General features: G+C 71.8%; 53 protein-coding genes, 2 tRNA genes and 1 pseudogene (1 of these 56 only partly in view). 29 read left to right on the plus strand and 27 right to left on the minus strand.

Going from position 1 to position 54,747, the window contains the following annotated elements; genetic code table 11:
* Positions 1–255 carry the 5' end (the start) of a protein kinase gene (locus ABZX75_RS06800; RefSeq protein WP_355408610.1) on the minus strand. Its footprint begins 1,332 nt before the window's first position, so 255 of the gene's 1,587 nt are visible here — the first part of the coding sequence; its start codon is at positions 253–255; its stop codon lies beyond the left edge, outside the window.
* A gap of 229 nt (positions 256–484) precedes the next feature.
* On the opposite strand from ABZX75_RS06800, the gene ABZX75_RS06805 reads away from it, so the two are divergent.
* The 10 genes from ABZX75_RS06805 (at position 485) to ABZX75_RS06850 (ending at position 12,591) form a co-directional block, all read left to right on the plus strand.
* Positions 485–2,155, plus strand: coding sequence for a protein kinase (locus ABZX75_RS06805; RefSeq protein ID WP_355408612.1), 1,671 nt, complete (start codon positions 485–487; stop codon positions 2,153–2,155).
* 215 nt (positions 2,156–2,370) lie between these two features.
* Positions 2,371–2,883 carry a hypothetical protein gene (locus ABZX75_RS06810; RefSeq protein ID WP_355408614.1) on the plus strand — a complete coding sequence of 171 codons (513 nt, stop codon included), beginning with the start codon at positions 2,371–2,373 and terminating at the stop codon, positions 2,881–2,883.
* 87 nt (positions 2,884–2,970) lie between these two features.
* Positions 2,971–3,693 (plus strand): PadR family transcriptional regulator, encoded by a 723-nt coding sequence (locus tag ABZX75_RS06815; RefSeq protein WP_355408616.1) that lies wholly within the window; start codon positions 2,971–2,973, stop codon positions 3,691–3,693.
* Positions 3,694–3,718: 25 nt separating this feature from the next.
* Complete coding sequence (locus ABZX75_RS06820; RefSeq protein WP_355408618.1) at positions 3,719–4,465, plus strand: ABC transporter ATP-binding protein; 747 nt, start codon at positions 3,719–3,721, stop codon at positions 4,463–4,465.
* Between the two features lie 101 nt (positions 4,466–4,566).
* Positions 4,567–7,320 (plus strand): FtsX-like permease family protein, encoded by a 2,754-nt coding sequence (locus ABZX75_RS06825; protein WP_355409076.1) that lies wholly within the window; start codon positions 4,567–4,569, stop codon positions 7,318–7,320.
* 96 nt (positions 7,321–7,416) lie between these two features.
* Positions 7,417–7,959 carry a bacterial proteasome activator family protein gene (locus ABZX75_RS06830; RefSeq protein WP_355408620.1) on the plus strand — a complete coding sequence of 181 codons (543 nt, stop codon included), beginning with the start codon at positions 7,417–7,419 and terminating at the stop codon, positions 7,957–7,959.
* Positions 7,960–8,239: 280 nt separating this feature from the next.
* Positions 8,240–9,184, plus strand: a complete 945-nt coding sequence (locus ABZX75_RS06835) for an NTP transferase domain-containing protein (protein WP_355408622.1) — start codon at positions 8,240–8,242, stop codon at positions 9,182–9,184.
* On the plus strand, positions 9,181–10,485 hold the full coding sequence (locus ABZX75_RS06840; protein WP_355408624.1) for a molybdopterin molybdotransferase MoeA: 1,305 nt from the start codon (positions 9,181–9,183) through the stop codon (positions 10,483–10,485). The genes ABZX75_RS06835 and ABZX75_RS06840 overlap by 4 nt, the downstream gene beginning before the upstream one ends.
* A complete protein-coding gene (locus ABZX75_RS06845) occupies positions 10,473–11,573 on the plus strand; it encodes a potassium channel family protein (RefSeq protein ID WP_355408626.1) in 1,101 nt (366 codons plus the stop codon). The genes ABZX75_RS06840 and ABZX75_RS06845 overlap by 13 nt, the downstream gene beginning before the upstream one ends.
* Positions 11,574–11,613: 40 nt before the next feature.
* Complete coding sequence (locus ABZX75_RS06850) at positions 11,614–12,591, plus strand: NAD(P)H-quinone oxidoreductase (RefSeq protein WP_355408628.1); 978 nt, start codon at positions 11,614–11,616, stop codon at positions 12,589–12,591.
* A 151-nt stretch (positions 12,592–12,742) separates the two neighbouring features.
* Here the strand turns inward: ABZX75_RS06850 and ABZX75_RS06855 are convergent, their stop codons facing one another.
* Genes ABZX75_RS06855 through pdhA form a run of 3 tightly spaced genes read right to left on the minus strand, consistent with a single transcriptional unit; the run spans position 12,743 to position 16,235 of the window.
* Positions 12,743–14,092: a dihydrolipoamide acetyltransferase family protein gene (locus tag ABZX75_RS06855; RefSeq protein WP_355408630.1), complete on the minus strand. Its 1,350-nt coding sequence runs from the start codon at positions 14,090–14,092 to the stop codon at positions 12,743–12,745.
* On the minus strand, positions 14,092–15,060 hold the full coding sequence (locus ABZX75_RS06860) for an alpha-ketoacid dehydrogenase subunit beta (protein ID WP_355409078.1): 969 nt from the start codon (positions 15,058–15,060) through the stop codon (positions 14,092–14,094). Before ABZX75_RS06860 ends, ABZX75_RS06855 begins: the two co-directional genes overlap by 1 nt.
* A gap of 38 nt (positions 15,061–15,098) precedes the next feature.
* On the minus strand, positions 15,099–16,235 hold the full coding sequence (pdhA, locus tag ABZX75_RS06865) for a pyruvate dehydrogenase (acetyl-transferring) E1 component subunit alpha (protein WP_355408632.1): 1,137 nt from the start codon (positions 16,233–16,235) through the stop codon (positions 15,099–15,101).
* 193 nt (positions 16,236–16,428) lie between these two features.
* Between pdhA and ABZX75_RS06870 the strand changes: the two genes are divergently transcribed.
* Complete coding sequence (locus ABZX75_RS06870; protein ID WP_355409080.1) at positions 16,429–16,998, plus strand: Lrp/AsnC family transcriptional regulator; 570 nt, start codon at positions 16,429–16,431, stop codon at positions 16,996–16,998.
* Between the two features lie 91 nt (positions 16,999–17,089).
* Here the strand turns inward: ABZX75_RS06870 and ABZX75_RS06875 are convergent, their stop codons facing one another.
* The gene (locus ABZX75_RS06875) at positions 17,090–17,680 is read right to left on the minus strand and encodes a TetR/AcrR family transcriptional regulator (protein ID WP_355408634.1); all 591 of its coding nucleotides are present in this window, start codon (positions 17,678–17,680) and stop codon (positions 17,090–17,092) included.
* A complete protein-coding gene (locus tag ABZX75_RS06880; protein ID WP_355408636.1) occupies positions 17,677–19,221 on the minus strand; it encodes a 3-hydroxyacyl-CoA dehydrogenase in 1,545 nt (514 codons plus the stop codon). Before ABZX75_RS06880 ends, ABZX75_RS06875 begins: the two co-directional genes overlap by 4 nt.
* 248 nt (positions 19,222–19,469) lie before the next feature.
* On the opposite strand from ABZX75_RS06880, the gene paaN reads away from it, so the two are divergent.
* Positions 19,470–21,152 (plus strand): phenylacetic acid degradation protein PaaN, encoded by a 1,683-nt coding sequence (gene paaN, locus ABZX75_RS06885; protein WP_355408638.1) that lies wholly within the window; start codon positions 19,470–19,472, stop codon positions 21,150–21,152.
* 9 nt (positions 21,153–21,161) lie between these two features.
* Here paaN and ABZX75_RS06890 read toward each other — a convergent pair whose 3' ends face one another.
* The 3 genes from ABZX75_RS06890 to ABZX75_RS06900 all read right to left on the minus strand — a co-directional run bounded on the left by ABZX75_RS06890 (position 21,162) and on the right by ABZX75_RS06900 (position 24,213).
* A complete protein-coding gene (locus ABZX75_RS06890) occupies positions 21,162–21,920 on the minus strand; it encodes a TrmH family RNA methyltransferase (protein WP_355408639.1) in 759 nt (252 codons plus the stop codon).
* A gap of 386 nt (positions 21,921–22,306) precedes the next feature.
* Positions 22,307–23,554 (minus strand): HTTM domain-containing protein, encoded by a 1,248-nt coding sequence (locus ABZX75_RS06895; protein WP_355408641.1) that lies wholly within the window; start codon positions 23,552–23,554, stop codon positions 22,307–22,309.
* Complete coding sequence (locus ABZX75_RS06900; protein ID WP_355408643.1) at positions 23,551–24,213, minus strand: DUF5819 family protein; 663 nt, start codon at positions 24,211–24,213, stop codon at positions 23,551–23,553. Before ABZX75_RS06900 ends, ABZX75_RS06895 begins: the two co-directional genes overlap by 4 nt.
* 135 nt (positions 24,214–24,348) lie before the next feature.
* On the opposite strand from ABZX75_RS06900, the gene paaA reads away from it, so the two are divergent.
* The 6 genes from paaA to ABZX75_RS06930 all read left to right on the plus strand — a co-directional run bounded on the left by paaA (position 24,349) and on the right by ABZX75_RS06930 (position 29,507).
* Positions 24,349–25,395: a 1,2-phenylacetyl-CoA epoxidase subunit PaaA gene (gene paaA, locus ABZX75_RS06905; protein WP_355408645.1), complete on the plus strand. Its 1,047-nt coding sequence runs from the start codon at positions 24,349–24,351 to the stop codon at positions 25,393–25,395.
* A complete protein-coding gene (gene paaB / locus ABZX75_RS06910; RefSeq protein ID WP_355408647.1) occupies positions 25,392–25,676 on the plus strand; it encodes a 1,2-phenylacetyl-CoA epoxidase subunit PaaB in 285 nt (94 codons plus the stop codon). Before paaA ends, paaB begins: the two co-directional genes overlap by 4 nt.
* On the plus strand, positions 25,673–26,431 hold the full coding sequence (gene paaC / locus ABZX75_RS06915; protein WP_355408649.1) for a 1,2-phenylacetyl-CoA epoxidase subunit PaaC: 759 nt from the start codon (positions 25,673–25,675) through the stop codon (positions 26,429–26,431). Before paaB ends, paaC begins: the two co-directional genes overlap by 4 nt.
* Entirely contained in the window at positions 26,425–27,009 is a 585-nt protein-coding gene (gene paaD / locus ABZX75_RS06920; protein WP_355408650.1) for a 1,2-phenylacetyl-CoA epoxidase subunit PaaD, read from the plus strand. Before paaC ends, paaD begins: the two co-directional genes overlap by 7 nt.
* Positions 27,010–28,167 (plus strand): 2Fe-2S iron-sulfur cluster-binding protein, encoded by a 1,158-nt coding sequence (locus tag ABZX75_RS06925; protein ID WP_355408652.1) that lies wholly within the window; start codon positions 27,010–27,012, stop codon positions 28,165–28,167.
* Between the two features lie 197 nt (positions 28,168–28,364).
* The gene (locus ABZX75_RS06930) at positions 28,365–29,507 is read left to right on the plus strand and encodes an acyl-CoA dehydrogenase family protein (protein ID WP_355408654.1); all 1,143 of its coding nucleotides are present in this window, start codon (positions 28,365–28,367) and stop codon (positions 29,505–29,507) included.
* A gap of 20 nt (positions 29,508–29,527) precedes the next feature.
* On the opposite strand, the gene ABZX75_RS06935 is transcribed toward ABZX75_RS06930, so the two are convergent.
* From ABZX75_RS06935 to ABZX75_RS06955, 5 genes are all read right to left on the minus strand, one after another.
* Entirely contained in the window at positions 29,528–29,878 is a 351-nt protein-coding gene (locus tag ABZX75_RS06935) for a rhodanese-like domain-containing protein (RefSeq protein WP_355408656.1), read from the minus strand.
* Positions 29,879–30,097: 219 nt separating this feature from the next.
* Entirely contained in the window at positions 30,098–30,937 is an 840-nt protein-coding gene (locus ABZX75_RS06940; RefSeq protein ID WP_355408658.1) for a J domain-containing protein, read from the minus strand.
* A gap of 263 nt (positions 30,938–31,200) precedes the next feature.
* The gene (locus tag ABZX75_RS06945; RefSeq protein WP_355408660.1) at positions 31,201–32,601 is read right to left on the minus strand and encodes a DUF2252 domain-containing protein; all 1,401 of its coding nucleotides are present in this window, start codon (positions 32,599–32,601) and stop codon (positions 31,201–31,203) included.
* 72 nt (positions 32,602–32,673) lie between these two features.
* Positions 32,674–33,333: a response regulator transcription factor gene (locus tag ABZX75_RS06950; protein WP_355408662.1), complete on the minus strand. Its 660-nt coding sequence runs from the start codon at positions 33,331–33,333 to the stop codon at positions 32,674–32,676.
* Positions 33,334–33,342: 9 nt separating this feature from the next.
* Positions 33,343–34,515: an ATP-binding protein gene (locus ABZX75_RS06955; RefSeq protein WP_355408664.1), complete on the minus strand. Its 1,173-nt coding sequence runs from the start codon at positions 34,513–34,515 to the stop codon at positions 33,343–33,345.
* 210 nt (positions 34,516–34,725) lie between these two features.
* Here ABZX75_RS06955 and ABZX75_RS06960 point away from each other — a divergent pair, with 210 nt between their 5' ends.
* Positions 34,726–35,028, plus strand: coding sequence for a hypothetical protein (locus ABZX75_RS06960; protein ID WP_355408666.1), 303 nt, complete (start codon positions 34,726–34,728; stop codon positions 35,026–35,028).
* A 112-nt stretch (positions 35,029–35,140) separates the two neighbouring features.
* Here the strand turns inward: ABZX75_RS06960 and ABZX75_RS06965 are convergent.
* Positions 35,141–35,223: transfer RNA gene (locus ABZX75_RS06965), tRNA-Leu, on the minus strand.
* Between the two features lie 291 nt (positions 35,224–35,514).
* Between ABZX75_RS06965 and ABZX75_RS06970 the strand changes: the two genes are divergently transcribed.
* From ABZX75_RS06970 to ABZX75_RS07000, 7 genes are all read left to right on the plus strand, one after another.
* On the plus strand, positions 35,515–36,360 hold the full coding sequence (locus tag ABZX75_RS06970) for a DUF3662 and FHA domain-containing protein (protein ID WP_355408668.1): 846 nt from the start codon (positions 35,515–35,517) through the stop codon (positions 36,358–36,360).
* 10 nt (positions 36,361–36,370) lie between these two features.
* The gene (locus tag ABZX75_RS06975; RefSeq protein ID WP_215014477.1) at positions 36,371–36,868 is read left to right on the plus strand and encodes an FHA domain-containing protein; all 498 of its coding nucleotides are present in this window, start codon (positions 36,371–36,373) and stop codon (positions 36,866–36,868) included.
* A 144-nt stretch (positions 36,869–37,012) separates the two neighbouring features.
* Positions 37,013–38,476, plus strand: coding sequence for a PP2C family serine/threonine-protein phosphatase (locus ABZX75_RS06980; RefSeq protein ID WP_355408671.1), 1,464 nt, complete (start codon positions 37,013–37,015; stop codon positions 38,474–38,476).
* A gap of 31 nt (positions 38,477–38,507) precedes the next feature.
* Positions 38,508–39,932 (plus strand): FtsW/RodA/SpoVE family cell cycle protein, encoded by a 1,425-nt coding sequence (locus tag ABZX75_RS06985; RefSeq protein WP_355408673.1) that lies wholly within the window; start codon positions 38,508–38,510, stop codon positions 39,930–39,932.
* Entirely contained in the window at positions 39,929–41,392 is a 1,464-nt protein-coding gene (locus ABZX75_RS06990; RefSeq protein WP_355408675.1) for a penicillin-binding transpeptidase domain-containing protein, read from the plus strand. Before ABZX75_RS06985 ends, ABZX75_RS06990 begins: the two co-directional genes overlap by 4 nt.
* Positions 41,393–41,575: 183 nt before the next feature.
* Positions 41,576–43,603 carry a Stk1 family PASTA domain-containing Ser/Thr kinase gene (gene pknB / locus ABZX75_RS06995; RefSeq protein WP_355408677.1) on the plus strand — a complete coding sequence of 676 codons (2,028 nt, stop codon included), beginning with the start codon at positions 41,576–41,578 and terminating at the stop codon, positions 43,601–43,603.
* Between the two features lie 142 nt (positions 43,604–43,745).
* Positions 43,746–44,783, plus strand: a complete 1,038-nt coding sequence (locus tag ABZX75_RS07000; RefSeq protein ID WP_355408679.1) for a restriction endonuclease — start codon at positions 43,746–43,748, stop codon at positions 44,781–44,783.
* Between the two features lie 77 nt (positions 44,784–44,860).
* Here ABZX75_RS07000 and ABZX75_RS07005 read toward each other — a convergent pair whose 3' ends face one another.
* From ABZX75_RS07005 to ABZX75_RS07030, 6 genes and pseudogenes are all read right to left on the minus strand, one after another.
* Entirely contained in the window at positions 44,861–45,532 is a 672-nt protein-coding gene (locus ABZX75_RS07005; protein WP_355409082.1) for a class E sortase, read from the minus strand.
* 148 nt (positions 45,533–45,680) lie between these two features.
* Positions 45,681–46,361: pseudogene (locus ABZX75_RS07010) on the minus strand (class E sortase); the annotation flags it as partial.
* Positions 46,362–46,489: 128 nt separating this feature from the next.
* Positions 46,490–47,128, minus strand: a complete 639-nt coding sequence (locus ABZX75_RS07015) for an aminodeoxychorismate/anthranilate synthase component II (RefSeq protein ID WP_355408681.1) — start codon at positions 47,126–47,128, stop codon at positions 46,490–46,492.
* Positions 47,125–47,301 carry a hypothetical protein gene (locus ABZX75_RS07020; protein WP_355408683.1) on the minus strand — a complete coding sequence of 59 codons (177 nt, stop codon included), beginning with the start codon at positions 47,299–47,301 and terminating at the stop codon, positions 47,125–47,127. The genes ABZX75_RS07015 and ABZX75_RS07020 overlap by 4 nt, the downstream gene beginning before the upstream one ends.
* 79 nt (positions 47,302–47,380) lie before the next feature.
* Positions 47,381–48,175 carry a class E sortase gene (locus tag ABZX75_RS07025; RefSeq protein WP_355408685.1) on the minus strand — a complete coding sequence of 265 codons (795 nt, stop codon included), beginning with the start codon at positions 48,173–48,175 and terminating at the stop codon, positions 47,381–47,383.
* Positions 48,147–48,920, minus strand: a complete 774-nt coding sequence (locus tag ABZX75_RS07030) for a DUF881 domain-containing protein (protein WP_355408687.1) — start codon at positions 48,918–48,920, stop codon at positions 48,147–48,149. Before ABZX75_RS07030 ends, ABZX75_RS07025 begins: the two co-directional genes overlap by 29 nt.
* A 91-nt stretch (positions 48,921–49,011) precedes the next feature.
* Here ABZX75_RS07030 and crgA point away from each other — a divergent pair, with 91 nt between their 5' ends.
* Positions 49,012–49,269: a cell division protein CrgA gene (gene crgA, locus ABZX75_RS07035; RefSeq protein WP_355408689.1), complete on the plus strand. Its 258-nt coding sequence runs from the start codon at positions 49,012–49,014 to the stop codon at positions 49,267–49,269.
* A 127-nt stretch (positions 49,270–49,396) separates the two neighbouring features.
* Here the strand turns inward: crgA and ABZX75_RS07040 are convergent, their stop codons facing one another.
* Together ABZX75_RS07040 and ABZX75_RS07045 are read right to left on the minus strand one after the other, a co-directional pair.
* A complete protein-coding gene (locus ABZX75_RS07040) occupies positions 49,397–50,281 on the minus strand; it encodes a rhomboid family intramembrane serine protease (RefSeq protein ID WP_355408691.1) in 885 nt (294 codons plus the stop codon).
* 138 nt (positions 50,282–50,419) lie between these two features.
* Complete coding sequence (locus ABZX75_RS07045) at positions 50,420–50,947, minus strand: peptidylprolyl isomerase (RefSeq protein ID WP_355408693.1); 528 nt, start codon at positions 50,945–50,947, stop codon at positions 50,420–50,422.
* Positions 50,948–51,096: 149 nt separating this feature from the next.
* Here ABZX75_RS07045 and ABZX75_RS07050 point away from each other — a divergent pair, with 149 nt between their 5' ends.
* Complete coding sequence (locus tag ABZX75_RS07050; RefSeq protein ID WP_355408695.1) at positions 51,097–51,831, plus strand: DUF5324 family protein; 735 nt, start codon at positions 51,097–51,099, stop codon at positions 51,829–51,831.
* 109 nt (positions 51,832–51,940) lie between these two features.
* Here ABZX75_RS07050 and ABZX75_RS07055 read toward each other — a convergent pair whose 3' ends face one another.
* Both ABZX75_RS07055 and ABZX75_RS07060 read right to left on the minus strand, forming a co-directional pair.
* Complete coding sequence (locus ABZX75_RS07055) at positions 51,941–52,519, minus strand: LysM domain-containing protein (RefSeq protein ID WP_355408697.1); 579 nt, start codon at positions 52,517–52,519, stop codon at positions 51,941–51,943.
* Positions 52,520–52,778: 259 nt separating this feature from the next.
* On the minus strand, positions 52,779–53,024 hold the full coding sequence (locus tag ABZX75_RS07060) for a hypothetical protein (RefSeq protein ID WP_355408699.1): 246 nt from the start codon (positions 53,022–53,024) through the stop codon (positions 52,779–52,781).
* Positions 53,025–53,389: 365 nt separating this feature from the next.
* Between ABZX75_RS07060 and ABZX75_RS07065 the strand changes: the two genes are divergently transcribed.
* Positions 53,390–53,665, plus strand: a complete 276-nt coding sequence (locus ABZX75_RS07065; protein WP_355408701.1) for an isoamylase early set domain-containing protein — start codon at positions 53,390–53,392, stop codon at positions 53,663–53,665.
* 83 nt (positions 53,666–53,748) lie between these two features.
* Here the strand turns inward: ABZX75_RS07065 and ABZX75_RS07070 are convergent, their stop codons facing one another.
* The gene (locus ABZX75_RS07070) at positions 53,749–54,261 is read right to left on the minus strand and encodes a hypothetical protein (RefSeq protein WP_355408703.1); all 513 of its coding nucleotides are present in this window, start codon (positions 54,259–54,261) and stop codon (positions 53,749–53,751) included.
* A gap of 331 nt (positions 54,262–54,592) precedes the next feature.
* A tRNA-Ala gene (locus tag ABZX75_RS07075) sits at positions 54,593–54,665 on the minus strand.
* Between the last annotated feature and the right edge of the window lie 82 nt (positions 54,666–54,747).

Here is a 54,747-nt window from a genome sequence, read left to right on the forward strand (position 1 = left end):
GAGCCCGGCGACCGACTGCGCCTCGCGCGTGAAGCGGGCCTTGGAGACCGGGTCTTCGGCGAGGTCGGCGCGCAGCAGCTTCACGGCGACGGTACGGCCCAGCCGTACGTCCTCGGCGGCGAACACCTCGGCCATGCCGCCACGGCCCAGGCGATGGGTCAGCCGGTAACGGCCGTCTCCCACCAGGCCGCCGGCGCCCCAATGCTCAGGACCATCGGTCATCCCGGCGCCGTTTCCCTCGGGTTCGGGTGCCATCAGTCCTCGCCGTCGTCTCTCTCGGCCGCCGCTCAGCGGTAGTCCTCTTCTTGGTGCTCCAATGAACGCTACAGCCTCGGCACCGGTCACCGTTCGGGCCGGAGCAGCCGGTGGCCCCGTGGTTACGGAAAGGGCACCTGGCTTGACGTGAGCTTGCCCTCCGGCAGACTGGGCGCCACATGCGCTCAGCCAGAGGCGTAGGGACACATCCCGAGGGGAAGCAACAGTCATGAGCCAGGACGGCACTCAGGGCCAGTACGCGGGCGGCTCTCTGGCCGGTGGCCGTTACCAGCTAAGGGACTTGCTCGGCGAGGGCGGCATGGCGTCCGTCTACCTGGCGTACGACTCCGCGCTCGACCGGCAGGTCGCCATCAAGACGCTGCACAGCGACCTCGGCCGCGAGCAGTCCTTCCGGGAGCGGTTCCGCCGCGAGGCCCAGGCTGTAGCCAAACTGTCGCACACGAACATCGTCTCGGTATTCGATACGGGCGAGGGCGAGCTCGGCGGCGCGGTCATGCCGTACATCGTCATGGAGTACGTGGAGGGGCAGCCGCTCGGCTCCGTGCTCCAGGCCGACATCACGCAGCACGGGGCGATGCCGGCGGACAAGGCGCTGAAGGTGACGGCCGACGTGCTGGCCGCCCTGGAGACCAGCCACGAGATGGGCCTGGTCCACCGCGACATCAAGCCGGGCAACGTCATGATGACCAAGCGCGGCGTGGTCAAGGTGATGGACTTCGGCATCGCCCGGGCCATGCAGTCGGGGGTCACCTCGATGACGCAGACCGGCATGGTCGTCGGCACCCCTCAGTACCTGTCGCCCGAGCAGGCGCTGGGGCGCGGGGTCGACGCCCGCTCCGACCTGTACTCGGTCGGCATCATGCTGTTCCAGCTGCTGACGGGCCGGATCCCCTTCGACGCCGACTCCCCGCTGGCGATCGCGTACGCGCACGTACAGGAGGAGCCGGTCGCTCCGTCCACCATCAACCGGTCGGTGACCCCGGCGATGGACGCACTGGTGCTGCGCGCCCTGCGAAAGAACCCGAACGAGCGCTTCCCCACGGCCGCGGCCATGCGCGACGAGGTGCTGCGCGTGCTGTCGGCCGGCCAGGCCGGGGCGCCGGTCATCGTCCAGGGCCACGGGCCGGTGAGCAGCGGCGCGGGCGTCGGGTCGGCGGTGTTCCCGCCGGTGGACTCCGGCTTCCAGGCACCGCCGCCGCACTCGCTGCAGCAGCCCTACCAGGCGCCGCACACCCCGGGGCCGTCCCCGTACGCGCCGACGCCCGCGCCGCAGTCGCACGCGCAGGGCGGGTACGCCTATCCGCCGCAGCAGCACGCCCCGCACACGCCCCCGCCGCAGCAGTACGCGCCGCAGACCCCGCCGCCGTACACCATGTCGCCGACCACGCACGGCGGGTCCGGCGCGGGCGGGAGCGGCGCCGGCTCCAGGCGGAACACGCCGGTGGTCGCGGGCGCGATCGCGGTGGCGCTGCTCGCCATCGGCGGTCTGATCACGGCGCTCTCGATGAACGGCGACGACAAGGGCAAGGACGAGGGGAAGGGGGGTACCCCGGCGGCGGGAACCTCCACGTCCGCCTCCGCCCAGGCCGGTCACAAGGGCCCGGACACCTCGCGCACGATCGACGCGGCCAAGTGCAAGGAACCGAGGAAGCACCACAGCGACCCGGGCAAGTACGTGGCGCCGGACTTCCGCTACAAGAACGTGCTCTCCGTGAAGGCCTGCATTCAGGCCTCGGGCGGCAAGTACAAGATCGTGGAAAAGGACGAGGCGGTGTACGGCCAGGACACCGTGCTGGAGCAGAACCCAGCACCGGACGACAAGATCGACAAAGAGGGCACCGAGTACACGCTGACCGTTTCGACGGGCAACCCGTCGTAGCGCGTGACGCAACAGCGCGGTAGCGCACACCGGTAGCCCCGCGACCGGGCCGCGGCGGCCCGCGAGGGCGGTGGCCCCGGGCTGCCGCGGCCCGCGGCCGCGTCGCACCGTCATCCATCCCGGGCACCCTGATGGGGCGCCCGGGATGCCGCTTTCATCCCGTCATGTAAATCTGAGCGAGACATATCGGCCGCTCGGGACGGGAGGGGCTCCCCGTGAACCAAGGCTTCCGCCCGGCCCGCCGACTGGCCTGTGCCGCCCTGGCCGCCGCGGCGCTGGCGACCGCGGCCCCGGCGTACGCGGTCTCCTCGTTCGGCCCAGCTCTCGCCCCGGCCACCGGCGCCGCCGCGCCGGCGGCCCCCACGCCACCGGCCGGGGAGCAGCCCCCGGAGGCGGCCGGGGAAGTACCGCAAGAGGTCTACGAGCAACTCGCCGGCAGTGCGGCCGGGGTCGGGCGGGAGCGGCCCGGGCGGCCCGCGGCCGAGCCGCCGGACCAGGAGATGGTGGCCGCCGCCCGTCCCCGGCCGGTGCGTCCGCGCACCGAGCCCGTCACCCCGCCGCCCGTGGCGACGCCGAGCCCGCCGCCCGAGACGGTCACCGCGATCGGCACCGAGCGCAACGACCGGGCCGCCGACCTGGCGGCGCACATACTGCCGCTCGGCACCGGCTTCGCCCTGATGGGCGTGGGGCTCGGCTATCTCGGCATGCGGCTGCGCAGAGGCATCTAGTGCTGTGAACTGAGCCGCGCGTCCCCCTTGGGATGTACGCCCCGGGATGGTTGTGGGCCGCGAACATACTCGGTATACATACTCGGTATGTCGATCCGTCACGGCCTTCTCGCCCTGCTGGAACGGGGTCCTCGGTACGGCTCCCAACTGCGCACCGAATTCGAATCCCGCACCGGCTCCACCTGGCCGCTCAACGTCGGGCAGGTGTACACCACGCTCGCCCGCCTGGAGCGCGACGGCCTCGTCGCCCCCGGCGGCGAGGACGCTGCCGGACACACCCTGTACGCCATCACCGACACGGGACGCGCCGAACTGCGCGAGTGGTACGAGCGTCCCGTGGACCGCGCCCACCCTCCCCGTGACGAGCTGTCCATCAAGCTCGCCATGGCCGTGGGCTCCCCCGGCGTGGACATCCGCGCCGTCATCCAGTCCCAGCGGCACGCCACGATCCGGGCGATGCAGGACTACACCCGGCTCAAGGCCCAGGCACTCACCGCGGTCGAGAGCGGGCAGTCCCGCGAACGCGACGACGTGGCCTGGCTGCTGGTCCTGGAACAGCTGATCTTCCAGACCGAGGCCGAGGCCCGCTGGCTCGACCACTGCGAAGCCCGGCTCGTGCGGCTCTCCCTGCCGGCCGACCGGAGAGCCGCCCGTCCCGAACCGTCCCAGGCCGCCGAAACCGAACCCGACCCCGAAACCACAGCCGAAACCGAACCCGAAACCACAGCCGACCCGGCCGCGACAGCGACCGCGAGCACGGCCCCGCCCACCGCCACCCGGCCCCGTACCGCCCGCTCGCGGCGGGGCTGAACCACCGTTCCAGGGGGGACCCTTCATGCCCGACCAGCACCAGCCCGAGCGGCCCGTACTGCAGTTGGACCAACTCGTCCGCACACACGGCAGCGGCGCCACCGAGGTGCACGCCCTGCGCGGCATCAACCTCTCCGTCTTTCCCGGCGAGCTCGTCGCCGTCATGGGCCCCTCCGGCTCCGGCAAGTCCACGCTGCTCACCCTCGCCGGCGGACTCGACACCCCCACCAGCGGACGGGTGATCGTCGAAGGAACCGACATCACCACGGCGAGCCGCAAGCAGCTGGCCGCCCTGCGCCGGCGCAGCATCGGGTACGTCTTCCAGGACTACAACCTGATCCCGGCCCTCACCGCCGCCGAGAACGTGGCCCTGCCCCGCGAACTCGACGGCACCTCCGCCCGCAAGGCCCGCGCCTCCGCGCTCGCCGCGCTGGAGGAGATGGGCCTCGGGCAGCTCGCCGACCGCTTCCCCGACGAGATGTCCGGCGGCCAGCAGCAGCGCGTGGCCATCGCCCGCGCCCTCGTCGGCGACCGCCGCCTGGTGCTCGCCGACGAACCCACCGGCGCCCTCGACTCCGAGACCGGCGAATCCGTTCTCGCCCTGCTGCGCTCCCGCTGCGACGCGGGCGCGGCCGGGGTCCTCGTCACGCACGAGCCGCGCTTCGCCGCCTGGGCGGACCGCGTGGTCTTCCTGCGCGACGGCAGCGTGGTCGACGAGACCCTGCGCAGCCGGGCCGACTCCCTGCTCTCGGGGCAGGCGGCCGGCCAGTGACCTCCTCGCTCCAAGGCTGGTACCACTCCTGGGTCGCGGCGGTCCGGATCGCCCGCCGCGACGCCTGGCGCGCCAAGGGCCGCAGCGCCCTCGTCCTCGCGATGATCGCCCTGCCCATCGTCGGCGTGAGCGCCGCCGATCTCACGCTGCGCAGCGCCGAACTGTCCGCCGAGCAGACGCTGGCGCGCAAGCTCGGCAGCGCCGACGCCGAGCTGAGCTCCACGGGCATGGGCGTGCCCATCTACCAGCAGCCGTCCGGCGCCAACTACGCGCCGGTCGGCGGCCACGACTCCTACGACCCGTCGAAGGGCTCGAAGGAGGAGACCCCGCAGGTGCTGCAGTCCGCCATCCCGGGCGGCGCCCAGACCGTCAAGGACAGCCGCGGCCACGCCAAGGTGCGCACCACACACGGGCTGCTCGACACCGAGCTGCGCGAACTGGACGCACACAGTCCGCTGGTGAAGGGCCTGTTCACCCTCGACCGCGGCCGGCTGCCGCAGGCGGCGGGTGAGGTCATCGCCACCACCGCCTTCCTGGAGCACTCCGGCTTCTTCGTCGGCTCCTCGGTCACACCGCGCCATGCGGTCTCCTCGTACAAGATCGTGGGCGCGTACGAGCTGCCCTCCGAGCTCAAGAGGCCGGAGATCCTCGCCCCGCCCGGGACCCTGCTCGCCCCGCTCGACAAGGCCTTGCAGGCCGCCGACGCCCGCGGAGTGGGCGCCAGTGACACCTACCTCGTCACGGTCGGCGGCGATGGTTTCACGTGGAACATGGTCAAGGAGGCCAACGCCAAGGGCGTGCTCGTCACCTCCCGCGCCGTCACCCTCGACCCGCCCGCCGACTCCGACGTGCCGCTGTACCAGCAGGAGTCCAAGGAGCAGTTCGAGTACGGCAGCAACCGGGCCGTCGAAATGGCCGTACTGGCCACCGTCGTGGGCCTCGCCATGCTGGAGATCTGCCTGCTGGCCGGCCCCGCCTTCGCCGTCGGCGCCCGGCGCTCGCGCCGCCAGCTCGGCCTGGTCGGCTCCAACGGCGGCGACCGCCGCCACATCCGGTCCATCGTGCTCTCCGGCGGCCTGGTCATCGGCGCCGCGGCCGCCGTCTGCGGCACCGCCCTCGGCGTCGCCCTCACCATCGGACTGAGGCCGGTGCTGGAGAACCAGCTCGGCAACCGCTTCGGCCACTTGGACGTCCGCCCGCTGGAGCTGCTCGGCATCGCCCTCCTCGCCGTGCTGACGGGCCTGCTGGCGGCGATCGTCCCGGCTGTCACCGCCTCGCGGCAGACCGTCCTCGCCTCGCTCACCGGGCGCCGCGGAATCCGCCATTCCAACCGCGTCCTGCCCCTCGTAGGACTGATCGCCGTCGGTGTCGGCGCCGCGATCGCCCTGTACGGCACGACGTCCCGGATGGGTTCCACCGTCGTCGCGGGCGGCAGCGCCATCGCCGAGCTCGGCATCGTCGCCCTCACCCCCATGCTGGTCGGCCTGTTCGGGCGCCTCGGCCGGTGGCTGCCGCTGTCGCCGCGGCTCGCGCTGCGCGACGCCGTGCGCAACCGCGGGCGTACGGCGCCCGCCGTGGCCGCCGTACTGGCCGCCGTCGCCGGTACCGTCGCGGTGGCCACGTACCAGCACAGCAGCGACATCCAGCGCCGTCACGAGTACGTGGCCGACCTGCCGCACGGCACCGGGGTGCTCAGCGCCGACAACACCGCCCACAAGGAGCTGCCCGCCCTGCGCGAAGCCCTCGCCAAGGAACTCCCGCTGTCGGTGCGGGCCGACGTGGACCGGCTGGTCGTCGGCAAGCCGGGCTGCGACGGGCGCTCCTCGAAGACGGGCTGCGGCCGGACCGAGATCATCAAGCCCAAGGAACAGCGCTGCCCGCTCTTCGAGGGCGTCGACGGCCCCGCCTCCTTCACCGAGGCGCAGGCGCGGGAACTGCGCCAGGACTGGCGCTGCGAGCAGAGCCGGTACGGCGCCTCGTCCGACACCGTGGTCGCCGACGAGAAGCTGCTCACCGCGCTGGCCGTCACCGACCCGGGCACCGTCGCGGCCCTCAAGGCGGGCAAGCCGGTCTCCTTCGACAAGCGCAACGTCAAGGACGGCAAGGTCACGCTCCGCGTCATCACCGACGCGGACGCCGCCGACACCGCCGCCATGCGGGGCGAGGAGCCGCCCGGCGAGGACAAGGTGCTCACCGTGCACCAGGCCCCCGACACCGCCGAGGGATGGGGCATCCAGCTGGTCCTGCCGGCCGGAGCCGCCAAGGCGGCCGGGCTGGCCACCGCGCCCGCCGGCTCGTACTTCGCCCTCGACGGGTCGGCCACGACCGAACAGCGGCAGAGGCTGGAGGGTGAGATCGACCGGATGGGTGTGGACGCGTTCGTCCGCATCGAGGCCGGGTACCAGGGCAACGACGGCCTGGCCCTGCTCGCCCTCACCGTCTTCGCGGGCCTGGTCACCATCGGGGCGGCGGGCATCGCCACCGGACTCGCCCAGGCCGACGCCGAGGCCGACCTGAAGACCCTGGCCGCCGTCGGCGCCCCGCCGCGGGTGCGGCGCACGCTCAGCGGCTTCCAGTGCGGGGTGGTCGCCCTGATGGGCGTCGTCCTGGGCTCGGCGGCCGGAATACTGCCCGCGGTCGGGCTCCGCCTCACGGAGCGGCGCGAGTTGGAAGAGCTCTACCAGTCCGGCATCAACAGGGGCTTCGAGGCGGCGGACGCCGTGCCGTACGTGCCCATAGCGGTGCCCTGGGAGACCCTCGCCGGACTGCTGGTCGTGGTGCCGCTCGGCGCGGCGCTGCTGGCCGCGCTGGTCACCCGGTCCAGCGGAGCGCTGGCGCGGCGGGCGGCGGGATAGTCCGCCCGAGCCGATCCCGGTGCCCCCGTACAGGGTGGATCACGCCTGTACGGGGGCACACCGAGTGAGGACGAAGGTGTACGAGACAATGGCGGCATGGAGATGCCGAGGAGTGAACGGTCGCAGGAAAGCCCCCCGAACGTCCTGATCGTGGGACAGGACGGGATGGCGGTCGGCGGCGCCGATGACGAGTCGCGCGAGGTCCCGGTGACGGAGATGGTCGAACAACCCGCCAAGGTCATGCGGATCGGCAGCATGATCAAGCAACTCCTGGAAGAGGTACGTGCCGCGCCTCTCGACGAGGCCAGCCGGGTCCGGCTCAAGGACATCCACGCGGCGTCGGTGAAGGAGCTCGAGGACGGGCTCGCACCGGAGCTCGTGGAGGAACTGGAGCGGCTCTCCCTGCCGTTCACCGAGGAGGCGATTCCCTCCGAGGCGGAACTGCGCATCGCGCAGGCCCAGTTGGTGGGCTGGCTCGAAGGCCTCTTCCACGGCATCCAGACGGCCCTGTTCGCGCAGCAGATGGCGGCGCGGGCCCAGCTGGAACAGATGCGCCGCGCGCTCCCGCCCGGCTCCCACCACGACGACGATGACGAGGACGGCGCGCACGGGGCGATCCGCTCGGGCCCGTACCTCTAGCCGCCGGCGGTCAGCGCAACAACGGCGGGCCCGGATCGCACCCTTGCGATCCGGGCCCGCCGTCGCGGTGCGGCCCCGTGCCGGGGCGCGGTGCCGCGGCCCCGGGAACCGCGACCACCGTCGCGCGTGCCGCCACCTGCCGGCGCGCGGCCGCCGCTGCGGGAGCGGTGTGCCCGGCTTCGCCGGTTACCGCCACCGGCCCACCCGGCGGGCCGGCCGGTGGACGGGGGACGGGGGACGGGGCTCCCCGCGGGGAACTCGGGCAGCCCATACTCAAGGAATGAGCTACGACGCGATCGTCCTGGCCGGGGGCGCCGCGAGGCGACTCGGCGGGGCGGACAAGCCCGGACTGCACGTCGGCGGCCGGACCCTCCTCGACCGGGTCCTCGACGCCTGCGCGGACGCCCTGGCCACCGTCGTGGTCGGCGGCCGCCGGACCACCGCGCGGCCGGTGCGCTGGGCCCGCGAGGACCCGCCCGGCGGCGGCCCGCTGGCGGCGCTGGACGCCGGGCTGCGGCAGACCACCGCCGAGCTGGTCCTCGTCCTCGCCGCTGACCTGCCGTTCCTGGACCGCGACACCGTACGGACCCTGCTGGCGCGGGCCGGGACCGGCGAGGGGGCCCTGCTGCGGGACGCGGACGGGCGGGCCCAGCCGCTGGTCGCCGCCTACCGGGCCGAGCCCCTGCGCCGCGAGCTCGCCCTGCTCGTCGCAGAGCACGGCGGGCTCGCCGGTCTGCCGCTGCGGGCCCTCACCGCCGAGCTCGACCTGGCAGAAGTGACGGATACTGCGCCACTCGCCTCCTTCGACTGCGACACCTGGGACGATCTCGCCGCCGCCCGCATCCGGATCAGAGAGCATGGAACCGTGCTGGACCAATGGATCACCGCCGTCAAGACCGAGCTGGGCATCGACCTCACCGTCGACACCAAGACCCTGCTCGACCTCGCCCGTGACGCCGCCCACGGCGTCGCCCGGCCCGCCGCCCCCCTGACCACCTTCCTGGTCGGCTACGCGGCCGCCCACGCCGCGGCCACCGGCGCCGACCCCGCCCGGGCCGTCGCCGAGGCCTCCCGCAAGGCCGCCGACCTGGCGCTGCGCTGGGCTGCCGAGGGGGAGGCCGATGCGGGTACCGCCGGCGTGGGTACAGTCGGCGCCGGTACCGCCGCCGGTGCGGGCAACGCCGGTGCAGGCAACGCCGATCACGAACAGAACGGCTCCGGATGACCCCCTCGACCCCCACCCCGCCCGCCACCTCCGCAGAGCAGGCCCTCGACGAGGCTCTGGCCCTCGTCAGCCGCACCCCTGAGGCCAGCGGCCCCCGTGCGTCCGACTGGCCGCGGGCCCGGGACGCCGCCGTCCGCGCCGGGACCGGTGCGCCGGACCGTACCCATCGCGTCCCCCTCGCCGACTCCCTCGGCGAAGTGCTGGCCGCGCCCCTGGAAGCCCTCACCGACCTGCCGTCCTTCGACACCTCCGCCATGGACGGCTGGGCCGTCGCCGGCCCCGGCCCCTGGACCGTCCGCACCGGTGGAGACCTGCTGGCCGGCTCCGACCGGCCGGAGCCGCTCGCGGACGGCGAGGCCGTACGGATCGCCACCGGAGCCCGGATCCCCGCCGACACCACCGCCGTGATCCGCAACGAGCACAGCCGCGAAGCCGGCACGCAGCTCTACGCCGACCGGCCCGTCCTGACCGGCCAGGACATCCGCCCGCGAGGCCAGGAGTGCCGCTCCGGCGACCTGCTGCTGCCCGCCGGCTCCCTGGTCACCCCGGCCGTACTGGGCCTGGCCGCGGCCGCCGGGTACGACGAGCTGACCACCCGTCCCCGGCCCCGCGTCGAGATCCTGGTGCTCGGCGACGAGCTGCTCACCGAAGGCCGCCCGCACGACGGGCTGATCCGGGACGCCCTCAGCCCCATGCTCGCCCCCTGGCTCGCCCGGCTCGGCGCCGAGGTCACCGGCACCCGGCGGCTCGGTGACGACCCGGCCGGAGCCGAGGCCCTGCTGGAGGCCGTCACCACCTCCGCCGCGGACGTGGTCATCACCACCGGCGGCACCGCGGGCGGGCCCGTCGACCACGTCCACCCCGTACTGCGCCGGGCCGGCGCCGAGATGCTGGTCGACGGGGTCGCGGTACGCCCCGGACACCCGATGCTGCTCGCCCGCGTCGGCGAGCGCGGGAACGGCCCGTACGTGGTGGGTCTGCCCGGCAACCCGCTGGCCGCCGTCTCCGGGCTGCTGACCCTCGCCGAACCGCTGCTGCGCGCCCTCGCAGGCCGCCGTCGGCGCCCCCGGTACACGGCCGTGGTCCAGGGCGACGTGCCGGGCCACCCGCACGACACCCGGCTGGTCCCGGTCCTGCTGACCGGTGAGCACGCGGCGCCGCTGCGCTACAACGGCCCGGCGATGCTGCGCGGAGTGGCGGCCGCCGACGCGCTGGCCGTCGTACCGCCGAACGGCGCGCGGGCCGGGCAGGAACTGGAGATCCTTGATCTTCCCTGGGCCTCGGGAGGATGTTTCACGTGAAACTCCCCGGCCAAGACGCCATGGCCCGGGAGGCGGACGAGAAGCTCGTCTCCCGGCGCATCAAGCTGCCCAGACGCATCATCGACAAGCCGCTGCGCCAGGTCAGCAAGCGCCTTCTGATGGCCATGCTGGTGCTGTGCCTCACCGTCCTGATCGTGTGGACGGACCGGGCCGGCTATCACGACAACGCCAACGAAACCGTCGACTTCCTCGACTGCGTCTACTACGCGACCGTGACCCTGTCCACCACCGGATACGGCGACATCGTCCCGCACAGCGACAGCGCGCGGCTGATGAACGTGCTGCTGATCACGCCGCTGCGCGTGCTGTTCCTGATCATCCTGGTCGGCACCACCCTGGAAGTCCTCACCGAGCGGACGAGGGAAGAATGGCGGCTGAGTCGCTGGAGGAAGAACTTGCGCGAACACACGGTCATCATCGGCTTCGGCACGAAGGGCCGCTCTGCCCTGCAGACGCTGCTGGCCACCGGCCTGCGGAAGGAGCAGGTCGTCATCGTCGACCCGAGCTCCAAGGTGATCGACACGGCCAACTCGGAGGGATTCACCGGGGTGGTGGGTGACGCCACGCGCTCCGACGTCCTGCTCCGCGCCGAGCTGCAGAAGGCCCGTCAGATCGTCATCGCCACCCAGCGGGACGACACGGCGGTGCTGGTCGCGCTGACGGCGCGACAGCTCAACCGAGGAGCGAAGATCGTCGCGGCCGTGCGCGAGGAGGAGAACGCACCCCTGCTGCGCCAGTCGGGCGCGGACGCGGTCATCACGAGCGCGAGCGCGGCCGGGCGGCTGCTGGGGCTTTCCGTCCTCAGCCCGAGCGCGGGAACCGTCATGGAGGACCTGATCCAGCAGGGCAGCGGCCTCGACCTCATCGAACGGCCCGTCAACAAGGCCGAAGCGGGCAAGTCGGTACGGGACACCCAGGACCTGGTCGTGAGTGTGCTGCGCGGACACCGGCTGCTCGCGTACGACGACCCGCACGCGAGCCCGTTGCAGCTGACGGACCGTCTCATCACCATCGTGCGGGCGTCTCCGCCGATGTCACCGCCGGTGACCCTGGGCTCGGCCGAGTAGGTACTGGGCCGGTGGGGCGCGTTCGCGTACCCTCCGGGCCATGCATGCGATCACCATCGAGCAGCCCGGCGGCCCCGAGGCCCTCGTCTGGACCGACGTACCCGATCCGGTGGCCGGTGAGGGCGAGGTGCTCGTCGAGGTCGCGGCGAGCGCCGTGAACCGGGCGGACGTCCTGCAGCGCCAGGGCTTCTACGACCCCCCGCCCGGCACCTCGCGCTATCCGGGCCTGGAGTGTTCCGGGCGGATCTCCGCGATCGGGCCGGGGGTCTCCGGCTGGGCGGTGGGCGACGAGGTGTGCGCGCTGCTGGCGGGCGGCGGGTACGCGCAGAAGGTGGCCGTCCCCGCGGGCCAGCTGCTGCCGGTCCCGGCGGGCGTGGACCTGGTGACGGCGGCGGCGCTGCCGGAGGTCGTCTCGACGGTGTGGTCGAACGTGTTCATGGTGGCCGGGCTGCGGCCCGGCGAAACGCTGCTCGTGCACGGCGGCTCCAGCGGCATCGGGACGATGGCGATCCAGCTGGCGAAGGCCGTGGGCGCGACGGTGGCGGTCACGGCCGGCGGCCCGGAGAAGCTGGCACGGTGCAAGGAGCTGGGCGCGGACATCCTGATCGACTACCGCGAGCAGGACTTCGTGACGGAGCTGCGGGCTGCGACGGGCGGGGCCGGCGCGGACGTGATCCTGGACATCATGGGCGCGAAGTACCTCGCGCGGAACGTGGACGCCCTGGCGGTGAACGGCCGGCTCGCCGTGATCGGACTGCAGGGCGGGGTGAAGGCCGAACTGAACCTCGGCGCGCTGCTGGCCAAGCGGGCGGCGATCACCGCGACGTCGCTGCGGGCCCGGCCGCTGGAGGAGAAGGCGGCCATCGTGGCGGCCGTACGGGAACACGTGTGGCCGCTGGTGTCGGCGGGGCGGATCCGGCCGGTGGTGCACGCGACGTTCCCGCTGGAGGAGGCGGCCGAGGCGCACCGGGCCATGGAGTCGGGCAGCCACGTGGGCAAGCTGCTGCTCACGGTCTGACCGCGCGCCCACGGGGGCTCCGCCCCCGGCTCCCGGGCAGAGCCCGGGAGCCGGCGAACGGCGGGGCGGGGACGGTTCCGCGCCCGCGGCACACACACCGCACCGCACCGGTCACAGGCTGCGCAGCGCCCCCCACCCCGTCCCGCACCGGTCACAGGCTGCGCAGCAGCACCGCCGGGGATTCCACGCAGTCCGCGACGTACCGCAGGAAGCCGCCCGCCGTGCCGCCGTCACACACCCGGTGGTCGAAGGTCAGCGACAGCTGTACGACCTGCCGGACGGCGAGTTCGCCCTGGTGCACCCACGGCTTGGGGACGATCCGGCCCACCCCGAGCATCGCCGCCTCCGGGTGGTTGATGATCGGCGTGGAGCCGTCGACCCCGAACACCCCGTAGTTGTTGAGGGTGAAGGTCCCGCCCGTGAGGTCGGCGGGGGCCAGCTTGCCCGCCCGGCCCAGCTCGGTGAGGCGGGCGAACTCCGCCGACAGGGACTCCGGAGTGCGGCGGTGGGCATCGCGGACCACGGGGACCACCAGGCCCCGATCGGTCTGCGCGGCGAAGCCCAGGTGCACGGCCTGGTACCGGACGATCTCCTTGGCCGCCAGGTCCACGGTCGAGTTGAGCTCCGGGTACCGGGCGAGCGCGGCCGTGCAGATCCGGGCCAGCAGCGCCAGCACCGAGATCTTGGGTCCGTCCACGGCGTTCATCGCGGTCCGTGCCGCCATCAGCTCGGTGGCGTCCGCGTCGACCCAGCAGGTGGCGTCCGGAATCTCCCGGCGGCTGCGCGACAGCTTCTCGGCGACCGCCCCGCGCACCCCCTTGAGGGGGATCCGCGTGGCCGCCTCCGGACCGGGTGCGGCCACAGGCGCGGCGGCGGGTGCCGGTTCGGGCTCGCGCAGCGCCGCCTCGACGTCCGCCCGCAGGATCAGCCCCTCGGGCCCCGATCCGCGCAGCGCGCGCAGGTCGACCCCGTGGTCCCGGGCCAGCTTGCGCACCAGCGGCGAGATCACCGCGACCGGCCCGGTGGGAGCGGCGGCGAGGGCCGGAGCCACGGCCGGGCGCGAGCCCGCAGCCACGGCCGCGGCTGGAGCCGCAGCCGCAGCGGTGACCGACGCCGCGACCGGAGCAGCAGGCGCGCCCGCCCCCGGCCGGATCCGCTTCCGCCGCGCCTGCCGGGAGTGGTCCGTGCCGTAGCCGACCAGGACGTTGCCCGAGCCCGAGGGCTCCGGCTCCTCGCCCGCCCCCGCTCCGGCCTGCACACCGACCGCCACCGTGATCAGCGGCGCCCCCACCGGAAGCTCCGTGCCCTCCTCCCCGAAACGGGCGGTGACCACACCGCCGTACGGGCACGGCACCTCCACCATCGCCTTGGCCGTCTCGACCTCGACGACCGGCTGGTCCACGGCGACGACGTCCCCGACCGCCACCAGCCAGCGGACGATCTCGGCCTCCGTCAGGCCCTCGCCGAGATCCGGCAGCTTGAATTCCAGTACCTGCGGCATCAGTTCTCCCACTGCAGGCGGGCCACGGTGTCCAGGATCCGGTCCACACCGGGCAGGTGGTGCTTCTCCAGCATCGGCGGCGGGTACGGGATGTCGAAGCCCGTCACGCGCAGCACCGGCGCCTCCAGGTGGTGGAAGCACCGCTCGGTGACGCGGGCGACGATCTCCGCGCCCGGTCCGCCGAAGCCGCCGGCCTCGTGGACCACCACCGCGCGCCCGGTGCGGCGTACGGACGCCACGACCGTCTCCTCGTCGAAGGGGACCAGCGAGCGCAGGTCCACGACCTCCAGCTCCCAGCCCTCCTCGCGCGCCGCCTCGGCCGCCTCCAGGCACACCGGCAGCGAAGGACCGTACGTGATCAGCGTCGCGCTCGTGCCCGTCCGCCGGACCAGCGCCTTGCCGATCCCCGGTACCGCGGCGGGCGCCTCCGGCGACCAGTCGGCCTTCGACCAGTACAGCCGCTTCGGCTCCAGGAAGACCACCGGGTCGTCGCTCGCGATCGAGGCGCGCAGCAGCCCGTACGCGTCCTCCACCGTCGCCGGAGTGACCACCGTCAGGCCCGGGGTCGCCACGTAGTACGCCTCGGAGGAGTCGCTGTGGTGCTCCACGCCGCCGATCCCGCCGCCGTACGGCACCCGGATGGTGATCGGCAGCGGCATCGCGCCCCGCGTCCGGTTCCGCATCTTCGCCACGTGCGAGATCAGCTGCTCGAAGGCCGGGTACGCGAACGCGTCGAACTGCATCTCCACCACCGGCCGCAGCCCGTACATGGCCATGCCCACCGCCGCGCCCAGGATTCCCGCCTCCGCGAGCGGTGTGTCCGTGCAGCGGTCCTCGCCGAACTCCTTCGCGAGCCCGTCCGTGATCCGGAAGACACCGCCGAGCGTGCCGACGTCCTCGCCCATGACGTGGACCGTCGGGTCCTGCGCCATCGCGTCCCGCATCGCCCGGTTCAGGGCCTGCGCCATCGTCGCGGGCTTCACCGCCGGCTTCGCCGCCACCGTCGTCACGACTGCTCCTCCGCTTCCAGCTCGGCGCGCAGCATCTGCGCCTGCTGCCGCAACTGGTCCGTCTGCTCCGCGTAGACGTGCGCGAAGAGGTCCATCGGGTCCAGCACCGGATCCGCGTTCATCGCCCGGCGCAGGTCCGCCGCCATCACCTCGGCCGCGTCCCTGGCCTCCTGAACGCCGGCCTCGTCGAGGATTCCGCGTGCGGTCAGCTCGCGCTCCAGCAGTTCCACCGGGTCGTGCGCCTTCCATGCCTCGACCTCGGCGTCACCGCGGTAGCGGGTCGCGTCGTCGGCGTTCGTGTGGGCCTCCATCCGGTACGTGACGGCCTCGACCAGGGTCGGACCGCCGCCGGACCGGGCGCGCCGGACGGCCTCGGTCAGCACCTCGTGCACGGCGGCGATGTCGTTCCCGTCGACCAGCCGGCCGGGCATCCCGTACCCCACGGCCTTGTGGGCCAGTGACGGGGCGGCGGTCTGCTTGGCGAGCGGGACGGAGATCGCGAAGCCGTTGTTCTGCACGAGGAAGACCACCGGGGCCTGCCAGACGGCGGCGAAGTTCAGCGCCTCGTGGAAGTCGCCCTCGCTGGTGCCGCCGTCGCCGACCATGGCGAGCGCCACGACGTCGTCGCCGCGCAGCCGGGCGGCGTGGGCCAGGCCCACCGCGTGCGGCAGCTGGGTGGCGAGCGGGGTGCACAGGGGGGCTATCCGGCGCTCGCGCGGGTCGTAGCCGGTGTGCCAGTCGCCGCGCAGGAGGGTCAGCGCCTGTACGGGGTCCAGTCCGCGCGCCACGGCCGCCAGGGTGTCGCGGTAGCTCGGGAACAGCCAGTCCCGGTCCTCCAGAACCAGCGCGGCCGCGATCTCGCAAGCCTCCTGGCCGACGGTGGAGGGGTAGACGGCGAGCCGTCCCTGCCGGGTCAGCGCGGTGGCCTGGGCGTTGTAGCGGCGGCCGCGCACCAGCTCGGCGTAGCAGCGGCGCATCAGCGCGGGGTCGAGCCGCTCGGCCGCCGCGGTGCCCAGCACCCGGTAGGGCTCGGGGTCCGGGAGCAGCGGGGCGGCATCCGTACGGGGCCTCCAGGCGGGCGGCGGGGTGGGTCGGTGGGACGCACCGGCACCGGGCAGCTCTTGGACCGTCATGGCGGCGTACACCTCCTCGTGGGAAGCGGGCGGGGAGAGCCCCGGGTGTGAGGCGCCTCACCTACCGATTGTTCGGTTGTCCGCGCAATTTGGCTACAGGCGGCTCCAGGCTGTGGACAAAGTGGCGCCGAAGCCCTGGGATGGGTGCAGGACGTCCAGGAGAGGGAGGCATCGGGCAATGCCGGATGAACAAATGGCCGGAGCCGGTTCACCGACGGTCCCACTAGGGGGTACCGCCGGTAGCGCCCCCGGGGGCCCGCCGGTGGCACCCCGCACCCTGGACCCCATCGACCGCTCGATCGTGCGGCTGCTCCAAGCGGACGGCCGGGCCTCGATACGGTCGGTCGCGGAGCAGGTGCACGTGTCGCGGGCGAACGCCTACGCCCGGATCAACCGGCTGATCGACGACGGAGTGATCCGCGGCTTCACGGCCCGCGTCAACCACGAGCGCGCGGGGCAGGGCGCCTCCGCCTACATCACCCTGAAGATCGTCCAGAACTCCTGGCGCACGGTCCGCGAACAGCTCCGCGAGCTGCCGGGCGCCGCTCACATCGCCCTGGTCAGCGGAGACTTCGACGTCCTGCTGCTGGTCCACACACCGGACAACCGGACGCTGCGCGAACTGGTCCTGACCAGGCTCCAGGCCATCCCGGAGGTCCTCTCCACGCGCACCCTGCTGGTGTTCGAGGAGACGGACCTGCTGGCCCCCGGACCGGGAGGGCCGGGAGGGCCGCCGGCCGGACCCACGATCTCGGAGGACTAGGCCGGACAGGGGGCGGGGGCTGTCAGAGGGCGGGGGGGTCAGCGGGCGGGGGCTGTCAGCGGGCGGGGGCTCGGACGGGGCTGCGGGTCGGTCAGTCGCGGGTGGTCCGCAGGCCGTCGAAGGCCATGTGGACGATCGCGTCGGCGAGCTGGTCGTGGCCCGTGCCCGGGTGCGGGCGGTACCACTCGACCAGGGAGTTCACCATGCCGAAGAGGAGCCGGGTGGCGAGGCGGATGTCCACGTCCGCCCGCAGGTCTCCCTCGGCCGCGGCGGCCTTGAGGAGGTCCGCGACCTGGTGGTCGAACTCGCGGCGGCGTTCCAGGGCCCAGCGCTCGGTCCGCGTGTTGCCCCGGACGCGCAGCAGCAGCGTCACGTACGGCAGCTCGGTGACCAGCACCTCCACCGTGCGCCGCGTGACGTACTCGACGCGCTCGACCGCCCGGCCCCGTACGGCTCCGGGCTCCTCCAGTACCGCGAAGAGCGAGTCGAGGGCGCGGCTGACGGCCCGGCGCAGCAGCTCCTCCTTGCCCGTGACGTGGTGGTAGATGGAGGACTTCGAGATCCCCGCGGCCTTGGAGAGGTGCTCCATGGAGGTGCCGTCGTAGCCGCGCTCGTTGAAGACCTGTACCGCGACGGACAGGAGGGTCTCCGGGGTGTACGTGTCCCGCTTGGCCGTGGTCATTCGCTCTCCCCGGCCTCGTCCTCGGCGCCCCCGGCGTCGTCGGCGTCCTCGGCGTAGCCCAGCTTGAACAGCGCGAGCGAGGGCGCGTACCGGCCGCCGGGACAGCGCTCGTCGAGGTGGTGCAGCAGGTCGTAGGCCCAGTCCCGGCCGAGGCGCTCGTGCCATTCGGACGGGCCGAGCGGGTAGTTGACGCCGAGCCGCATGGCCGTGTCGATGTCCTCGGCGGAGGCAACGCCCCGGGCGACCGCGTCGGCGGTGAGGTCGATCAGCATCGCGACGGTCCGGGCGACGATCATGCCGGGGACGTCGCCGATGACCGAGACCCGCTTGCCGAGCTTCTGGAAGAGTCCGACGGCCTCGGCGAGGGTCCGCTCGCTCGTGTCCGCACCGGCGGAGAGCGCGATCCGGGTGGCGCCGCGGTAGTCGAGCGCGAGGTCGAAGTAGACGACGTCCGAGAACTCGATGGAGGTCTTCCCGTCGGCGAGGACGAGCTGTCCCTCGCCGGGCAGCTGGATGTACGGGCCGCCGTGCTCGGTGGCGGTGACCTCGATCCCGGCCTCCTCCAGCAGCTCGGCCAGCTCGGCGGCGGGCCCGAGGTCACCGACGACGGTGACCTTGGCCGGGGCCTCTTCGGGGGCGGCGGTGTGCGGCGCTTCCGGTACGGCGTCCGGGCCGTACGGGAACCAGCCGTGTCCCGACTTGCGGCCCAGGCGGCCCGACTGGACCAGCCGGCGTTGCGCGAGCGAGGGGGTGAACTTGGGGCTCCGGAAGAAGGACTCCCACACGGAGCGGGTCACGGCCTCGTTGACGTCCTGGCCGATCAGGTCGGTCAGCGCGAAGGGACCCATCTTGAAGCCGCCGCATTCGCGCAGCACGGCGTCGATGGTGGCCGGGTCGGCGCCCTGCTCCTCGTACACCGCGAAGGCCTCGGCGTAGAAGGGGCGGGCGATCCGGTTGACGATGAAGCCGGGGGTGTCGGCGCAGCGGACCGGCGTCTTTCCCCAGCCGAGGACGGTGGCGTACGCGCGGTCGGCGGCAGCCGGGTCGGTCGCGGAACCGCTGACCACCTCGACGAGCGGGAGCAGCGGGGCCGGGTTGAAGAAGTGCAGGCCGAGGAAGCGGCCCGGGTGCGCGAGACCGGCGGCGAGCTCGGTGACGGAGAGCGAGGAGGTGTTGGTGGCCAGCAGCGTGTCCGGCGAAACCACCTCTTCGAGGGCCGCGAAGAGGGTGCGCTTGACGCCGACGTCCTCGACGACCGCCTCGATGACGAGGGCGGCCTCGGCGAGGCCCGCGAGGCCCGGGCCGCCGGCCGACTCGATTCGGCCGATCGCGTGCTCGGCCTCGGCGCGATCGAGGCGGCCCTTGGCGGCCATCCGCTCGACGCGGTCCTGCACCAGGGCGACGCCGTCGGTGGCGAGCGTGGCGTCGATGTCGTAGATCAGCACCCGGTGACCTGCAAGAAGGGCCACCTGGGCGATGCCCTGTCCCATGGTGCCGGCGCCGACGACCGCCACAGTGCGGGACCGCTCGATTGCTGTCATGACCTGATCCTCCCGCACCGACTTATCCACAGGTCTGCCGGGCCCTCTTGTCCCGACCGATCGTTCGGTTACTCTAGCTCCAGTCTGCTCTTCACCGCCCTGCCTTGCCTGGGTTGCTCGGGTTGCTTGGCTCGCTCGCGTTGCTTGGCTTGCTTGCCACTGCCCGCCTTGCCCGCCTTGCCTGAACCGCCTGTCGATCCCGCCCGATCCCGCCCGATCCGCCCGGCTCAACGAGGAGTTGGTCCCTGATGGCCGCCGAGCTCACCGTCCCCCAGCTTTCCGAGAAGCACCGGTCCACCCTGGATCAGGCGCTGACGGCGATCCGCAGCCGCGCCTACTGGTCCCCGCATCCCGAGCACCCCAAGGCGTACGGGGAGACCGCGCCGGCCGACGGGCTCGCCGCCTTCGAAGCCGTCCGCGGAACCCGCCTCGACCTGGGGCAGCCCGGCACGGACGGCTGGACCGGCGGCGAGGTGTCCCCGTACGGCCCGGAGCTGGGCGTCGAGTACCCGCATGTGGACCCGGAGGTCCTGCTCCCCGCGATGCGGGCCGGCATGCGTGCCTGGCGGGACGCCGGGCCCGAGGCGCGCGCCCTGGTCTGCGTCGAGATCCTGGCCCGGATCAGCGCGCGGACGCACGAGTTCGCGCACGCGGTCATGCACACCAGCGGCCAGGCCTTCATGATGGCGTTCCAGGCGGGCGGCCCGCACGCGCAGGACCGCGGCCTGGAGGCGGTGGCGTATGCGTACGAGGAGCAGACCCGGGTCCCGGGCCGGGCCGACTGGTCGAAGCCGCAGGGCAAGAAGGACCCGCTGGAGCTCGGCAAGAGCTTCACGGCGGTCCCGCGCGGCATCGCCCTGGTGATCGGCTGCAACACCTTCCCCACCTGGAACGGCTACCCGGGGCTCTTCGCCTCCCTGGCCACCGGCAACCCGGTGCTCGTCAAGCCGCACCCGCGGGCGGTGCTGCCGCTCGCGCTGACCGTGCAGGTCGCGCGGGAGGTCCTCGCGGAGGCGGGCTTCGACCCCAACCTGGTGGCGCTCGCGGTGGAGCGGCCCGGCGAGGGCATCGCCAAGTCCCTCGCCGTGCGGCCCGAGATCAAGCTGATCGACTACACCGGCTCGACGGAGTTCGGGGACTGGCTGGAGGCCAACGCCCGCCAGGCGCAGGTCTACACCGAGAAGGCCGGCGTCAACACCGTCGTGGTGGACTCCACCGACGACTACAAGGGAATGCTGTCCAACCTGGCCTTCTCCCTCTCGTTGTACAGCGGGCAGATGTGCACCACCCCGCAGAACCTGCTGATCCCGCGGGACGGCATCGCGACGGACGCCGGACACAAGACGTTCGACGAGGTCGTCGCCGACCTCGCGGCGTCGGTCGGCGGCCTGCTGGGCGATGACGCCCGGGCCAACGCGCTGCTGGGCGCCCTGGTCAACCCGGGGGTCAAGGACCGGCTGGAGGCGGCGGCCGGGCTGGGCGAGGTCGCGCTGCCCTCCCGCGAAGTGGTGAACCCCGAATTCCCGGACGCCGTGGTCCGTACGCCGGTGATGGTGAAGCTGGACGCGTCCAAGCCGGACGCCGACGCCGCGTACCTCTCCGAGTGCTTCGGCCCGGTGTCCTTCGCGGTGGCCGTGGACTCCACGGCCGACGCGCTGGAGCTGCTGCGGCGCACGGTGCGGGAGAAGGGCGCGATGACGGTGGGCGCGTACACGACGTCCGCGGACACCGAGCGGGCGATCGAGGAGGTCTGCCTGGAGGAGTCGGCGCAGCTCTCGCTGAACCTGACGGGCGGGGTGTACGTCAACCAGACCGCGGCGTTCTCGGACTTCCACGGTTCGGGCGGCAACCCGGCGGCGAATGCGGCACTGTGCGACGGAGCCTTCGTCTCGAACCGCTTCCGCGTGGTGGAGGTCCGCCGCCAGGCATGATCCCCGGTCCTAACCCGCTGCGGGGCCTCCCCAGTGGAAGAGGGCCATGGCCACGCTGGTGGCCAGGTTGTAGCTGGAGACCTGCGGCCGCATCGGCAGGGACACCAGGTGGTCGGCGCGGGCGCGCAGCTCGGGCGAGATGCCGTGGCGTTCCGAGCCGAAGGCGAGCAGGGCGTCGTCCGGGAGGGTGAGGGCGCGGATGTCCTCGCCCTCCGGGTCGAGCGCGTAGAGCGGCCCGGGCGGGAGTTCTTCCAGTTCGAGCCGCTCGACGGTGGTGGCGTAGTGCAGGCCGGCCCCGGCCCGGACGACGTTGGGGTGCCAGGGGTCGAGATCGCCGCGGGTCACGACCCCGGTGGCCCCGAAGCCGGCGGCGAGCCGGACGACGGCGCCGACATTGCCGAGGTTGCGGGGGTTGTCGAGTACGACGATCGGCGCGGGCCGCGGCATCAGGTCGAGCGCGGCCCGGCCTGCCGCACGGTCGGGCCGTACGGCGAGGGCCGCGACGCCGGTGGGATGCACGCGGGGCAGCAGACCCTTGAGCGGCGCCTCCCGGACCAGTGCGGCCACGGCCTCCTCGACGTCGGGAGCCAGCTCGGCGGCGAGTTTCCGTACGGTGTCCGGCTCGTCGGCGACGGCCATGTGGACCTGCGCCCCGAAGCGCAGGGCGTGCTTCAGCGCGTGGAACCCGTCCAGCAGCACGAGGTCCCCCCGCCCGACGGCCTCCCGCCACCGCCCCACCGTCTCGTCCACACTCAGCCGCTCACGCATACCCCGACCTTACGACGCCCCGCCCAGCCCCTGGGCCGGACGCCCGACCCGAGACGAATCAAGCCCCACCGGCGATTGAGGCGCGGGGTCCGGGGCCAATCAAGCCCCGTCGGCGATCGAGACGCGGGGCCCGGGCCAATCAAGCCCGCCACGGTCGAGACGCACGACCCGAGGCAAATCACGTCCCACCGGCGATAGAGGCGCGGGTGCGGGGCCCGGGCCAATCAAGCGCCACCCGCGATCGAGACGCACGACCCGGGGCAAATCAAGCCCCGCCGGCGATTGAGGCGCGGGGTCCGGGGCGGAGCCCTGGGAGCCCGGGCGCAGCCCTGGGAGCCCGGGCGCAGCCCGGGGCCGCTTGCGCGACGGCGCGGCAGAAGCTCGCGTCAGCGAAGGCCCGAGCCCGCCGGCACCACAGGCCGCGCCCCCGGAACCCCGTCCCCCGCCCCCACGGGAGCCACCGCACGGACCCGCCCCCGAACCCCCGCGCCGAGCCACACCAGCAGCGCGGTCGGCAGAAACACCGCGTCAGCGGCAATCATCGCGAGCGAGAAGAACGGCAGGCCCAGCAGCACCGCGATCCCCACGTGCTCCAGCATCATCACGGCCAGCAGCACGTTCTTGACCCGCCGGTTGAACAGCGTGAACGGAAACGCCACCTGCACCGCGACCGTCCCGTACGACAGCAGCATCACCACCGTCCCGCTGCCCGCCAGGAGCCCCGACAGCTCCGGCCACGGCGTGAAGTAGTCCAGCCGCAGCGGGTAGTACAGGGCCGTCCCATCCTGCCACCGCGACCCCTGGATCTTGTACCAGCCCGCCGTCGCGTAGATCAGGCAGACCTCCGCCATGATCACCAGCATGCCCGCGTTGTGCAGCAGGTTCGCCAGGACGTCCAGGGCCGCCCGTCCCTCCCCCTCCGGTTCGTACCGGTCGACCGTCCACCAGAGTCCGGCGACCACCCACGCCGCCGCGAAGGCCGCCAGCCAGCCGTGGCTGAAGCCCCCGGTCGCCGCCCCGTACGCGAGGACCGCCCCCAGCACGCCCCACACCACCGGCCCGGCCGCCCCGGCCGTCGCCGAACCGCGCGTACGGGCCCGGCGCGCGTCGAGGGACCACACCTGCGCGCAGCGCGTCAGCACCAGGTAGAGCGCCATCAGGTGGATGACGTTGTCGCCGCCGTCGCCCATGAACACGCTGCGGTTCTGCAGCGACAGCACGCCGACCATGAACAGCACGGACGTCGCCCGGGTCCGCCAGCCCAGCAGCAGCCCCGCGCTCGACAGCACGGCCATGGCGTAGACGATCTCGAACCACAGCGTCGAGTCGGACCACAGCAGCACCGTGAAGGCCCCGTTGGAGGCGATCAGCCGCTCCGCCAGCTCCCAGCTCCACGGCCCGTCGGGCCCGTACAGCTCGGCCCGGTGGGGGAACTCCCGCAGCAGGAAGAACAGCCAGGTCCCGGCGAAGCCGATGCGGATCACGGCGCTCTGGTACGGGCCGAGGGCCTGGCCGGTGACCTTCGCCAGCGCCCGGCCGGCCGCCTCGCGCGCCCGGCCCACCGGGCCCGCCCTGCCCGGGCCGCCTACGCCGCCCGCGCCTCCCACTCGGCCCATGCCGCCTACGCCGCTCACACCGTCCACCACGGCAGCTCCCGGTAGTAGGTCTGGGTGTCCGACTGCTCGGTGCTCCACTCCGGCGCCGGCACCGCCCTCGTCGCCGAGCGCAGCTGAACCCTCAGGATGCGCTCGTCCCGGTGGACCGGGGTGAGCCGGTCCACCGCGATCCGCCGCAGGTACTCCTCGGAGAGGGCGCCGCGTTCGCCGTTCGGCTCGTTCTGCTCGTCGTGGGAGCCGGTGAAGAAGTCCCAGGCCCGGCGCAGTTCGTTCTGCTGGGTGTGGCTCGGCAGCAGGTTGTGCCGGATGGCCGCGCCGTCCTCGGCGGACAGGTCGCGCCAGTCGCTGGTGATCAGCTCACCGGCGGAGGTCCGTACCTGCGCGCGCACCTCGACCGCGATGTTCTGCTGGAGCGGGTTGGGGGCGAAGAGCTTCCAGTTCTGTTCGAACTCGGGGTAGATCCACCCGTCGACCGTCCGCGCGTGCCGCTTGCTCACCGTGTTGGCCGGGGCCACGTGCAGGAAGACGAAGGCCAGGTGCCCGCAGGCGGTGACGGCGACGGCCCCGAGGGCAAGGGCCGCGACGACCCGGTACGGGGTGGACAGACCGGCGATTCCGGGTGCGCGCGGCGGCGGTGCGGAAGCCTCTGCCGCGGGCTCCCGATCGTTCGAATGCATCCCACCCCGATCATCCGGCGTCCACAGGGTTGACCACAGAGGTTGACACCCTACGGGCCGCCGACCCACCATTGAAGAGGATGAACCGAACGATCGGTCGGTCGGGCGGACGGCAGACTCTGACAGGGGGCCGGGATGGTGGCAGTGAGCCCGGAAACGGGGCAGGACATGGCCCTCGGGCGGACAGGCACCGAGGCGGGCCGCGAGGTCGGCCTTGAGGCGCAGCTCGCGGCGGCCTTCGACGCGGCCGTGGCGGCGGACGAGCGCGTGGAGCCGCGCGACTGGATGCCCGCGGAGTACCGCGCCTCCCTCGTCCGCCAGATGGCCCAGCACGCGCACTCCGAAATCATCGGCATGCAGCCCGAGGCCAACTGGATCACGCGCGCGCCCTCGCTGCGCCGCAAGGCCATCCTGACGGCCAAGGTCCAAGACGAGGCGGGCCACGGCCTGTACCTCTACAGCGCCGCCGAAACCCTCGGCACCAGCCGCGACGAGCTGCTCGACAAGCTCCACGCCGGGAAGCAGAAGTACTCCTCGATCTTCAACTACCCCACACTGACCTGGGCGGATGTCGGCGCTGTCGGCTGGCTCGTGGACGGCGCGGCGATCACCAACCAGGTGCCGCTGTGCCGCTGCTCGTACGGTCCGTATGCGCGCGCCATGGTCCGCGTCTGCAAGGAGGAGTCCTTCCACCAGCGCCAGGGGTACGAGCTGCTCCTCGCCCTCTCGCGGGGCACCAAGGCCCAGCACGCGATGGCACAGGACGCCGTCGACCGGTGGTGGTGGCCCTCCCTGATGATGTTCGGCCCGCCCGACGACGAGTCGGCGCACTCGGCCCAGTCGATGGCCTGGCGGATCAAGCGGCACTCCAATGACGAGCTGCGCCAGCGGTTCGTGGACATCGCCGTCCCGCAGGCGGAGACGCTGGGCCTGACCCTGCCCGACCCGGACCTGAAGTGGAACGACGAGCGCGGACACTACGACTTCGGCGCGATCGACTGGACCGAGTTCTGGGACGTGCTCAAGGGCAACGGTCCGTGCAACGAACAGCGGATCAGCCAGCGGCGCACGGCCCATGAGGAAGGCGCCTGGGTGCGCGACGCGGCCGCGGCGTATGCGGAGAAGCAGGCCGCGAGGAACAAGTACGAGAACAAGAACGAGAACGAGGAGGCACGGGTATGACGCGGAACTGGCCGCTGTGGGAGGTGTTCGTGCGCTCGCGGCGCGGTCTCTCGCACACGCACGCGGGAAGCCTGCACGCCCCCGACGCGGAGATGGCTCTGCGCAACGCCCGCGACCTCTACACCCGGCGCGGCGAGGGCATTTCGATCTGGGTGGTTCCCTCCACCGAGATCACGGCGTCCTCGCCGGACGAGCGGGACCCGTTCTTCGCCCCGTCCGCCGACAAGCCCTACCGGCATCCCACCTTCTACGAGATCCCGGAGGGGGTGAAGCACCTGTGACCAGCACCCGATCCGCATCCGACGCCACGGCGACCGGCCCGGAGGTTCCCCGGACGGCGGCCCTCGCCCTCGGGGACGACGCGCTGATCCTCTCCCACCGCCTCGGCGAGTGGGCGGGGCACGCCCCCGTCCTGGAGGAGGAGGTGGCCCTCGCGAACATCGCGCTCGACCTGCTCGGCCAGGCCCGCATCCTGCTCTCCCTCGTCGGTGACGAGGACGAGCTGGCGTTCCTGCGCGAGGAGCGGTCCTTCCGCAACCTCCAGCTGGTCGAGCAGCCGAACGGCGACTTCGCCCACACCATCGCCCGCCAGCTCTACTTCTCCTTCTACCAGCACGAGCTGTACGGGGAACTGGCGCGCGGGGACGGCCCGTTCGCGCCGCTGGCAGGCAAGGCCGTCAAGGAGACCTCCTACCACCGCGACCATGCCGAGCAGTGGACCCTGCGGCTCGGCGACGGCACGCAGGAGAGCCGGGAGCGCATGCGAGCCGGCCTGGACGGGCTGTGGAAGTACACCGGGGAGATGTTCCAGCCGGTGGAGGGGCTCGAAGGCCTGGACTGGAGCGCCCTCGAAGCGCGCTGGCTGGCCGCACTGGCCGACGTACTGGAGCGGGCGGGGCTCGCGCTGCCCGAGGGGCAGCGCACGGGAGCCTGGGCGGCCGGGGCCGGGCGGCAGGGGCTGCACACGGAGCCGTTCGGCCGGCTGATCGCCGAGATGCAGCACCTGCACCGAAGCCATCCGGGGGCGTCATGGTGACCGGCAGCGGTACCGGTACCGGTATCCCGACCGGAACAGGCGGCGAAACCCCCGGCGGCCCGGGCGCGGGCGCCGGCCTCCGCGGTGCGGGGACGACCCGCCTGGAGGCGGAGCTGACCGAGCTCGCCGGCTCCGTCCCCGATCCCGAGCTGCCCGTGCTCACCCTCGCCGAGCTCGGCGTGGTGCGCGGGGTGCGGATGCACGAGGACGGCCACGCCGAGGTCACCCTCACGCCGACGTACACCGGCTGCCCGGCCATCGAGGCCATGTCCGCCGACATCGAGCGCGTCCTGACCGGCCACGGCATACCGCGGGTGCGGGTGACCACCGTGCTGGCACCCGCCTGGTCGACCGACGACATCAGCGCCGAAGGCCGCCGCAAGCTGGCCGAGTTCGGCATCGCCCCGCCGCGGCCGCACGCGGCCGGCGGACCGGTCCCGCTCACCCTGTCGGTCCGCTGCCCGCACTGCGGGTCGACCGCCACCGAGCTGCTCAGCCGGTTCTCCTCCACCGCGTGCAAGGCGCTGCGCCGCTGCACCGCCTGCCGTGAACCGTTCGACCACTTCAAGGAGCTGTAGATGGCCGTGTCCCCGCCGTCTGTGCCGTCCGTGCGGGCCGTGCCCTCGGCGCCCCCGCGTGCCACGCGACCCGCGCGCCACGGCGCGTTCCACCCGTTGACGGTGGCGGCGGTCGACCGGCTCACCGACGACTCGGTGGCGCTCACCCTGCGGATCCCCGAGGAGTTGCGCGCCGATTACCGGCACCTGCCCGGCCAGCACCTCACCCTGCGCCGGAACACCGCCGAGGGGGCGGAGATCCGGCGCACCTACTCGATCTGCTCCCCCGCGCCGGGTGAGCAGGGCCCCGAGTTGCTGCGGGTCGGGGTGCGGCTGGTGGAGGGCGGGGAGTTCTCCACCTTCGCGCACAAGGAGATCGCCGCCGGGGACGTGCTGGACGTGATGGTCCCGGCCGGGCGGTTCGTACTGGCCCCCTCCGAGGCCCCGGCCGCCGGGCACTATGCGGCGATCGTCGGCGGCAGCGGCATCACCCCCGTGCTGTCGATCGCCGGGAGCCTGCTCGCCGCCCGGCCCGACGCCCGCTTCTGCCTCGTACGCAGCGACCGTACGGCGGCTTCGACGATGTTCCTGGAGGAGGTCGCCGACCTCAAGGACCGGTATCCGGCGCGGTTCCAGCTGGTGACCGTCCTCTCCCGGGAGGAGCAGGAGGCCGGGCTGCCGTCCGGACGGCTGGACGAGGAGCGGATCGCGGCCCTGCTGCCCGCGCTGCTCCCGGTCGCGGAGGTGACGGGCTGGTTCCTGTGCGGGCCGTACGGCCTGGTCCAGGGCGCGGAGCGGGCCCTGAGCACGCTCGGTGTCGTACGGACCCGGGTGCACGAGGAGATCTTCCACGTCGAGGACACCACGGCGCCGGCCCCCGCGGCGGCTTCGGACACCACTTCCCACGGCCGGGTCACGGCACGGCTCGACGGCCGCTCCGGTACCTGGCCGGTGCGGGACGGGGAATCGCTGCTGGACGCGGTGCTGCGCAACCGCGCGGACGCCCCGTACGCCTGCAAGGGCGGGGTGTGCGGCACCTGCCGGGCGTTCCTCGTGACGGGCGAGGTCCGGATGGAGCGGAATTTCGCGCTGGAGTCCGAGGAGACGGAGGCCGGGTTCGTGCTGGCCTGCCAGTCGCACCCGGTGACGGAGGAAGTGGAGATCGACTTCGACCGCTGAGCCGGGTCATCCATCCCGGCCCGTCGGACCCGGACCGTCGTGCCCGGACCGTCAGACCCGGACCGTCGGACCCAGCCTGCCGGTGGCCGCCTGTCCCTCCCGCGCCCTGTCCAATTCCAGGAACCTGTTCTATCTTGACGCACCGTCAGACATGAACGATACCTGGGCAGGATCCGGTGCGCGCGGGAGGACAGGCAGTGGACTTCACCTTCACCGAGGAGCAGCAGGCCGCCGTCGAAGCAGCAAAGGCCGTGTTCGCGGATGTCGCACCCGACAGCGTGCCCAGTCCCGCGCTCACGCCCCGGGCCGTCGCCGACGACTTCGACCGGGCGCTGTGGGCCAAGCTCGCTGAGTCCGATCTGCTGAGCCTGGTCCTCACCGAGGAGCACGGCGGCGCCGGTCTGGACACCGTCGCCCTGTGCCTGGTGCTGCGCGAGGCCGCGAAGGTCCTGGCCCGGGTGCCGCTGCTGGAGCACTGCGCCACCGCCATGGCCGTCCAGGCCCACGGCAGTCCCGAACTGGCCGCCGCCCTGCTGCCCGGCGCCGGGCGTGGAACGCTGGTGCTCACCGCGGCCGCGCACGGCCGAACCGGCCACGACCCGGCCGAACTCGCCGTCATTGCCCACCGCTCCGGCGGGGAATGGTCCCTCGACGGCACACAGACCGCCGTGCCCTGGGCTCAGAACGCCGACTGGATCGCTGTACCGGCCCACACCGGCGAGGGCGAGGCGGTCCTCGCGCTCGTCCCGCGTACCGCCGACGGCCTCACCCTCGCCGACCAGTACTCCACCAGCGGGGAACGCCTCGCCGAAGCCACCCTGGACGGCGTGCGGGTGCCGGCGGCGCACCTCATCGACGATCCCGAGGCATGGGAGCGGCTCCGCCAGCTCCTCGCCACCGGGACGTGCGCCCTCGCGCTCGGCCTCGGCGAGGGCGTTCTCACCATGACCAGCCGATACACCGGCAAGCGCGAACAGTTCGGCTTCCCGGTGGCCACCTTCCAGGCCGTCGCCGTCCAGGCCGCCGACCGTTACATCGACCTGCGGGCCATGGAGGTCACCCTCTGGCAGGCCGCCTGGCGGCTCGACACCGCGACCGGTGGCGCCGGCGGTCCGCTGCCGAGCTCCGGGGATGTCGCGGTCGCGAAGATCTGGGCCTCGGAGGGGGTGCGGCGGGTCGTGCAGACCGCCCAGCACCTGCACGGCGGCTTCGGCGCCGACACCGACTACCCGCTGCACCGCTACCACGCATGGGCCAAGCAGCTGGAGCTCCAGCTCGGCCCGGCGGCCGCACACGAGGAGGCCTTGGGCGACCTGCTGGCCGCTCACCCCCTCGGCTGATGCCGGGCCGGGCCCGGCCGCTACAGCACGTAGGCCGGGCCGGGGTTCCCCTCGTCCGTCACCATCGGGCGCCCGGCGCCGTCCCACGCCTGCATCCCGCCGTCGACGTTGACGGCGTCGATGCCCTGGCGCACGAGGTACTGGGTGACCTGCGCGGAACGCCCGCCCACCCGGCACATCACGTGCACCCTGCGACCGTCCTCGACGGCCTCTGTGAGCTCACCGAAACGGGCCACGAAGTCGCTCATCGGGATGTGCAGAGCGCCCTCGACATGGCCGGCCGCCCATTCGTCGTCCTCACGGACGTCGAGGACAAAGCCTTCGGAGGGCACCGCGGCGGCGTCCACCGAGGGAAGCGGTCCGAAGTTCATAGCTGTCGCCTTCTCTCATCGCAGATCTGCTGCCAACCTATCTGACCCGCCGACCCCCAGCCGCGCCCCAGACTCAGCCTCGCCGGCGTCTGAGGCGCGGGGTCTGGGGGGAGGGTCTGGGGCGGAGCCTCAGGTAGCCCGGGCGCGGCCCGGCGCCGCTCGCGCAACGGCGCCGCACCGAACACGCGTGCCCCGCGACCAGCCCCCGCCCGCCGACCCTCACGGAGTGACAAGGCTCGCCAGTTCCGCCTCCCGCTCGGACACCTGCCCCAGCAGCTGCTCGGCGATCTCCTCCAGCAGCCGGTCCGGGTCCTCGGGAGCCATCCGCAGCATCGACCCGATCGCACTGTCCTCCAGCTCCCGCGCCACCAGCGACAGCAGTTCCTTGCGCCGCGCCAGCCACTCCAGCCGGAGGTACAGCTCCTCGGTCTCGCTCGGGCCGGCGTCCTCGGGCGCCGGCCCGGCCGCCCATTCCTCGGCAAGCTCGCGCAGCTGCTGCTCCTCGCCCCGTCCGTACGCGGCGTTCACCCGCGCCATGAAGGCGTCGCGCCGCTCGCGCTCGGTCTCGTCCTGGGCGAGGTCCGGGTGCGCCTGGCGCACCAGCTCGCGGTAGAGGCGGCGCACCTCTTCCGAGGGGCGCACTCGCTCCGGCGGCCGCACCGACCGGTCGGTGAGCATCGCGGAAGCGTCGTCGGACATCCCGTCCGAGCCCAGCCAGTCGTGGAACAGCTCCTCCACACCCGGCATCGGCATGACCAGCGCCCGTGCTTCCGCGGCCCGCCGCGCATCCTCGGGATCCCCGGTACGAGCCGCCTTCGCCTCGGCGATCAAGGCGTCCAGCTCGTCGAGCCGCGAGTACATCGGGCCGAGCTTCTGGTGGTGCAGGCGGGAGAAGTTCTCCACCTCCACCCGGAAGGTCTCCACCGCGATCTCGAACTCGATCAGCGCCTGCTCGGCGGCGCGCACGGCCCGCTCCAGGCGCGCCTCCGGACGCTCCTCGCCGGAGGCGCCGGAAGCACCAGGGACTGTCTGCTCAGGCTGCTCGGTCTGCTCGCTCACCCGGCCAGCCTAGGGGGTGTCCGGGTGATCATGACCAGGCCAGGCCCACCGGCGCACCTCGAGCCGGCCCCGGGGATGTTTCACGTGAAACATCCCCGCGGAATCCCGCCGCGAAGAACCCGCGGCGCAGCGCTCCCGGCTACGCCCGCACCGCCCTGGCCGGCCCGGGGGCCCGCACCGCCGGCACCGCCCGCACCGCCCGCACCGCCAGCACCGCCGGCACCGCCGGCACCGCCGGCACCGCCCGCCGCGAGGCGACCGGCTCAGACTCCGGCCTCCGCCGCGATCCGCCCCGACCTCACGGCCGCCACCAGGTCGGCGTGGTCCGCCTCGGTCCGGTCGGCGTACGCCACCGCGAAGGCGGCCATCGCCTCGTCCAGTTCCTCGTTCTTCCCGCAGTACCCGGCCAGCAGCCGCGGATCGGCGCTGTGCGCGTGCGCCCGGGCCAGCAGAGCGCCGGTCATCCGCCCGTAGTCGTCGATCTGCTCGACGGTCAGCGCCGCCGGATCGACACTGCCCTTGCGGTTGCGGAACTGCCGCACCTGGAAGGGTCGGCCCTCCACCGTGGTCCAGCCCAGCAGGCTGTCCGAGACGACCTGCATCCGCTTCTGGCCCGCCACCACCCGGTGGCCCTCGTGCTCCTCCGCCGCCGATACGAAGCCCAGCGCCGGCAGGTACGGCAGCAGCGCCGAGGGCCGCGCCTCCTTCACCTGGAGCACCAGCGGCTGACCCCGGTGATCCAGCAGCAGCACCACGTACGACCGGGTGCCGACGCTGCCGGTCCCCACCACGCGGAACGCCACGTCGTGGATCGCGTACCGGGCCAGCAGCGGCAGCCGGTCCCCCGGCAACGTCTGGAGGTACGGGCCCAGCGCGGCCGCCACAGCCGCCGCCTCCCCGTCCCCGACCCTGCGCAGCACCGGCAGCGCGTCGACGAAGCACCGTCCCCCGTCTGGCCCCACCTGGGTCGACTTCGCGGCGAACCGGGCGGAGGTATTGTTCCGGGCCTTCTCCGAGACCCGCTCCAGGGTGCCGAGGAGATCCCGGGCATCGGCGTGCGAGACCAGCTCCTCGTCCGCGATGGCGTTCCACGCGTCGAGTGCGGGCAGTCTGGCCAGCAGCCGCATGGTGCGCCGGTACGTTCCCGCCGCGTCCAGCGCCGCCGCCCGGCAGATGTCCTCATCGGCGCCGACCAAGCGCCCGGCCAGGACCAGCGAGGTCGCCAGCCGCTTCACGTCCCACTCCCACGGGCCGAACACGGTCTCGTCGAAGTCGTTCAGGTCGATGACGAGACGGCCGCGCGCATCCCCGTACAGACCGAAGTTCGCCGCGTGGGCGTCTCCGCAGATCTGCGCGCCGATCCCGGTCACGGGGCCTGCGGACAGGTCGTGCGCCATCAACCCGGCGGCCCCGCGCAGGAACGCGAAGGGGTTCGCGGCCATCCGGCCCACCCGTATCGGCGTCAGCTCGCGGACCCGCCCGGCGTTGGACTCCTCCACCGCCCGCACGGCGTCCGGCCGTCCGGCCGGCGCCTCGAAGCCGGCGTGGGACGACCGCGGCACGCGTGCGCGCCGCGCCTTGCCCTCCTCCTTCGGCGAACCCTGCGCCACCCGTGGCGCGAACCCCGCCACGTCCGGTATCCGCTGCCCCGCTACCGCCGCCATCCGCGCCGCCCCCGCCCGTATCCGACCGGTCGTGACCGGCCAGTGATCGCCTTCAGAACGGCCTGACCGTATCTACAGCCCGGCGTCCCTGGCCAGCAGCGCCGCCTGCACCCGGTTCTCGCATCCGAGCTTCGCCAGGATCCGGCTGACGTACGTCTTCACGGTCGCCTCGCTCATGTGCAGCCGCCGGCCCGCGTCCGCATTGGACAGGCCCTCCCCCAGCAGCGCCAGCACCCCGCGCTCCCGCTCGCTGAGTTCCGCCACCTGCCGCCGTGCTTCGTCACCGCGCACGGCGGCCTTCCCCGACGCCAGCTGGTCCACCACGTGCCGCGTCGCGGCGGGCGAGAGATACGCGTCCCCGGCCGCCGCCGCCCGGACCGCTCCGATCAGTTCGCCGGGCGCCGAGTCCTTCAGCAGGAATCCCGCACCGCCCTGGCCGAGCGCCCGCAGCACGTTCTCCTTCTCGCCGAAGGTGGTCAGGATCAGCGCCCGCACCTCCGGCGCGGCCCGCCGCAGCTCTCCCAGCGCGGTCAGCCCGTCCATGACCGGCATCTGGATGTCCAGCAGCATCACGTCCGGCGCGTGTGCGCGGGCCAGGTCCACGGCCTCACGGCCGTTCGCCGCCTCCGCGACGACCTCGATGTCCGGCGCCGAGGTCAGGATCATCCTGATCCCGGCCCGGATCAGCGGCTCGTCGTCAGCGATCACCACTCGGATCACTTTGGCTGTCACCCCGCGCTCCTACTGCTTGGCCTCGTAGGCCTGCTTGTCCACGAGCTTGCCGTCCTTGAAGCAGAACCGGAAAATCAGATCGGTTCCCAGGTCGCTCGGCTGATCCGTCGACAACAGCGCCAGACACTCCGAACCCTCGGGTCGCGGCGGCCCCTTCCGGTCCGCACCCGCCGTCAGGATGTTGTCTCCCTTGGGCAGTTTGTCGCGGACATCCCGCTCGGGCTGGCCCACGTGTACGGCGTCGAACTCGTCCCGGTGAATCATCGCGTCGTTCGCCGTGCCCAGTATCAGCGCCACCCCGGCGCCCATCACGATCACCAGCAGCACCAACGCCGCGACCGCGATCCCGCAGCCCAGGGCGACACCCCCGGTCCGGCTGCGTCCGCGTACGACGAGCTCCCGGTCCACCGCCTCCCAGTCCATCGGCGGGGCGCCCTTGAGACCCCACGCCTGCTGCCCGAAGTCGTCGGCCACCTCCTCGACCCCCGCGGGCTCCGCCCCGTACGGCAACACGCCCGCCACCCGGAACCCGCCGTCTTCGGTCGTCCCCGCGTGCACCATCCCGCCGACCAGCCGCGCCCGTTCGCGCAGCCCCGTCAGACCCTGGCCGCCCGATACCACCTCGCCGGAGTCCGGGCCGGCCGCCGGGCCGTTGGCGATCTCCACCACCAGCGAGTCGTCCTCGTACCGCAGCTCCACGGTGATCGGCGCCCCCGGAGCGTGCTTGTACGCATTCGTCAGGGCCTCCTGCACGATCCTGTAGGCCGCGTGGTCGCACGCCGCGACCAGCGGCCGGGGCTGCCCCGACGTACTCATCCGCACGTCGGTCCCCGAGCCCCGCGCCGCCTCCACCACTGCCGCGATCCCGGCCACGCCGCGCGCCGCGGGCTGCGCCTCCTCGACCGGAGTCGGCGCCTCCACGCCGTCGCGCAGAATGCCGACGACCTCGCGCAGTTCGTGCATCGCCGCCACCGAGGCCTGCCGCAGCAGGGTCAGTGCCACCACGACGACGGCGCCGGCCACCATCCGCCGTCCGGAGCCGTTGTCGAGCTCGTCGACGCCGAGGCCGAGCACGGCCAGGACCCCGGCCAGTGCCAGGTCCCCCGCCAGCATCCGCCCGGTCCAGGGCTCAGGCCCCTTCAGCCAGTTCCAGCCCGCCCGCATCCTCGCCGTCGCATCCACGCGACGACCCTAGACACCCGGGCAGGCCGCAGGCCGCCCTCTTTCGTCGCACCCCGCATGACGAAAGTCGGACGGCCGACGAAGAGCTCGATCAGGGCCGGAACGTGATGGGGTCAGTAGCGGTAGTGGTCGGGCTTGTAGGGGCCGTCGGCGTCGATGCCGATGTAGGCGGGCCTGCTCGGGGCGCAGGCGTGCGTCTACGGCGGGACCATGGCCATCGCCAACGAGCGCCGCTACGGAACGCTGGGCGCCGTCCTGCTCAGCCCGCGCAGCCGCACCCTCCTGTGGCTCGGCCGCGCCCTGCCCTACATCGCCAACGGCGTCCTGGTCACCGTGGTCAACCTCACTGCCGGCAACGGGCGCCCGCTCGGCCTCACGGACACCGGAGCCGGCCTGCTTCCCGCCCTCGCCGTCGAAGCGGCGGTCGGTCTCGGCTACCTGCTCGCCGCGATCTTCCTGCTGCACCATTTCGAACGCAGCAGCCGCCGCCGCGCCACCCTCGACACCCTCTGACCCGCCGACCACCCGACGTGACACGCCACGGCTCCGCCGGACCCGGAGACCCACGGTCCGGGAAACACGAAACGGCCGCCACCGCTTTCGCGATGACGACCGTTCGTCGATGTGGGCGAGGGGGGATTTGAACCCCCACGTCCCGAAGGACACTGGCACCTGAAGCCAGCGCGTCTGCCGTTCCGCCACTCGCCCGAGCAGCGTCCCAGTGGTTCTTCCCTTGCGGGCCGTTCCCCTGGCGACGTCGAAACATTAGCACGGAGAACGGGGTGGAATCACATCGCTTTCCGCGCACCCCCGGGCCGGTGACCACGGCCCCTCCCGCACTCCGCTCCCGGTGCGGGACACTGTCCCTGGAGCGCCCCTACGATCCCTTGTGAGGACCAACACTCCTGCACGCAGGACCGATGGGGAACCAGCCGAATCCGCCACGCGTGGATACGATCAGTAAGCAGTACAGGGCGACAACGACGGAGGAGGTGCCCCATGGGAGTCCTGAAGCGGTTCGAGCAGCGACTCGAAGGTCTGGTGAACGGCACCTTCGCCAAGGTGTTCAAGTCCGAGGTCCAGCCGGTGGAGATCGCCGGCGCCCTCCAGCGGGAGTGCGACAACAACGCCACCATCTGGAACCGCGAGCGGACCGTCGTACCCAACGACTTCATCGTGGAACTCAGCGCTGGCGACTACGACCGCCTGAGCCCCTACTCGGGGCAGCTCGGCGACGAGCTCGCGGGCCTCGTCCGCGACTACGCCAAGCAGCAGCGCTACAGCTTCATGGGCCCCATCAAGGTCACCCTGGAGAAGGCCGACGACCTCGACACCGGTCTCTACCGGGTTCGCAGTCGCACCCTCGCCTCCAGCACCTCCCAGCCGCAGGCACCCCAGGGTCAGCCGGCCGTGCAAGGCGGATACGGCTACCCCCCGGTGGGCGCCCCGCCCATGCCCGCCGGCCCGCCCCCGGGCGCCCCTGCGGGCCCCGGCGGACCCGGCGCCCGCCGGCCTGCCGCAAGCGGCCCCGGCGGACCCGCACCCGTACCGACCGCGGGCGCCACCCGGCGCCACTGGATCGAGATCAACGGCAACCGCCACCAGATCTCGCGCCCCACGCTCGTACTCGGCCGAAGCACGGAAGCCGACGTGCGGATCGACGACCCCGGCGTATCGCGCCGGCACTGTGAGATCCGGACCGGAACGCCCTCGACGATCCAGGATCTCGGGTCCACCAACGGCATCGTGGTGGACGGGCAGCACACCACCCGCGCTACGCTCCGCGACGGCTCGCGGATCGTCGTGGGCAGTACCACCATCATTTACCGACAAGCCGAAGGGTGAAGCGGGGGCAATGTCAGAGCTGACCCTGACGGTCATGCGGTTGGGTTTCCTAGCCGTTCTGTGGCTGTTCGTCATCGTGGCCGTCCAGGTCATCCGCAGCGACCTCTTCGGAACGAGAGTCACGCAGCGCGGCTCCCGCCGCGGCGGCGCGACCAGCGCACCGCAGCAGGCGGGCCGGCAGGCCGCGCCACCGCAGCAGCGCCAGCGCCGCGGTGCGCCCACCAAACTCGTCGTGTCCGAGGGCACCCTCACGGGAACCACGGTGGCCCTCGCCGGCCAGACGATCACGCTGGGCCGCGCCCACGACTCCACCATCGTGCTGGACGACGACTACGCGTCCAGCCGCCATGCCAGGATCTATCCCGACCGTGACGGTCAGTGGATCGTCGAGGATCTCGGGTCCACCAACGGCACGTATCTCGACCGGACCCGGCTGACCACCCCGACGCCCATTCCGCCGGGCGCCCCGATCCGCATCGGCAAGACCGTCATCGAGCTGCGGAAGTAGTACGAGAATGAGCGAGCGGAGCGAGCGAGCCGCGGCGATCCGTCCCACCGAGGACACGGACCCGAGCGCGCTCTCGACCGGAGGGTGGGCAGTGTGGCTCGAGACCGGTTGTACCCGGAGGAAGCGTCGACTGGGCAGGTGCGCATGAGTCTGTCCCTGCGGTTCGCCGCCGGATCGCACAAGGGCATGATCCGCGAGGGGAACGAGGACTCCGGCTACGCCGGGCCCCGTCTCCTCGCGATCGCCGACGGAATGGGAGGCCAAGCCGCCGGCGAGGTCGCCAGCTCCGAGGTGATCTCCACCCTCGTGCAGCTCGACGACGACGTCCCGGGCTCCGACATCCTCACCTCCCTGGCCACCGCCGTGCAGCGGGCCAACGACCAGCTGCGCGTCATGGTCGAGGAGGACGCCCAGCTGGAGGGCATGGGCACCACGTTGACCGCCCTCCTGTGGACCGGCCAGCGCCTCGGCCTGGTCCACGTCGGCGACTCACGGGCCTACCTGCTCCGCGACGGCGTCCTGACCCAGATCACCCAGGACCACACCTGGGTGCAGCGCCTCGTCGACGAGGGCCGCATCACCGAAGAGGAAGCCACCACCCACCCGCAGCGCTCCCTGCTGATGCGAGCGCTGGGCAGCGGCGACATCGTCGAGCCCGACCTCTCCATCCGGGAGGTCCGCGCCGGTGACCGCTACCTGATCTGCTCCGACGGGCTCTCCGGCGTCGTCTCCCACCAGACCCTGGAAGAGACCCTCGCCGACTACCACGGGCCCCACGAGACCGTGCAGGCCCTCATCCAGCTCGCGCTGCGCGGCGGCGGACCCGACAACATCACCTGCATCGTCGCCGACGTCCTCGACACCGACAGCGGCGACACCCTGGCCGCCCAGCTGAACGACACCCCGGTCGTCGTCGGCGCGGTCGCGGAGAACCAGCACCAGCTCTTCGACGGCGGCAACGCCATGCAGACCCCGGCCGGACGCGCCTCGGGCCTGGGCCGCCAGGCCCCGCCGCCCCCCGGTGCCTTCGGCCCGCCCGGCAGCGGCGAGAGCCCCGGCTACGGCTACTCCGACCAGGGCCAGGGCGGCGGCGGGTACGGCAGCTTCGGCGAAGCCGACGCCTACGACGCCGACTCCGGCTACGAGGACACGTACGACCACCCCCGCAGGCGCCGCAGCAAAGGGCGCAAGTGGACCACCCGTACGCTGATCCTGCTCCTCGTCGCCGGCGCCATCGGCGGCGGCCTCTACGCCGGCTGGCGCTGGACCCAGACCCAGTACTACGTCGGCGTCAAGGGCGAGCACGTCGCGCTCTTCCGCGGACTCAGCCAGAAGCTCGGGCCGCTGGAGCTCTCCAAGGTGGAGACCGACCGGCCCGACATCGAACTGAAGTACCTGCCGCCCTTCAAGCGCAAGCTGGTCATGGCCACCATCAGCGAAGGCAGCCTCGACGGCGCCCGCGAGAAGATCGACGAGCTCGGCGTCCAGGTCTCCGCCTGCAAGAAGGACGAGGAACGCCGCAACGCCGAGGCCCAGAACAGCCCAACACCCGGCCCCGGCCTGACTCCTGCGGAGCAGCAGCTGGTCAGCCTGTGCGGAAAGCAGTAGACACACGCGGGCACAGGGGGCCCGCCACACCATGAGCGTTGTCACCAACACGACCACCATCGGCGCCATCGAGCTGCCGAGCCGGCGGAACACCGAGCTCCTGCTGCTCGGTTTCGCCGTGGTCATCCCGATCTTCGCCTACGTCAACGTGGGCCTCGCGATCGACGGCAAGCTGCCGCCGGGCGTGCTGCTGTACGGCCTCGGCTTCGCCGCGCTCGCCGGGGCCGCGCACCTCGTCGTGCGCCGGTTCGCCAAGTACGCCGACCCACTGCTGCTGCCGCTGGCCGCCCTCCTCAACGGGCTCGGCCTCGTGCTCATCTGGCGCCTGGACCAGTCCGACCGGCTCCAGAACCTCGCCATTCGCTCCTACGGCGCCTTCTCCCCCTCCGCGCCCAACCAGATGCTCTACACGGCGCTGGCCGTCGCCCTGTTCGTCGCCGTCCTGCTGCTACTCAAGGACCACCGCGTCCTGCAGCGGTTCACGTACATCTCCATGGCCGGCGCCCTGATCCTGCTGATCCTGCCCGTCATCCCGGGCCTGGGCGCCGACGTCTTCGGCGCCAAGATCTGGATCAGCGTCGGCGGGTTCTCCATCCAGCCCGGTGAGTTCGCGAAGATCGTCATCGCGATCTTCTTCGCCGGCTACCTGATGGTGAAGCGCGACGCCCTGGCCCTCGCCAGCCGCCGCTTCATGGGTCTCTACCTGCCGCGCGGCCGCGACCTCGGTCCCATCCTGATGATCTGGGCGATGAGCCTGCTCGTCCTCGTCTTCGAGAACGACCTCGGCACCTCGCTGCTCTTCTTCGGCATGTTCGTGATCATGCTGTACGTCGCCACCGAGCGCACCAGCTGGATCGTCATCGGCCTGCTCATGTCGGTGGGCGGCGCCGTCGTCGTGGCCTCCTTCGCCAGCCACGTCAAGGTCCGCGTCACCGCCTGGCTCGACCCCTTCGCCTGCTACGCCACCTCCGGAGCCTGCGAGCAGGTCGGCCAGTCGATCATGAGCTTCGGCTCCGGCGGTGTCCTCGGCGCCGGCTGGGGACAGGGCAACTCCGACCTCATCGGATTCGCCGCCAATTCCGACTTCATCTTCTCCACCGTCGGTGAAGAGCTCGGGCTCACCGGTGTGATGGCCTTCCTCCTGCTCTACGGGCTCATCATCGAGCGGGGCGTCCGCACGGCGCTCGCCGCCCGCGACCCCTTCGGCAAGCTCTTCGCCATCGGCCTCTCCGGCGCCTTCGCCCTGCAGATCTTCGTCGTCGCCGGCGGAGTGATGGGCCTCATCCCCCTCACCGGCATGACGATGCCCTTCCTCGCCTCCGGCGGCTCCTCCGTCCTCGCCAACTGGATCCTCATCGCCGTCCTCATCCGGATCAGCGACACCGCACGCCGCCCCGCACCGGCCCCCGCCCCGTCCCCCGACTCCGAGATGACCCAGGTGGTCCGACCGTCATGAACAAGCCCCTGCGCCGCATCTCGCTGTTCTGCGGGCTGCTCGTCCTCGCGCTGCTGATCCGGACCAACTGGCTGCAGTACGTCCAGGCCGAGGAACTCAGCACGCGCAAGGAGAACCGCCGGGTCCAGATCGCCCAGTACGCCACCGAACGCGGCAACATCATCGTCAAGGGCGTGCCCATCACGGGCTCCACCGTCACCGACGGCAGCGACTACAAGTACAAGCGGACCTATGTCAACGGCGCCCTCTGGGCGCCCGTCACCGGGTACGCCTCGCAGGCCTACGGCTCCACCCAGCTCGAATCCCTCGAAGACGGCATCCTCACCGGCAACGACGACCGGCTCTTCTTCGACCGCACCATCGGCATGTTCACCGGCGAGAAGAAGCAGGGAGGCAACGTCGTCACGACGCTCGAACCCGCCGCCCAGCAGGCCGCCTACGACAAGCTCGGCAACAGGAAGGGCGCGGTCGCCGCGATCGACCCGCGCACCGGCGCCATCCTCGCGCTGGTCAGCACCCCCTCCTACGACCCCTCCGCCTTCGCCGGCAACTCGAAGAACGACGAGAAGGCCTGGGGCGCGCTCAAGGACAGCGAGGACAAGAACCTCGTCAACCGCGCCCTGCGCGAGACCTACCCGCCCGGCTCCACCTTCAAGGTCGTCACGGCCGCCGCGGCCCTTGAGCAGGGTGTCGTCAAGGAGATCGACGACCCGACGGACACCCCCGAGCCGTACATCCTGCCCGGCACGAAGACGCAGCTGCCCAACTCCCACACCGGGTGCGAGAAGGCCAGCCTCAACGAGGCCATGCGCATCTCCTGCAACTCCGTCTTCGCGAACCTGGGCGACAAGGTCACCCGCGACAAAATGGTGGAAACCGCGGAGAAGTTCGGCTTCAACAACGACAAGATCGACATCCCCGTACGCGCCTTCGCCAGCATCTACGACAAGAAGATGGGCAGGGACGGCAACGCCCAGAGCGCCATCGGCCAGTTCAACACCGCCGCCACACCGCTCCAGATGGCCATGGTCACCGCCGCCATCGCCAACGACGGCAAGCTGATGAAGCCGTACATGGTCGACCATCTCACCGCCCCCAACCTCGACGTCGTCGAGAAGCACGAGCCGCAGGAGATGAGCCGGCCGCTCAACGCGGCCAACGCGCAGAAGCTCCAGCAGATGATGGTCAACGTCGTCGAGAAGGGCACCGGCCAGAACGCCAAGATGAAGGACGTCACGGTCGGTGGCAAGACCGGAACCGCCCAGCACGGCGAGGGCAACAAGAAGCGCCCCTACGCCTGGTTCATCTCCTACGCCCAGCTGCCCGACGGCACCTCCCCGGTCGCCGTCGCCGTCGTCATCGAGGACAGCGACGCCGACCGCGACGACATCAGCGGCGGCGGCCAGGCCGCACCCGTGGCCAAGGCCGTCATGGAAGCCGTACTCAAGAGCCGGGGATGACCGGCCGGCCCGGGGTGACCTACCTCACTGCTCCCGGCCGGATCGGAGCGTACGGTACCGGTCCGGTATCAGCCGGTGGTCACGAACCGATCACCGACGATCGGCCGGTAGCCTTTGCGCGAACAGCACACCGCCGGACCACACACAGGTGCGGTCGGGACTGACGGAGAGGGCTGCAACGTTATGGAAGAGCCGCGTCGCCTCGGCGGCCGGTACGAGCTGAGCCACGTGCTCGGCCGTGGTGGCATGGCCGAGGTCTACCTCGCCCACGACACCCGGCTCGGCCGTACCGTCGCCGTCAAGACCTTGCGCGCCGACCTCGCCCGCGACCCGTCCTTCCAGGCCCGGTTCCGGCGCGAGGCCCAGTCGGCCGCGTCGCTGAACCACCCGGCGATCGTCGCTGTCTACGACACCGGCGAGGACTACGTCGACAACATCTCCATCCCCTACATCGTGATGGAGTACGTCGACGGATCCACCCTGCGCGAGCTCCTGCACTCCGGCCGCAAACTGCTGCCCGAGCGCACCCTGGAAATGACCATCGGCATCCTCCAGGCCCTCGAGTACTCCCACCGCGCCGGCATCGTCCACCGCGACATCAAGCCCGCCAACGTCATGCTGACGCGCACCGGGCAGGTCAAGGTCATGGACTTCGGCATCGCCCGCGCCATGGGCGACTCCGGCATGACCATGACCCAGACCGCGGCCGTCATCGGCACCGCCCAGTACCTCTCTCCCGAGCAGGCCAAGGGCGAACAGGTCGACGCGCGCTCCGACCTCTACTCCGCCGGCTGCCTGCTCTACGAACTCCTCAGCGTCCGGCCCCCGTTCGTCGGCGACTCCCCCGTGGCCGTCGCCTACCAGCACGTACGGGAAGAGCCCCAGCCGCCGTCGAACTTCGACCCCGAGATCACGCCCGAGATGGACGCCATCGTCCTCAAGGCGCTGGTCAAGGACCCCGACTACCGCTACCAGTCCGCCGACGAGATGCGCGCGGACATCGAGGCCTGCCTCGAGGGCCAGCCCGTCGCGGCCGCCGCCTCCATGGGCGCCGCCGGCTACGGCTACGGCGACCAGGGCCACGGCTACGGGCAGCAGGGCTACGACCAGCCCACCACCGCCCTGCGCACCACCGACCCCGGCCAGACCTCGATGCTCCCGCCCATGCCCCCGGGCGACGGCGGATACGGCTACGGCGACCAGGGCCACGGCTACGACCAGGGCCCGCACCGCCGCCAGAACCAGAAGAAGAGCAAGGCGTCCACGATCCTGCTCGTGGCGGCCGGCATCCTCGTCCTCGTCGGCGCGATCCTCATCGGCCGCTCCCTCTTCAGCGGGGGCGCCGACAACCGTCCCGCCGTGCCCAAGCTCATCGGCGCGACCTTCGAACAGGCGCAGAAGAACGGCCAGAACGTCGGCCTCCAGGTGGTGAAGGCAGCCGACGAGCCCTGTGAAGGCCAGCCCAAGGGCAACGTCTGCAAGCAGGAACCCGCGGCCGACACCAAGGTCGACAAGAACTCCACCGTCAAGGTGTGGGTCTCCTCGGGCCCGCCCAAGGAACTGGTCCCCAACGTACTCAACATCGAGTACGAAGCGGCCGAGAAGGCCCTGAAGGAGAAGGGCTTCCAGGTCGAGCGCAAGGCCCAGGAGTCCGACCGCCCCGCCGGGATCGTCCTGGAGCAGAACCCGAAGAGCGGCGAGGCCGAAAAGGGCTCCGTCGTCACGCTGACGGTCGCCAAGGAGATCTCCAAGTCGGTGGTCCCGGACCTGATGGGCAAGACGAAGGAGCAGGCGGTCAAGCTGCTCTCGGACGCCAGGCTCAAGCTCGGCAGCACGACGGAGGTGGAGTCCCCCGCGGCCCCGCCGAAGACGATCATCGCGCAGCAGTACCCGGCGGGTGAGCAGGTCGAGGCGGGCAAGACGGTCAACGTGACCATCGCCAAGGCCGCGCAGCAGGTTCAGGTCCCGAACCTGGGCGGCAAGACGGTCGCCCAGGCCAAGCAGGAACTGGCGTCCAAGGGCCTGGTCTTCGGTCAGGTCCTCTCGGGCCCGACGGACGACAACGCGATCGTGATGATGTCCGACCCCGGCGCCGGTACGCCGGTGAACGCCGGCCAGGTCGTCAACGTCCGCACGACCGCCGGCCAGCAGGACGGCGGCAACGGTGGCAACGGCGGCTTCTTCGGCGGGCTCAGGGGCGGCGGCCGATAGCCACCCCGGTTCTCAGCTCTGCCGAGGTCCGGCCCCTCTCTTCGGAGAGGGGCCGGACCTTTTTCGTACGTGTCTTCATATGTACGAATTCGTTAGCCCGGACGGGGGTGGGGCATCGGGCTCCGCCCGGGAGGGACGGGTCATGATCAACGAATCGGTACTGCTGGAATCACGGACGATGCGCACGAGCGTTCTGGACCGGACGGAAGTGCTGGACAAGGTGAAGGCACTGTCGTTGCTGCCGGACGGGCTGCACGTGACGACGGCGATGGTGGCGGCGTACTACGAGGTCACCGAAGTCGTGATTCGCGCCCTGCTGTTCGACCACCGCGAGGAGCTTGAATCCAACGGCTACCGAGTTTTGACAGGTACGGAACTGAGTTACTTTAAGCAACTCAGTTACATGCAGTCACAGGCTCGGTCACTCGCCGTATTCCCCCGGCGGGCTGTCCTGAACGTCGGGATGCTGCTCCGGGACAGCGAAGTCGCACGTCAGGTGCGTACGTACCTCCTGGACACGGAGTACGCGGCCCGCACACGACCTGTGGATAACGTTATCCACAGGTCCCAGTCGGACGAGCTCGACGAGCGCATCGACGGCCGCATCACCGACGTACTCGGCAGGACCGTGGTGCCCATGCTGAACGTCCTCATCGAGACCTCCGGCGAGCAGCGCCGGGAGCTGATCTCCCTCCGGGAGGACGTCGAGCAGATCCAGCAGCGGCTCGTCGAGCACGACCTCCAGCTCAGCCGCCTCCAGCGCGGCCAGGACGTGAAGGCCCTCACCGGCGTCATCGGCACCATCGACGCCATGACGTGGAAGGAGTTCGAACTCCACGTCGCCGAGCTGCTGCGCCGCGACGGCTGCACCGACGTCGAGGTCTACGGCGGACACGGCGGTGACCGCGGGGTCGACATCAGGGCCAAGACCGCCGACGGTCGGACGGTGGCCGTGCAGTGCAAGAACTTCGCGCCCTTCCGGCACGTGCTCAGCGGGGAGATGCAGAAGTTCCTCGGCGCCTCCAAGGTGCTCCACAAGGCCGATGTGGCCCTCTACGTGGCCACGTGCGCCTTCACCCGGGAGTCCTTGGCCATCGCCGCCCAGGGAGGCGTCACGGCCGTCCACAGGGGCCTTCTGGAGGCGTGGAGCGCGGGCGTCCAGCTCCAGGTGCTGCGCTGATCTGACAGTGACAGCTTGTCTCTCTCAAACGGCGACCTGTCCACAGGCACATGACTGGCGTAGCTGAAGGAAGCCGGTCAGCGAAGCTCCGCCGGAACCGTCCGCTTCGCGTCCACCTTCTCCGTCCGGACCAGCTCGCCCCAGACGATGTACCGGTACTTCGACGTGTACACCGGGGTGCAGGTCGTCAGGGTGATGTACCGGCCCGGAGTGGTCTTGCCGGAGTCCTTCGGGACGGGGTTGATCACGTCCACGTTGTACTTCGACGTCTGGCGCAGTTCCGCGAAGACCTTGTACACGTACCAGGTGTCCCGCGTCTCGAAGACGATCGCGTCGCCGTTCTTCACCTTGTCGATGTGGTGGAACTTCGCCCCGTGCCCGTCCCGGTGCGCCGCCAGCGTGAAGTTCCCCGTCTTGTCCCACGGGAGCGCGGACTTCACCGGCTCCGTGTAGTAGCCCGCCACGCCGTCGTCCAGGACGTCCGGCGCCGTGCCCGGCTTCACCAGGACCTCGCCGTTCCTCATCGCCGGTACGTGCAGGAAGCCGACGCCGTCCTTGGTGTCCAGGGCGCCCGGCTGCGCGGACCGCGACGGATCCGACGCGGCCGGCGTCTGCCACTGCCGGCGGATCTCTTCGCCCCGCGCCGATGCCTGCCGGTCCGCGAGCACGTTCGTCCACCACAGGGAGTAGGCCACGAACAGGGCCAGCACGAGGCCCGCCGTGATCAGGAGCTCGCCCAGCAGGCTCATGAAGCCCGCGAGCACACTGCGGTTGCGGGGCTGCGCTGCGGCGGCAGGGCGGTGGCGGGCGCGAGACACTGCTGATTCGTCCTTACGGCGGCTACGAGGAGGCTACGGCGGCTACGGCGGCGAGGTCGACTACGGCGGCTTTCGGGCGCTACGGGCTGGTCAGCGCGGGCGGCGGCCCCTCGCCGCGAGGGCGTTCACCGGTCATCCTCCCCCATACGATCATCCGGTAGGTGCTCGTGAACTCCGGGGTGCAGGTCGTCAGCGTGATGTACCGGCCCGCCGTGGTGAATCCCGACCCCTCCGGAACCGGTTTCAGCACGGACACGTTCGTCGGCGGCGTCTGCTGCAGCACCGAGGTCATCTCGTACGTGTAGTACGCGTCCCGCATCTCGACCACGATGGGATCCCCCGGCACCAGCCGGTTGATGTAGCGGAAGGGTTCGCCGTGGGTGTTCCGGTGGCCCGCCACCGCGAAGTTCCCCTGCTTGTCGGCCGGCATCGCCGTCTTCAGCGCGCCCTCGCCGTAGTGCCCGACCATCCCCCGGTCCAGCACCTTCGGCTTGCTGATGCCTTCCGCCACCGGCACCTTCACGTCCAGCTTCGGGATGTGCAGGATCGCGAAGCCCTGCCCCGGCTCGAACGCCGACGGCGGGGGCGCGGCGGCCGCGCCGCCCGGATCCCGCTCCCACGTCTGCTGGAGCGAGCCCGCCGCCCCGTTCGCCGTCCGTTCCGCCAGGAAGTTCGTGTACCAGAGCTGGTAGACGACGAACAGCAGCATCACCAGGCCCAGCGTGATGAACAGCTCCCCGCCCAGCCGGCTCGCGACCACCACCGGCCCGCCCGACACCGGCCGCCTGCGCCGGCGACCGCCCCGCCTCCGCGTGCGCTTCGCGGCCTCCTGAGCTGCCCTGCGCCGCGCGGCCCGCCCCTGCGTGGGCGCGGACGGCGCGAGGGCCGTCACGCGACGGCCTTGCCCACCACCGGGGCCAGCCCCACCGAGCGCTCCACCGCACCCGCGTCACCGCACCGCACCAGCCAGTTCGCGAGCATCCGGTGACCCCACTCGGTCAGCACCGACTCGGGGTGGAACTGCACACCCTCCACGTCGTGCTCCCGGTGCCGCAGCCCCATGATGATCCCGTCCTCGGTCCGCGCCGTGACCTCCAGCGCGTCCGGAAGGGTCAGCGGGTCGGCGGCGAGGGAGTGGTAGCGGGTCGCGGTGAAGGGCGACGGCAGCCCCGCGAAGACGCCCAGCCCCTCGTGCACCACGGGCGAGGTCTTGCCGTGCAGCAGCTCGGGCGCCCGGCCCACGACCCCTCCGTACGCGACCGCCATCGACTGCATGCCCAGGCACACGCCGAAGACCGGGACGTCCGTCCGCGCGCAGTGGCGGACCATGTCGACGCAGACGCCCGCTTCCTCCGGCGTCCCCGGGCCCGGGGAGAGGAGCACGCCGTCGAAGCCGTCCTGCGCGTGCGCGAGCTCCACCTCGTCGTTGCGCAGCACCTCGCATTCGGCGCCGAGCTGGTAGAGGTACTGGACCAGGTTGAAGACAAAGCTGTCGTAATTGTCGACAACAAGAATGCGCGCGCTCACGGAGTGGCTCCCGAGTCCTCGTCCACCGTCACATCATTGAACGGAAGGAGCGGCTCGGCCCACGGGAAGACGTACTGGAACAGTACGAACACCACCGCGAGGGCCAGTACGAGGGAGATCAGCGCGCGTACCCACGCGTTGCCCGGCAGATGCCGCCAGATCCAGCCGTACATGCCGTCCGCGTCCCTTTCGCTCCACGTACCGCAAGGGCGGTACGGCAACAGACTAAAGGCAGCGGCCCGGCGCCAGGGGTCACCCGGGCAAACCCTCCGGTCCGCCCTGCGCCTCCGTCCGGGTCCCGGTCAGTTCCGCCCAGACGACCAGCCGGTGGCTGTGGCCCCATTCGGGGTCACAGGTCGTCAGGGTCAGGTACCGGCCGGGGGCCGTGAACGGCGACTTCCGGGGAACGGGGGCGACCACCCCCACCTCGGTCGGCGACACGCGCAGCGGCCCGCCCCGGATCGTGTACGTGTACCAGGTGGTCGCGTCCTTGAGGATCACGGCGTCTCCCGGGCGCAGCCGCGGGAAGTCCTTGAAGGGATCGCCGTAGGTACGCCGGTGGCCCGCCACCGAGAAGTTCCCGGTGGCGCCGAGACGGCCGCTGCCCTCGTAGTGGCCCAGGCCCTTCTTCAGCAGATCGGTGCCCGTTCCCTCCAGGACCGGCTTGTTCCAGTCCGGGCCGAAGCGGGGGATGTACATCTCGGCGAAGGCCCGGCCCGCGGGGTAGTGCGCCGGCGCCTGCGGCTGAGGCGGCGGCGCCGAGGGCGCGGCCGGGGTCTGGGACGGGGACGCGGACGGAGGCGGGGACCCCGACGGCCGGGGGGCGGCCGCCGGGGCCTGCGCCCGCGCCTGGGCCGCCGCCGACCAGCGGTCGCGCAGCCGCTCCGTCTCCCCGTCCATGGCCCGGTCCGCCTTGGCCCCGGTCCACAGCAGTACGTACGCCACGAACAGCACGATCAGCGTGCCGGCCGTCAGGCACACCTCGCTGAACGTCCGTACCGCCCACCGCAGTACGACGTCAGGACGAAGGTTCCACGGGCTTCGCATAGTGGAGGTCCACTGTGCCGGAGTACCCCGGAAGTGTCAGCGCCTTGTGCTCGTCCACTTTCCACCCGAGGCCGTACGCGTTCACGTACAGCTGGTAGTTCTGCAGCGCCGGGGAGGCCGAGAGGGCCTTGCGCAGCGCGCCCGGGTCACCGACCGCCTCCACCTTGTACGGAGGCGAGTACACCCGGCCCTGGAGGATCAGCGTGTTGCCCACGCAGCGCACGGCGCTGGTGGAGATCAGCCGCTGGTCCATGACCTGGATGCCCTGGGCGCCGCCCTGCCAGAGGGCGTTCACGACGGCCTGGAGGTCCTGCTGGTGGATGACCAGGTCGTTGGGCTGCGGCTCGGGCACGTTGGGGATGCGGGCGGTGGCGTTCGGCGGTGCGTCGTCGAGGGTGACGGTCAGCCCCTTGCCGGACAGCTCCTCGGTGCCGGAGGCGGTGCGCAGGGCGGCCAGCCTGGCGTCTTCGGCCTTGGTGCTGCCGTCGTCGCGCTCGGCGAGGGCGTCCACCCGGCGGCGGACGGCTCCGGTGGTCTTCTCCAGCTCGGCGTTGTTGTGGCTGCGCTCCTCGATCAGGTCCGAAAGCCTGAGGAGCGAGGCGTCCGTGCGGATGTTCGTACCCTTGGAGGTGTTGAAGCTCGTGACGAAAATGAGGCCGGCCAGAGCGAAGACGGCGGCGGTCAGCAGCCGGACCGGTCTGAGCCGGCGACGGGGACCCGCGGAGGAGTCGTCGGAATTGCTCAACGTACCCTTCTCCTTCTACGCCACAGGTCCACTACGCTAACGGACGCCCGGGGCAGGCAAGGTCCCCAGCGCATCGACAGGAGAGCCCCTCGTGCCGAAGTCACGTATCCGCAAGAAGGACGACTACACGCCGCCGCCGTCTTCGAGGCAGCCGCAGTCGATCAGGCTGACGAACCGGAGCTGGGTCGCCCCGGTCATGCTGGCCTTCTTCCTGATCGGACTCGCGTGGATCGTCGTCTTCTACGTGACCGATACCCAGCTGCCCGTCGAGTCGCTGGGCAACTGGAACATCGTGGTCGGTTTCGGATTCATCGCAGCCGGATTCGGCGTTTCCACGCAGTGGAAGTAGCAGCAATCGACTCCTGAGGGAAGCTCTCCCCATGAGTTATCCACAGCGTCATCCACACCTGAGGAAAAGACAGAAGATCTGTGGATAACTCTGTGGAGAGTTGACGCCGGTGCGATGAGGTGACCGCTCAGGTGAGGGCGGTCAGCTCGGCCGTCCGGACCAGGATCACGGCCGCTGCCAGCAGGAACACGACCCCACAGGTCCCCCACTGGATGAGTGCGCGGTTCCTGCCGGTGGCGGGCCGGAGCATGCCCACACCCAGCAGCGCGCCGGTCACCAGACCGCCCACATGAGCCTGCCAGGACACGCTCACCGCCCCGCCGAGGGGCGCGAAGGTCAGGACCAGCATGAGCACGACCATGATGATCACTGGCCGCATCTCGTACCGCAGCCGGCGCGCCAGGACGACGGTGGCGCCGAGCAGGCCGAAGACGGCGCCGGACGCACCCAGGGTCGGGGTGTTCGGGGCGGTCAGCAGATAGACGAGGGCGCTGCCGCCCAGGCCGGACAGCAGGTAGACGGCGAGATAGCGGAGCCGGCCCAGGGCCGCTTCCAGCGGGCCGCCGATCACCCACAGGCCGATCATGTTGCCGATGATGTGCCACCACTCGACGTGCAGGAACACCGAGGTCAGCAGGCGGTGGTACTGGCCGGTGGCGACCCCTTCGAGGGGGGCGCCGACATACTCGACGTACTGGCCGAGCAGCTGGAGCTGGACCACGAGCGCCGGTGCGGCCAGGCCGGCGAGGAACACGGCGGCATTGACGCCGATCAGGATCTTGGTGACGAGGTGGGGGTCGTCCGCGACGACTCCGCCCGCCAGGGTGCGCGGCGCGTTCGCGACGGGACCGTGTCCGGTGCCGGAGCCGGAACGGACGCACTCCGGGCACTGGAAGCCGACCGAGGCGCTGACCATGCACTCGGGGCAGATCGGGCGCTCGCAGCGGGTGCAGCTGATGCCCGTGTCGCGGTCCGGGTGGCGGTAGCAGCCCGGCAGACGGTCGGTGTCCATCGGTCCCCTCGATCAGCGGCGGGACAGGGATGCGCCCCGCCGGTCCGGTATGTATCCAGGACGGACGGGCAGGGCGGAAAGGTTCCCGGGTCCGCGGGTTCCGGGATTCCCGGGCCCCCGGGTCACCGGGTCACCGGGTCACCGCTGCTCGATGACGACGGACTGGATGATCACGTCGTCGAGGGGGCGCTCGGTGCGCGGGTTGGTGGCGCTGCCGGCGATCTTGTCGACCACGGCCTGGCTGGCCTTGTCGGTGACCTCACCGAAGATGGTGTGCTTGCGCGTCAGCCAGGCGGTGGGGGCGACGGTGATGAAGAACTGGGAGCCGTTGGTGCCCGGGCCGGCATTGGCCATGGCGAGCAGGTAGGGCTTGGTGAAGGCCAGGTCGGGGTGGAACTCGTCGGCGAACTGGTAGCCGGGGCCGCCGGTGCCGTTGCCGAGCGGGTCGCCGCCCTGGATCATGAAGCCGCCGATGACGCGGTGGAAGACGGTGCCGTCGTACAGCGGGTCGGTGGTCTTCTGGCCGTCGGTGGGACGGGTCCACTCGCGGCCTCCGGTGGCGAGCTCCACGAAGTTGCGGACCGTCTTGGGAGCGAAGTTCGCCAGCAGCTCGATCTCGATGTCGCCGTGGCTGGTCTTCAGGGTGGCGTAGAGCTTGTCGGCCACGGATCTGCCTTCCTCAAGTCATCACTGTCGGTTCCAGATCCTCGCACGGTGAACCGCGCGGCACAGAAATCCTCCACCCGTATGCCCTGTCACGCATGCCCGTCGGCCGTAGGGCAGGCATGATCCGACAAAGGGTGGAAAGGTGAACTGTGTCCGCCACCGAGGAGGAGGATCCCGTGACCCGCAAGGACAGCGTGCGCCTGGCAGCCGAGAGCGCCAGGGAGAGTGTGCGGCACGCGGCGGAAGTGGTGGCGCCGTACGCAGAATCCGCCAAGGATGCCGCGGTGCACTACGCGCATGAGGCGAATGAGCGACTGGCGCCGAAGGTGTCGCACGCGGCCAATGAGGCCGCGCGGCAGGCGCGTACGACGTACGACTGCCACGTACAGCCCCGGATCAAGTCGGCGCGCGCCCATGTGCCGCCGCATGTGGACCGGGCGGCGACGAAGGCGGTGAAGCAGACCCGCAAGGCGGCACGCCAGGCGGCCGATTACACGCAGCCACGGTTCGAGAGCGCGCTCGCCGCGGCCACGCCGATGGCCGAGGAGGCCGCGTCCCGGTCGGCGGCGGCGCTGGCCGCACTGCGCGGCCAGGTGTCGGCGAAGGAGGTGCAGCGGCTGGTGCGGCGCCATGAGCGACGGGCGCGGCAGGGCCGGATGCTGAAGGGCCTCGCGCTGGTCGGCGTACTGGCGGGCGGTGCTTACGCGGCCTGGAAGTGGTGGGACCAGCAGTCGAATCCGGATTGGCTCGTCGAGCCGCCGGCGGCCACCGAACTGTCGGCGCAGGACGCCGGCGCGGCGACCTTCGACGACGAGCTGGCGGAGAAGGAGCGCGAGGCGGAGTCGGAGCCGGGGTCCGGATCGACCACGGACAAGCAGTTCTGACGCCGTCGCTCTGTTGACGCCGTCGTGACCGGCGGTGTGACGAAGGGGCCCGGATCCACCAGGATCCGGGCCCCTTCGTCGACCGGTAACCGCACCGCGGGCGCCCGGTTCACACGGGGAGGGTGAGGACCATGCCGGGGCGGACGAGGTGGGGGTCGGGGCCGATGACGCCCTTGTTCATGGCGTAGAGCTCACGCCAGCGGGCTTCATCGCCGAGCTCGCGGCGGGCGATCGCGGAGAGCGAGTCGCCGGGCATGACGGTGTACGTGCGCTCCTTGGCCGTGGGCGCCGGCTTGGGGGCGGCGGGGGCGGCGGGGACGGCCTTGTGCGCGGCCGAAGCGGGAGTCGGCGTGTGCTTGGCCCCGGGCGCCGCGGGGGCGGGGGCCGATCCGGCCGCCGGCGGCCTGGCGGCGGGGGATTCGGGCTTGGCGGGAACGGACTTGTGCGCGGCCGAAGCCGGCGTCGGCGTGGGCATGGCGCGGGGCGCGGCCGAAGCGGGCTTGGGCTTGGGCGGCGCCGCGGCCGCCATGCGCTCGGCGGCCGCCCGGGTGGCCGAGGCGGCGTCGGACGCCGTGCTCCGGGAAGGGGCGGCTCCGGGCGGGGTCTGCTGCTCGCCCTGCTCCTTCGTCTTCTCGGCGGGCTCGTGTTCCTTCTTCTTGTCGGACTTCAGGAAGTCGAAGAGTCCCATGTGTATGCGCCTCCGGCGTGGTGTCGCCCCCCCTGGGCTCGGTGCCTTCCCCCACTGTCGGACACCGTGCACCGGACGGCCCTGCGGCAGGGCCGTCCGGGGGACGTCACTGGCGGGCGAACTCGTCGCGGCCGCTCCCACGGAGGAAGGCCCTGAGAGAGATGGAAGCTCTCAGGGCCTTCGTGTCGCATCGCCGCCAGGGGGGCCTGCGGAGGTGCATCGACGCGACATGGAGAGAAACGATCCGCCGCGCCGCCGGTTACGCCGCCGTCGCTCTTCTCCGCAGTGCGTTCGTGCCCGGTGTGCGGCTCTCCATGGCCGCGCGGAAGGCGGTCATGCAGGGAACGCAGTAGCGTTCCGCCGCTCCTTCGGACAGGAGTGCGGTGACCGTCCGGTCCGGAGCCAGGAGGTATCCGCACAGGGTGCCGGTGGCCTGATCCTCGGCTATGACGTGCCAGAGCATTTCGGATCCGCCGGGGGTGGACTCGGCGCGCATCTCGTACATGGGCGTGCCCTTCTGCCGTGATGGCCGGCCGGAGACGACCGTCCGAGTCCATGAGAGTGCCCCTGCCCCGAAGAGGCCAACGGGACTGGGCCGACGGAGGGAAAACGCGGTGCGGCAGGTTTGGGGCCGGCGGCCGGCCCCGAAGCCGCGTCCCGGCGGAGGGACGGCCGACGGGGCCGACGCGGGCCCCGTTTCCCACCCGGGTGCGGCCGCGCACGCGGGAAGGTCACCTCCGCACCCTCCGGCTTCACATCGTGGCGGGAGAGTGATGTTCGGGGACGGGTGGCTGCGCCTGAATACGGACGGCTCCAGCGGGACCGAGGATGGGCGCGATCAGACCCCACCCCGCGTCAGGAGTCCATCCCATGCTGGAGCGCAAGCCGCGCAAGGACCGCACCGAGGTCACCTTCGTCCTGCCCGCCGACACCCCGCCCGGTCCGGTCAGCGTGGTGGGCGACTTCAACGACTGGCAGCCCGGCACCCACACCCTGGTGCCCCGCAAGGACGGCACCCGCGCCGTCACGGTCGCCCTGCCCGGCAAGAGCGAGCACTCCTTCCGGTACCTGGCCGCCGGCGACTACTGGTTCGACGAGGAGGGCGCCGACGGCCACGACGGAGTCAACAGCCGTCTGCACACCTGACACCAGCGCGGCAGGAACCGGGCCGCCGGACCGCCCCCGTGGAACGCGGGGGCGGTCCGGCGCTGTGTGGGGGGACGTGGCCGCTACGGGCAGGTGACGCTCGGGTTGTACGGCGCGAAGAGGCCGCTCGGGTTGTGCTTCCAGAGCCAGACGTGCAGCGAGTAGTGGACGGGCAGACCATCGACGTTGGTGATCGGACCGTCGAACGTCCTGCCGAACAGCTTCGGAGGGGTCACCGTGTCCGGGTCGTTGTCGGGGTCCACGACGATGTACTCCACCGCGACCAGCTGCCGGACACCCTCCTTGTCCGTCGCGTACAGCACCGCCGCGGGCCGCCCCGGATGGAGCGATCCGATGTTGTCCCGGTTCACGTAGCGGTAGCCCGTGCCACCCTGGCCGCCTTGGGTGTCCCGCACGCACTCGTTGGTCGCCACGAAGCCCGCCTCGACGGCGAGCTCCGGGGCGTGGAAGGCTCCTGAGGCGAACCGGGCGATGTCGAGGTCGTCCTTCTCGTCGTCTCCCGCCGGTGCGGCGGCGATCGCCATCGAGGCCAGGGCGGCGAGCGCGAACGCTGCCGTGACGGGTGGTACGCGCATGCGCGTGACTCCTTGGGAGGGAAGGGACGTGGCGGGGCGACGCGACCCGTCGGAGGACTGACCGGCACCCACCGTCCGATCCTGTTGGCCCGTCCCGCCCGCTGCACGTCCACAGCATCCATCCGTGCCGGTGGCGTACGCCCTTCCCGCGGACGTCTGCCGAGCGCGGCCGGCCCACCGGACCCGGCCGGATGGAGCGGGGTTGTGCCGTACGGACGAACCCTCCCGCGTGCGGAGCCGACGCACCCCGGCCCGCAAACGGTGCGCACACCGTAGCGCGAAAAAGCCCCTCCGACCCACGTTTCCGCAGGTCAGAGGGGCTTTCGAGGAGTGGAGCCTAGGAGATTCGAACTCCTGACATCTGCCTTGCAAAGGCAGCGCTCTACCAACTGAGCTAAGGCCCCGAAAACGGACGCAGCCGTCCCCCGGGAGGGGAGCGGTCGTTCCGCAGAACAGAGTACCGGGTGTACCCCCTCATCCCGCAAA

This window comes from Streptomyces sp. NPDC003038, from assembly GCF_040611115.1.
Lineage (GTDB): Bacteria > Actinomycetota > Actinomycetes > Streptomycetales > Streptomycetaceae > Streptomyces.

What these genes read in the sequence shown, in the direction of transcription:
- ABZX75_RS06805 (WP_355408612.1), top strand. Translation starts at nt 485, where the DNA reads ATGAGCCAGGACGGCACTCAGGGCCAGTACGCGGGCGGCTCTCTGGCC.
- ABZX75_RS06815 (WP_355408616.1), top strand. Translation starts at nt 2,971, where the DNA reads ATGTCGATCCGTCACGGCCTTCTCGCCCTGCTGGAACGGGGTCCTCGG.
- ABZX75_RS06820 (WP_355408618.1), top strand. Translation starts at nt 3,719, where the DNA reads ATGCCCGACCAGCACCAGCCCGAGCGGCCCGTACTGCAGTTGGACCAA.
- ABZX75_RS06825 (WP_355409076.1), top strand. Translation starts at nt 4,567, where the DNA reads ATGATCGCCCTGCCCATCGTCGGCGTGAGCGCCGCCGATCTCACGCTG.
- ABZX75_RS06830 (WP_355408620.1), top strand. Translation starts at nt 7,417, where the DNA reads ATGGAGATGCCGAGGAGTGAACGGTCGCAGGAAAGCCCCCCGAACGTC.
- ABZX75_RS06835 (WP_355408622.1), top strand. Translation starts at nt 8,240, where the DNA reads ATGAGCTACGACGCGATCGTCCTGGCCGGGGGCGCCGCGAGGCGACTC.
- ABZX75_RS06840 (WP_355408624.1), top strand. Translation starts at nt 9,181, where the DNA reads ATGACCCCCTCGACCCCCACCCCGCCCGCCACCTCCGCAGAGCAGGCC.
- ABZX75_RS06845 (WP_355408626.1), top strand. Translation starts at nt 10,473, where the DNA reads ATGTTTCACGTGAAACTCCCCGGCCAAGACGCCATGGCCCGGGAGGCG.
- ABZX75_RS06850 (WP_355408628.1), top strand. Translation starts at nt 11,614, where the DNA reads ATGCATGCGATCACCATCGAGCAGCCCGGCGGCCCCGAGGCCCTCGTC.
- ABZX75_RS06855 (WP_355408630.1), bottom strand. Translation starts at nt 14,092, where the DNA reads ATGCCGCAGGTACTGGAATTCAAGCTGCCGGATCTCGGCGAGGGCCTG.
- ABZX75_RS06860 (WP_355409078.1), bottom strand. Translation starts at nt 15,060, where the DNA reads ATGGCGCAGGCCCTGAACCGGGCGATGCGGGACGCGATGGCGCAGGAC.
- pdhA (WP_355408632.1), bottom strand. Translation starts at nt 16,235, where the DNA reads ATGACGGTCCAAGAGCTGCCCGGTGCCGGTGCGTCCCACCGACCCACC.
- ABZX75_RS06870 (WP_355409080.1), top strand. Translation starts at nt 16,429, where the DNA reads ATGGCCGGAGCCGGTTCACCGACGGTCCCACTAGGGGGTACCGCCGGT.
- ABZX75_RS06875 (WP_355408634.1), bottom strand. Translation starts at nt 17,680, where the DNA reads ATGACCACGGCCAAGCGGGACACGTACACCCCGGAGACCCTCCTGTCC.
- ABZX75_RS06880 (WP_355408636.1), bottom strand. Translation starts at nt 19,221, where the DNA reads ATGACAGCAATCGAGCGGTCCCGCACTGTGGCGGTCGTCGGCGCCGGC.
- paaN (WP_355408638.1), top strand. Translation starts at nt 19,470, where the DNA reads ATGGCCGCCGAGCTCACCGTCCCCCAGCTTTCCGAGAAGCACCGGTCC.
- ABZX75_RS06890 (WP_355408639.1), bottom strand. Translation starts at nt 21,920, where the DNA reads ATGCGTGAGCGGCTGAGTGTGGACGAGACGGTGGGGCGGTGGCGGGAG.
- ABZX75_RS06900 (WP_355408643.1), bottom strand. Translation starts at nt 24,213, where the DNA reads ATGCATTCGAACGATCGGGAGCCCGCGGCAGAGGCTTCCGCACCGCCG.
- paaA (WP_355408645.1), top strand. Translation starts at nt 24,349, where the DNA reads ATGGTGGCAGTGAGCCCGGAAACGGGGCAGGACATGGCCCTCGGGCGG.
- paaB (WP_355408647.1), top strand. Translation starts at nt 25,392, where the DNA reads ATGACGCGGAACTGGCCGCTGTGGGAGGTGTTCGTGCGCTCGCGGCGC.
- paaD (WP_355408650.1), top strand. Translation starts at nt 26,425, where the DNA reads ATGGTGACCGGCAGCGGTACCGGTACCGGTATCCCGACCGGAACAGGC.
- ABZX75_RS06925 (WP_355408652.1), top strand. Translation starts at nt 27,010, where the DNA reads ATGGCCGTGTCCCCGCCGTCTGTGCCGTCCGTGCGGGCCGTGCCCTCG.
- ABZX75_RS06935 (WP_355408656.1), bottom strand. Translation starts at nt 29,878, where the DNA reads ATGAACTTCGGACCGCTTCCCTCGGTGGACGCCGCCGCGGTGCCCTCC.
- ABZX75_RS06945 (WP_355408660.1), bottom strand. Translation starts at nt 32,601, where the DNA reads ATGGCGGCGGTAGCGGGGCAGCGGATACCGGACGTGGCGGGGTTCGCG.
- ABZX75_RS06960 (WP_355408666.1), top strand. Translation starts at nt 34,726, where the DNA reads ATGGCCATCGCCAACGAGCGCCGCTACGGAACGCTGGGCGCCGTCCTG.
- ABZX75_RS06970 (WP_355408668.1), top strand. Translation starts at nt 35,515, where the DNA reads ATGGGAGTCCTGAAGCGGTTCGAGCAGCGACTCGAAGGTCTGGTGAAC.
- ABZX75_RS06975 (WP_215014477.1), top strand. Translation starts at nt 36,371, where the DNA reads ATGTCAGAGCTGACCCTGACGGTCATGCGGTTGGGTTTCCTAGCCGTT.
- ABZX75_RS06980 (WP_355408671.1), top strand. Translation starts at nt 37,013, where the DNA reads ATGAGTCTGTCCCTGCGGTTCGCCGCCGGATCGCACAAGGGCATGATC.
- ABZX75_RS06985 (WP_355408673.1), top strand. Translation starts at nt 38,508, where the DNA reads ATGAGCGTTGTCACCAACACGACCACCATCGGCGCCATCGAGCTGCCG.
- ABZX75_RS06990 (WP_355408675.1), top strand. Translation starts at nt 39,929, where the DNA reads ATGAACAAGCCCCTGCGCCGCATCTCGCTGTTCTGCGGGCTGCTCGTC.
- pknB (WP_355408677.1), top strand. Translation starts at nt 41,576, where the DNA reads ATGGAAGAGCCGCGTCGCCTCGGCGGCCGGTACGAGCTGAGCCACGTG.
- ABZX75_RS07000 (WP_355408679.1), top strand. Translation starts at nt 43,746, where the DNA reads ATGATCAACGAATCGGTACTGCTGGAATCACGGACGATGCGCACGAGC.
- ABZX75_RS07005 (WP_355409082.1), bottom strand. Translation starts at nt 45,532, where the DNA reads ATGAGCCTGCTGGGCGAGCTCCTGATCACGGCGGGCCTCGTGCTGGCC.
- ABZX75_RS07020 (WP_355408683.1), bottom strand. Translation starts at nt 47,301, where the DNA reads ATGTACGGCTGGATCTGGCGGCATCTGCCGGGCAACGCGTGGGTACGC.
- ABZX75_RS07025 (WP_355408685.1), bottom strand. Translation starts at nt 48,175, where the DNA reads ATGCGAAGCCCGTGGAACCTTCGTCCTGACGTCGTACTGCGGTGGGCG.
- ABZX75_RS07040 (WP_355408691.1), bottom strand. Translation starts at nt 50,281, where the DNA reads ATGGACACCGACCGTCTGCCGGGCTGCTACCGCCACCCGGACCGCGAC.
- ABZX75_RS07055 (WP_355408697.1), bottom strand. Translation starts at nt 52,519, where the DNA reads ATGGGACTCTTCGACTTCCTGAAGTCCGACAAGAAGAAGGAACACGAG.
- ABZX75_RS07060 (WP_355408699.1), bottom strand. Translation starts at nt 53,024, where the DNA reads ATGTACGAGATGCGCGCCGAGTCCACCCCCGGCGGATCCGAAATGCTC.
- ABZX75_RS07065 (WP_355408701.1), top strand. Translation starts at nt 53,390, where the DNA reads ATGCTGGAGCGCAAGCCGCGCAAGGACCGCACCGAGGTCACCTTCGTC.
- ABZX75_RS07070 (WP_355408703.1), bottom strand. Translation starts at nt 54,261, where the DNA reads ATGCGCGTACCACCCGTCACGGCAGCGTTCGCGCTCGCCGCCCTGGCC.